The sequence below is a fragment of the Streptomyces sp. NPDC059816 genome, from assembly GCF_042732055.1.
In the GTDB taxonomy this organism is placed as follows: domain Bacteria; phylum Actinomycetota; class Actinomycetes; order Streptomycetales; family Streptomycetaceae; genus Streptomyces.
Genome location: NZ_JBHWIQ010000003.1, coordinates 205,377 through 260,214, shown reverse-complemented (window position 1 = coordinate 260,214; position 54,838 = coordinate 205,377). Strand labels below are relative to the sequence as shown.

Below are 54,838 nucleotides of genomic sequence, written 5' to 3'. Positions count from 1 at the left end.
GGGGCCCCCCCCCGGGTAGTGTGCGGCGGGGGGGGCGGGTCGCCCCCCCCCCGTTGGCCGCCGGCCCCGCCCGCGGGCCCCAGGGGTACGGGGTCCTCAGCGGGCCCGGCTCGGCTCAGAGGTCCCGCAGTTCCTGCCGGGGCTCCCGCGCGCCCCGGGCCCCGGCAGCGGCGCCACCGGTCGCCGTCGAGGTGCGCAGCCGCCCGGCGAACGAGCGCAGCAGCAGCGCCAACGGCGCCCCCACGGCCACCCCCGCGCCGGCCCACCACCAGGAGCGCGCCGGCCCCGGGCCGGCCGCGGCCACCGGAGCCGTCCGCGCACCCTCCCCGGCGGCGGTCGCCGGGTCGGTCGTGGTGCCGGTACCGGCACCGGCCCGTCCCAGCAGCCCCAGGGACTTCAGCGCCTCCAGCAACTCCGTCGGGTGCACCGCCCGTTGCCACTGGCCGTGCGTGAGGGAACCGTCCCAACCCGTCTCGATCCACACGTCCGGGGCGTCGCCCCCGCTGTCCGCCGGCAGGACGTGGACCCGGTCGACGCGCCAGGGGGACACGTCGTGCGCCATCCAGGTGGCGGTGATCTGCCGGGTCTCCTCCCACTCCTCCTCGGACAAGGGTCGTTCCTCGCCCCGGCCAGGTGCTTGCGGCAGCAGGCCCTGCAACTCCGCGTACCGTTCGTCCGACGCGAGCAGGGCCGTCGCCTCCGAGGAGTGCACGGCGACCAGCAGCACGCTGGTGTCTCCGCCCGCCGTCGCCGGCGACACCCCCGGCCCGAGCAGCAGGGCCAGCGCCGCGACCACCGTCGCGAGGAGGGCCCCCGCCCGCGACCGCACCCCCGAGACCCCCCAGGGCACCCGCCCCCGACTCGGCCCCCGCCGCTTCCGCGTCCCGTGCACCCCGTTCATCCGCTTCCCCGTCCGCTCCGCCGCGCGGCCTTCCGCGCGGACCCGTCTGAGGTACACCGCCGGGGCGTTCGGGGTTCCCGTTCCCCGCGGACGGGTTTGCGGCAGCGGGCCGTCTACGGCACCGACTCGGCGATGCGCAGCGCCCGGGCCCGGGAGGCGACGCCCTCCAGCCGCAGGGTCATCCCGTTCGTCGACCACAACAGGGTGGGCCCCGCGATCCGCTCGGCACGGACCCACTGGTCCTCGGAGCCGTCGCCCAACCAGAACGTCAGCCGGTGGGGCGCCCGGAACCACAGCGCGGGTTCCTGCCCCGTCGAACCGTCCGCCCGGCGCAGCCGGAGCGCCTCGGGCTGGTCGGTGACCGTCTTGAGGAAGCCCGTGTTGAGCGAGGAGGGGAACTCGTCCAGCCGGATCGTGCCCTCGTCGGTGACCCAGCAGAGGCTGATCCGGAAGCTGCCGCGGGGTGCCTTCGCGACCTGGACGGCGTCCGGGCGGCCCAAGGCCTTCGGGACGACGGGCGTGAAGCCGGCGCGCTCCGCGGCGGTCGCCAGCGGCATCGCCGCGCCGCATCCGGGGACCGGCTCCGACGGCACCGCCGGAGCCGAGGGCGCGTGATCGACGGTGACCCCGCCGAAGTCGAACCAGTCGTTGACGGCGGCCCGCACCGGTGGCGTCAGCACGGCGACCGCGAGCAGTCCGCACAGCGCGGCGCAGACCGCCCGCCAGCGGGTCCGCAGCCGGTGACCGAGCCACCCGGGCCACCCGAGCCATCCGGCCCGAGCGGGCGCACGACCCGGGGCGCCCGCGCCGTGCGCGCCGTCCACGCCGTCCGCCAGGAGGTCGGCGAGGACGCGGGCGGCCATGTCCTCGGCGTCCGCCGCCCGCTCGGGCTCCGCCCGGTCGTAGGCCCGGCCCAGCTCCCGCAGCTCCCGGGCCAGGTCCGGGCGCACGTCCCCGCCGGCGTCCCCACCGGACGCGTCGGCCCTGCCGGCGCTGCCCGCCCCGTGCCGTTCACGCACGCGCCCCACCCCCCTCCGGCCCGTTCCGACGCGCCCGGTCCGTCCGCTGGTCCGCCTGGTGATCCTTCCGTGCGTCCGTCTGCTGATCGGCGGTGGGGCGGTCGTCCTCGGACAGGTCCGGCGGCAGTAGCCGACCGAGTTTGCGCAGGGCGCGCGCCAAGCGGGACTTCACCGTCCCCCGCGGCCAGCCCAGCGCCTCGGCGGTCTCGGCCTCGTCCATCTCCAGCAGGTAGCGGTACGTCACGACCAGCCGGTGCGAATCGCTGAGCTGGCGCACCGCCGCCCGCAGGGCCCGGTTGCGTTCGCTCGACAGCGCGGCGGCGGCCGGGTCCGCCGATTCCGGTACCGGTGGCGCCGCGGTGGACAGCGCCGACTCCCCGTCGTGGACGAGGCGTCGACGGACCGCGCCGCGCACTGTGTTGTTCGTCTCATTGGTCACGATGCGCAGCAGCCACGGCCGGAACGCCCGCCCCGCGTCGAACCGGTCCAGGGAGTAGTACGCCTTGAGGAACGCCTGTTGCACCACGTCCTCCGCGTCGGCCCCGGCACCCAGGGCCCGGGCCGCGCGCAGGGCGATCGGCGTGTGCGCGCGCACGAGCTCCGCGTATGCCCCCGGATCCCCCGAACGCACCCGCGCGATCACTGCGCGCTCGTCCGGCGCGCGCCCGCCCTCGGCGATGCGGTTCCCCTCCCGCGTCGTGCTCACGTCCTTGCTACACCGCCGGACGCCGGAGGGTTCCCCCTTCGACGCGCCCCGGGCGCCCGCGACCCGCAGGCCGACCGGATACCGACCGTGCGCCGGCCGGATGCCGCTGTGACACCGTCCGGACGGGCGGCACGGGGGGTGGACGGGGCACCGGAACGGAACCGGACGGCGACGCTCTACCGGATCGGTTCCCACGCCGTCGCGGACACCTGAGAGAATGCTGAGCATGGCCTCAGATCGTCCTCGCGTGCTCTCGGGAATCCAGCCCACGTCGGGCTCGTTCCACCTCGGCAACTACCTCGGCGCCGTGCGCCAGTGGGTGGCCCTCCAGGAGTCCCACGACGCGTTCTACATGGTCGTCGACCTGCACGCGCTCACGATCCAGCCGGACCCGAAGGAACTGCGGGCCCGCACCCGACTCGCCGCGGCGCAGCTCCTCGCCGCCGGGCTCGACCCCGAGCGGTGCACCCTCTTCGTGCAGAGCCACGTGCCGGAGCACACCCAGCTCGCCTGGATCATGAACTGCCTGACCGGCTTCGGCGAGGCGGCCCGGATGACCCAGTTCAAGGACAAGTCGGCCAAGCAGGGCGCCGACCGCACCAGCGTCGGGCTCTTCGCGTACCCGGTGCTCCAGGTCGCGGACATCCTGCTCTACCAGGCCAACGAGGTGCCGGTCGGCGAGGACCAGCGTCAGCACATCGAGCTGACACGTGATCTTGCCGAGCGCTTCAACGGGCGGTACGGCGACACCTTCACGGTGCCGGCCCCGTACATCCTCAAGGAGACGGCCAAGATCTACGACCTCCAGGAGCCGTCGATCAAGATGAGCAAGTCGGCGTCCGCGCCGAAGGGCCTCATCAACCTCCTCGACGAGCCCAAGGCGACCGCCAAGAAGGTCAAGAGCGCCGTCACCGACACGGACACCGTGGTCCGCTACGACACCACGGCCAAGCCCGGCGTGAGCAACCTCCTCACCATCTACTCGACCCTCACCGGGGCGGGCATCGGCGAGCTGGAGCAGCGTTACGAGGGCAAGGGGTACGGTGCGCTGAAGACCGACCTCGCCGAGATCGTGGTCGACTTCGTCACCCCGTTCCGCGAGCGCACCCAGCAGTACCTGGACGACCCCGAGACGCTGGACTCGATCCTCGCCAAGGGCGCGGAGAAAGCACGGGCCGTGGCGGCGGAGACCCTGTCGCAGGCGTACGACAAGGTGGGCCTCCTCCCCGCCAAGCACTGAAGCGGTCCTCCTGAGGCACCCGGGGTCGCCCCCGGGCCGCCCGGAACCGACCGCCCACCGCGCCGAACGCACCAGTGACCAGCCATGCCCAGCCACGACGACGGGAGACTGACGTGGGGACCGTAACGATCGGTGTGTCGATCGCGGTCCCGGAGCCCCATGGCAGCCTGCTCCAGGAGCGGCGTGCGGGCTTCGGGGACCCCGTGGCGCACTGCATTCCCACCCATGTGACGCTGCTCCCCCCGACCGAGGTCGACGGCTCCGCGTTGACCGCGATCGAGGCGTACCTGGGGCGGGTGGCGTCCGCGGCCCGGCCCTTCCCCCTGCGGTTGTCGGGGACGGGCACCTTCCGGCCGCTCTCCCCGGTGGTCTTCGTGCAGGTCGTCGAGGGCGCCTCGGCCTGTGCCTGGCTCCAGAAGCGGGTACGGGACGGGTCGGGCCCGCTCGCCCGCGAACTGCACTTCCCGTACCACCCGCACGTCACCGTCGCGCACGGCATCGACGAGGCCGCCATGGACCGGGCCCACGAGGAGCTGTCCGACTACGAGGCCCAGTGGGCGGTCACCGACTTCTCGCTCTACGAGCAGGGCGCCGACCAGGTGTGGCGCAAGCTCCGCGACTTCGCCTTCGGCGGCCCGACGGTGCCCCAACAGCCGGCCGCCCCCCACACCCGTGGGACGCTCCCGACCCGGTGACGCGAACGGGCGGGGGCGGCAGCCTCAGCGGCCCAGCAGGCGCAGCAGGCCCAGGGGTCTCAGGGGTTTCAGGGGTTTCAGAGGGCGAGCCGGCGGAAGACGGCGCGCGGTAGGTGGCGCAGCGCCGACATCACCAGGCGCAGGGCGCCGGGCACCCAGACCGATTCCGCGCCCCGGCGCAACGCCGCCTCGATCGCGGTCGCCACGGCCTCCGGGGTGGTCGACAGCGCGGTCCGCTCCGTGCGCGTCCCCCGGGCCCCTGCGACGCGCACCCTACCGGGGCGGACCAGCATCACGTGCACGCCGGTGCCGTGGAGGGCGTCGCCGAGGCCCTGGACGAAGGTGTCGAGCCCGGCCTTGCTGGAACCGTAGATGAAGTCGGTGCGCCGGGCCCGCTCGGCGGCGACCGAGGACAGCACCACCAGCGAGCCGTGGCCCTGGTTCTGGAGCCCCTGGGCGCAGACGAGGCCCGCGGAGACCGCGCCGGTGTAGTTGGTGGCGGCGATGGTGGCGGCGGCCACCGGGTCGCTCTCGTCCCGGGCCTGGTCGCCGGTGAGGCCGAACGCCAGCAGCACCGTGTCGACGTCCCCCTCCGCGAACACCTTGCCGAGCGTCGACTCGTGGTCGGCGGGGTCGAGGGCGTCGAAGGCGACGGTCCGGGTGTCGGCGCCGAGGCCGCGCAGCTGCTCGGCGGCGGCCTCCAGACGGGGTGAGGGGCGGCCGGCCAACCACACCGTGTGGGTGCGGCGGGTGATGAGCCGTCGGGCCGTGGCGAGGGCGATCTCGGAGGTGCCGCCGAGGATCAACAGGGACTGGGGGAGGCCGGGGGCGTCCTTCATGGGAACCACACTCCGATGGGCGCGGGCGGGACGGTGGGCGGTCGGGGCCGGTTCCGGGGCGTGCCGGGTGACCGGGACGGCTCGAACGTGCGGTCGAGTCGAGGGGGGAACGGTCCGGGGCGGTCGGCGCGGTGGGGAGGGGCGGTCGGGGCGGCGGACGGAACGTCAGGTGTGACGGCCCGTCGAGTGGGGAAGGAGACGTGGATGGGCCGGTCGCGAGCCGTCGGCCAGCGGTCCTGACGCGATCGGGTCGGTTCGACGCGGTCCCGCGGGGTGGGGTGGGTGGGGGACGAAGCGGTGCGGTGGCCGGGGGAGAATAGCGGGGCGCAAATGCGACCGTATCGGTACGTAATGTGAGCTTTGGGTAACTTTCGAGCGCGGCTCACTGGAATGGGCGACTGGTGGAGTGTCCTCCAATAGGGTCGCCCTCTTTGCCTGTTGCGTAGGGGCGTCAGACGTAGGAACAAAGCTGGGGACCCTGTGCAAGAGTTGGATCAGCGGTTGTTGTCGGCACTGCGTGATTGCGGGCAGTTCCCGCCAGTGTTGACGGCCGCGCGGTTGTTGTCCTGGAGTGGCGAGCACGGCGCGTTGTGGCTCGCCGCCGGGCTGGTGGGAGCCGCGGTGGACAAGGAGCGGAAGGGAGCTTGGCTCCGCGGAACCACGGTGACGTTCGCGGCGCACGCGGTGAGCATGGGAATCAAGATCGTGGTGCGGAGGCCGCGCCCGGGTGAGGCCGCGCCGCTGGTGTGGACCTCCGGGCGCCACTCCTTTCCCAGTTCACACGCAACGGCCGCGGCAGCCGCCGCGGTCGCCTTCGGCGCCTTCTCGCCGACCGGCGCCGTGGTGCTGCCGCCCCTCGCGGCGGCCATGTGCGTGTCGCGGATGGTGGTCGGCGTGCACTACCCGACGGACGTGGTGGCGGGTGCCGCGCTGGGCGCGGTCACCGCGAAGTTGGGCGCGCCGTGGATGTTCCGGGCGCTGGTGACGGCGGGGCCGGTGTCGGCGGCGCTCACGTCCGCTCCGGTCACCGCGGCGGTCCGGGGCGCCTCGGAAGCGGGCGCGGCGGTGGCCTCGCGCGCCGGCGCGTCGGTCGTGTCGCGGGCCGCCCGCTGGGTGGACGCCGCTCGGGAGGTCTCGCAGGCGGTACGGCTGTTGGACGCGGCCCGGGAGGTCTCGCGGGCGGTCGCCGCGGCGCCGCAGCCGCGCAGGACGCCGACAGCGCCTTCGGCGACAGTGCCTTCGGCACCGCGGACGGTCACGGTGCCGGAGGCGGCCACGGCCGTGGCGTCCGCCGCCGTGACGCGGGTGCGGACGGCGGACGTGCCGGGCCGGGCCGTACCGAGGACCCGGACGGCCGGCGCGGTGCCGCGGCGCCGCCGGCCGGCCCGCAGGACCGCGCCGCGGCTGCTGGCGTGTGCGGTGCTGGTGCCCGTGCTGGGCGCGCTGCTCGGCCCCGTGGCCGGGCCGGTGACGGGGGCGTGCATGGCCCGCGTGCGGTGACCGCGGTCGACGCGGCGCCGGGCGGCTGACGGTCCGTCGGTCTGACGCCGTGCCGGACAGGGGCCCGGGCGCTCGCCGCCCGGGCCCCGCGCGTCGCCTCACGGGCTCGTGCGTCGTCCGGCGGGCTGGTGTGCCTCCCGACGGCCCGCGCGCCGATGCGTCGGGTCGCCGGCCGCTAGGGGGCCGCCTTCGGCGCCCTGGAAGTGAAGGTCCACTTTCCCCATTCCCGGCCCACTGCTTCGTAGCTTCCTTGCGGGCTGGCTTCGAAGAGTAGGTTCTTTCCGTCCTCGTCCTTGGAGATGGTGCGCGTCTGGGTTCTTCCGGAGTTGACGTTGTAGGAGAGGACGAGCCTGTACTCGCAGGACTTTTCGGATCTGCCGCTGAACTTGATGAGTCCGGGGGTCTGCTGCATGCCGACCGAGATGGCGTCGTCAAAGGGAATCATTTGAGGGTCGTCCACGTTGCCATTTGTCGTCGTGGCCGGCGCCTTGACCCTTCCTTTTAGCTCGAAATAGATCGTCTTCCACTGTTCCACTCCGCCCGCGCCGTCCGCCGCCCAGGTCTTCGCCGTCGTGGGCTCCCAGCAGCGAGTGGCTTCGGCTTCCACCTTGGTGACCACGATGGCGTTCTTTCTCTCGCTCGTCAGTTGGAGCTTGTATTCGGCGGCTTCGCCGAGGATTCTCCGGGCGCCGAACTTTCTGAACAAGCTGGATGCTTCTTTGACGCTCTTTCCGTCGAACTGGTTCAGTTCCTTCCGTTCCTTCTCGGTGAGTTTCCGGTCAAGCACCCAAGAGTTGTGGGGGTCCTTGTCGCCGAGTTCGGGCGTGACCTTGGCGAGGAAGGGTTCCTTCGCGGCGTCGATCTTGTCGCCCGCAGCGTCCTCCGCCTTCGCGCGGGAGTCGGCGAAGCGAAGCTCGATGTCCAGTGTGATCACGGCCCCTAAAATGGCGACGAGAATAACGCCCAAGGTGATTAAGATCATCCTTTTCGTCGCCCATCGCGTCCCCTTGCCGGCCGCTTCGGGAACCGCAACGTCCATGATCTGGCTCATCCGATTCGTTGGGGCTCCCGCTGGCCCGTCAGGGCCGCTGCTGGGGGCGGGAGTTTCCGTCGGCGGTCCGCTCGAACTGCCGTCCGTGGGCGAGGAAGCTCGACGTCCCTCGTTCCGTGCTGTTTGATCTTCGGATGCACTCACCGGGACTCCTGCTTTCCGCTCCGTATTCGGAACGGCAACCTACCCGCTGCCGCGCCGAATCTTCCCGTACTCGTGTCGCTTTCGCGGTGGGGGGAATCGCACGGGAAACTCCCTTTACGGGAATCATCAGCAGCCCCACGGGCCACCGGACGGCTCGGCGTTGCGCACGGGCGGCCGACGGATGGCTACCGTGGCGCGTTCGCGGGGTACCCGAACGCGGTGGGTCCGGACGATCCGGACCCGGACGGTGACGCGCGGCGGAGAGCGGTGAGTGCGGTGGGCCCGGTGAGTGCGGCAGGTGCGGAGGACGTACGGCGACGGTGGCCGGCACGGGACGGGGCGCGTCCGACGACGGGCCGGGGAGGTGCCCCGTGGACTGGCTGAGGAAGCTCCCCTGGATCGGCCCCGGCGTGGCACGGTTGATGACCACCCACGCGTGGCGCGCCTACGAACGCTTGGAGGAGGTCGCCTGGACGCGGCTCGCGGCGGCCATGACCTTCCTGAGCTTCCTGGCCCTGTTCCCCCTGATCACCGTTGCCGCGGCGATCGCCGCGGCGACCCTGGACAGCGAGGGGCAGCACAAGCTGGAGGAGAAGATCGCCGAGCAGGTGCCGGGCATCTCCGGTCAGCTCGACATCGCCGGACTCGTCGCCAACGCGGGGACCGTCGGACTGATCGCGGGAGCCCTGCTGCTGTTCACCGGCATCGGGTGGGTCGGCGCGATGCGGGACTGTCTGCGTGCGGTGTGGCAGTTGCCCGACGTCGAGGAGAACCCCGTCCTGCGCAAGGTGAAGGACGCGGGGGTGCTGGCCGGACTCGGTGGCGCGGGGCTGGTCTCCCTGGTGGCCTCCACGCTCGCCTCCACGGCCGTCGGCTGGGGCGCGCGACTGATCGGGGTCGAGGAGTCGGGGGCCGGCGGGGCGGTGCTCCAGGCGCTCGCGTTCACGGTGGCGGTGCTCGCCGACTTCCTCGTCCTCCTGTACGTCCTGACGCTGCTGCCCGGGGTGCAGCCCGCCCGCCGCGACCTGGTGATCGCGGGGCTCCTGGGGGCCGCCGGGTTCGAGCTGCTGAAGATGCTGATCGGCAGTTACATGAAGGACGTCGCCGGACGCAGCATGTACGGGGCGTTCGGGGTGCCGGTGGCGCTGATGCTGTGGATCAACTTCACGGCGAAGCTCCTGCTCTACTGCGCGGCCTGGACCGCGACCCGCCGGCCGACCGCCCCGGCTCCCGGAACACACGACGACCCCGGGGGGCCGCCGGCGACACGGCCCGGCGCCGGGGCGCCGGGCCGGTAGGGACGGGAAGGTGGTCCTCAGCGGCCCCGGGCCGGCCAGCGGCGGTTGATCAGGAAGACCGCGCCGGCGAGGAGGATCAGGACGCCGCCCGCGATGCCCAGCGCGATGCCCATGCCGCCGGAGGACTGCTCGGACGCGACCTTGGTGGTGGCGCCCTTGCCGGACGGGTCGGCGGAGCCCGACTGTCCGGCCTGTCCCGCCCCGGAGTCGGCGTTCTTGCCGTCCGTCGGGTCCACGCCCTTCGGCGGGACCAGTTCACCGACCGGGGTGACCTTGCCGTGCGAGGCGAAACCCCAGTCCAGGAGCCGGGCGGTCTCCTGGTAGACGGCGTGGGACTCCTTGGAGGAAGGGTTCATCACGGTGACCAGCAGCACCCGGCCGTCGCGTTCGGCGACCCCGGTGAAGGTGGCGCCCGCGTTGGTGGTGTTGCCGTTCTTGACCCCCGCGATGCCCCGGTAGGGCTTGAGCCCGTAGGCGCCGCTGAGCAGCCGGTTGGTGTTCTGGATCTCGAACGTCGGACGCTTCTTGGTCTTCTTGCCCTTCTTGGGCTTCACGGCCTCGCCGGGGAACTTGGCCCGCAGCGTCGCGCCGTACTCGCGGAAGTCCTTCTTCTGGAGGCCCGACCGGGCGATCAGGGTGAGGTCGTACGCGGAGGACACCTGCCCGGCCGCGTCGTACCCGTCCGGCGAGACGACCTTCGTGTCCAGCGCCTGGAGCTCCTCGGCGTGCCGCTGCATGTCGGCGACGGTCCGCGGGATGCCGCCGTTCATCGCGGCGAGGACCCGCACGGCGTCGTTGCCGGAGCGGAGGAAGACCCCGAGCCACAGGTCGTTGACGGTGTAGGTCTGGTCCTCCTTGATGCCGACCAGGCTCGACCCCGATCCGATGCCCGCGAGGTCGGACGGCAGCACCTTGTGGGTCCGGTTCTTGGGGAACCGCGGCATCAGGGTGTCCGCGAACAGCATCTTCAACGTGCTCGCGGGCGCCAGCCTCCAGTGCGCGTTGTGCGCGGCCAGCACGTCACCCGACTCGGCGTCCGCGACGATCCAGGACCGGCCCGACAGGTCCTTGGGCAGGACGGGCGCGCCCGCGCCCAGGTCCACCTGCGTGCCGGGCGTGCCGAGCCGCGCGCCGCCCACCGTCGACATCGCGCTCGGCGGACGTATGTCCTTCTCCGCCCCCTTCTTGTCCTTCGGTTTCTCGTCCGCGTACGCGGCGGGAGCCAGGGCGGACACGGACAGGGCGGTGGCGACCAACACGGCGGCCACTCGCCTGGTGGGGGAGAGGAAGGCGGACACGGACGAGAAGGTACCGGCCCTTCCTGGGAATCCCGTGAGCGAGGGCCCCGTACCCCCCGCACCACCCGTACGCCCGGCACGGCCCGCACCACCCGCGCGCTCCGCACGACCCGCGCGAGGGGACCGTCGACCCGGTCGCGATACTGAACCCATGAAGCTCAGCCGCCCCGTGTCCTGGTTCCTGCTCGCCTTCGGGGTGTGGAGTTGGATCATCTGGATCACTTTCGCCAAGAACCTGTGGAAGGACGGCAGCGGACTCGCCTTCGACGACGCGGGTGACCCCACCGGCTACTTCTGGGTCCACCTGCTGCTCGCGATCGTCTCCTTTGTTCTGGGGACGGTCGTGGGAGTGATCGGGTTGCGTGGCGTCCGAGCCCTGCGCGCCGGCTCCTGACCGGCCCGCCCCCGCGGCGGCGCGGTTCCCCGGGCGGGGGCGGTATGCGGCGGGGTGCGTGTTGCACGCATCACACCAACCGGGCGTGGGCGGCCCGGTCATCCGGGTGTCCCGCACGGGTGCCGCGGGCGACGACGGGCGCGTCGCCCCCGGCGGCTGAGGCCCCGTCATGTCCCCAACGCCCGGCACGGCAGGGGTGATCAGCCCGGCAGCCGGGAGTCCGTCTCCACCGGCGGGCCGGTGACGTCCGCAGCGGCTGCGAGCTGCGGCCTCCGGAGGGTGAAGGCGAGGAGCCCGCCCAGTACGGAGGCGACTCCGCCGACCGTCATGGCGGTGCGCAGGCCGTCGGCGAGGTCCGCGACCGCGGCGGTGGCACCCGCGTCCCCGGAGAGGCCCGCGGTGGCCAGGGCGACGAGCAGCGCCAGACCGGCCGCGCCGCCGATCTGCTGGGAGGCGGAGGCCAGGGCGGAGGCGATCCCGGCCTCCTGCGGGGCGACCCCGGTCGCGGCGCAGACGAACATGGCGGGGAAGGTGATGCCGCCGCCGACGCCCCAGACGATCAGGCCGGGGACCAGGGCCCAGAAGGAGGCGTGGGTGGACATGGCGAGCGCCAGCACGATCATGCCGACGCCGTTGACGGACATGCCGATGAAGAGGGTGGCCCGCGGCCCCCACCTGCCGAGCAGCACCCCGGCGAGCTTCAGCGAGGCGGCCATCGAGATGACCGCCAGCGGGACGAAGGCCAGACCGGCCTCCAACGCGTCGTACGACAGCACGCTCTGGAGGTAGTGGGTGAAGAGGTAGTACGAGCCGCCCAGGGCGCTCTGGAAGACCAGGATGATCAGGACGGCCGTCACCAGGCTGCGGTTCCTGAACAGCCGCATCGGGACGAGCGGGCTCCCGGTCCGCTTCTCGACCAGGACGAAGACCGCGAGGATCAGTACGCCGGCGACGATCGAACCGGCGCCGCGGGGGGAGCCCCAGCCGGCCTCCGGGCCGCTGACCAGACCGAGCACGAGCAGCGAGGAACCGGCGGTGGCCAGGACGGCACCGAGGGCGTCGAAGCTCCCGCGGGCACCGGCCGGGCGCTCGTCGGGGGCGAGCGTGCCGGGAGCCGCGACGGCCGCGAGCAGTGCCAGCGGAACGAGGACGAACAGCACCCACTCCCAGCCCCACGCCTGGGTGAGCACGCCGCCGAGCAGTGCGCCGGCGGCCAGACCGCCGCTGCCGCAGGCGCCCCAGAGGGCGAGCGCCTTGGTGCGCGCCGGGCCCTCGGCGAACCGGGTGTTGATCAGGGTCAGGGTGGCGGGTGTGAGCAACGCGGCGCCGAAGCCCTGGATCGCCCGGGCGGCGACGAGGAGGCCGGGGCTCTCGGCGAAGCCTCCGAGCAGGCAGGAGAGGCCGAAGACCACCAGGCCGAGGATGAACGTGCATCGGCCCCCCAGGCGGTCGACCACCCGGCCGCCGAAGAGCAGGAATCCGCCGAAGGCCACGGCGTAGGCGCTGACCACCCACTGTAAGGACCGGGTCGTGAAGCCGAGCGAGCTGCCGATCTCCGGAAGGGCGACGAACACGATGTTGTAGTCGACGGCAACGATGAACTGGGCGAACGCCAGCAGCGCGAGCATCAGCCCGGTCCGCTGAGCCGGCGGTGTGGACGAGGTGACCATCAGGTCCGACCTTCTTCTCTCCGTGAACGTTCTCCGTGAACGCGCTGGGTGCACGCTCTGTGTGCGCACGCTCTGTGCACGCTGTGCATTCACTGAACGGTGTGTAGTGAATGCACGGAGAGTAGTAGGTGAACGCTGTAGTGTGTCAAGAGTGGAAGAGCAGACACCGAATCGCCGAGCCCGTCTTCGTGCCGAAACCGGCGCGGAGATCAAGACGATCGCCCTCAAGCTCATGGCCGCGAGCGGACCGGACGCCATCACCCTGCGGGCCATCGCCCGCGACATGGGCATGACGGCAGGGGCCATCTACGGCTACTACGCGACGCGCGACGACCTGATCACGACGCTGATCAGGGACGTGCACACCTCACTCATCGACACCCTCGAGGCCGCCCGGGACACGGCGCCCCACGACGATCCGGCCGGGCGCGTACTGTCCTGGGCCCGGGCGTTCCGGGAATGGGCCCTCGCCCACCCCGAGGGATTCCGGCTCATCTACGGCGATCCGGTGCCCGGTTACGTGGCCCCCGACGGCGGGGCGGCCCCCGAGGCGCAGCGGCGTACCTGTTCGGGGCTCACCGGCCTCGTCGCCGCCGCCTGGGCGCAGGCCGAACCGCGGCAACCGCGGGGCGACCACCAGTGGTCCGACTTCGACCCGCACCTGGCAGCCCTGGTGCGCGAGCAGTTCCCCGGCCTGCCCCCCGCAGCGGTCGCACTCGCCCTACGGGTGTGGGGGCGCCTGCACGGACTGGTCGCCCTTGAGGTGTACGGCCACTTGCGCCACCAGACGCGGGAGCCCGAGAAGGTCTACCGCGAGGAGATGCTCGACCTCCTGTCGTCGCTGGGACTCATCCCGCGGGGGTGAGGACCTCGTCCGCGACGCTCGCGACCCGTCGGGCCGCTCGTGACCCACGGCCCCGCCCGGAGAGCGGTCCGGAAGCGGCCCGGGACCGCTCGGCCCGGCGCGTACCCTTGACGGCGTTCATCAGGAACTCGAAAGGGTGTTACACATGGCTAGGGCTACCGCGCGCCACATCTTGGTCAAGACCGAGACCCAGGCGCTGGAGTTGAAGACCCAGATCGAAGGCGGAGCCGACTTCGCCGAGCTGGCCCGGCAGCACTCCTCCTGCCCCTCGTCGCGCGACGGCGGCAACCTCGGGTCGTTCGGCCCGGGACAGATGGTCCCCGAGTTCGACCAGGTCGTCTTCTCGGCCCCGGTCGGCACGGTGCAGGGCCCGGTGCGGACCCAGTTCGGGCAGCACCTCATCGAGGTCACCGGCCGCCAGGACTGACCCGCAGTGACGGGCCGCTTCGTCGGGGCGGCGCCGCGGAGTCCGCGGGGGTCGACGCCCCCGCGGACTCAGCCGCTCCGACGCCGACGGCGGTAGTAGGCGACCGTGACCACCGCCAGCAGCGGGCCCCAGGCCAGTAGGGGCAGGTAGCTGGCGGTCATCACCCAGTAGTGGACGCCTTCGGGGGCTCCGGGGCCGCTCATGTTGTCCGTGCCGTTCCAGCCGAACGCCCCGACGACCGTGACGAGGGTGACGAGCGCCGCGCCCACCGAGGCGGGGACCACCGCCGCCAGGACGGGGATGCGCCGACCGCCCAGGGCCGGTACCCAGCCGGGCAGTTCCTCGCCCCACCGGTGGACCAGGCCCAGGGTGAGCAGTCCGAGCACCTCGGCGAACAGGCTCACGCCGATGAGGTACCAGGATTCGACGCCGGGGAAGTTCTCCGGCCGCAGGTGCTCGTCGGTGAAGCCGGAGTCCCAGCCCAGGGCGATGGCGACGCGCCACAGCCCCGACGGCACCAGGGTCAGCGCGGCGGCGTGCGCAGCCAGCCGCACGGACCGCGGCACTCGGGGCACTCGGGGTGCGGCGGCCGGGACTGCGGGAGCGGAACCGGCACGGACGGGTCCGGCGAGGTCGGCGGCGGCTGCCGTGGTGCCGATCGTGGTGCTGCGCATGGCGAACTCCCGGAGTCCGGAGGGGGCTGTGCTGCCGTGGTCGGTCGAACGGCTCCAGCTTGGCTCCGGGTGCCCCCGCGCTCCCATCCGCCGATCGGCACAGGGATCGCACCGCCGCCCGGCCCTCCTACGCCGGTCGGCAGAGGCTAGGCCGCCTCCCGGACCTGCTTGCGGAGCAGGCCGGCGCCGGACCCGGCGAGCCAGTCCGCCAGCGTGCGCAGCCCGGGGCGGATGACGCGCAGTGCCTCGATGTCGGCGTGCCAGCGGGAACCCGCCGCCCACTGCTCCCGGACCCGGGCGATCTCGGGGCCGAGCGCGGCGGCCTCGGAGCGGGTCAGCTGCTCGTAGCGCACCGGGGCACCGATCGCGCCACTGATCGCCGCTGCCGCCTCGGTAGGGGTGGGGGCGTCCCCGGCCAGCTCCAGGCTGCGCCCCGCGAACCGGTCCGGCTGGTCGAAGGCGAGCGCGGCGAACTCGGCGATGTCCTCCACCGCGATGAGCTGGACGGGTTCGTCCGGCGGGAAGACGTGCCGGTGCACGCCCCGGACGATCCCGTCGAGACCGACGCCCGTCGCACCGAGGTAGTTCGACATGAACCGCACCGGACGCAACACGGTCACCGCCCCGATCCGCCCGCGCAGATGCTCCTCGATGCGTTCCTTGCCCTCGGAGCCGGGCAGGCGGCGACCCGACGTGGACGCGATGCCCGTGAACACGACGTGCTCGACGCCCACCGAGGCGGCGGCGTCGATCAGGGCCCGGCCGCGGGCGAACTCCCGCTCCACGTCGGAGCCGGCCGGCCCGAACACCACGGGCGGCACGGCGAACAGCCCCGTTGCTCCCTCCAGTGCGGCGGGCAGGCCCGCCCCGTCGTCGAAGTCACCGCGCACCAACTCCGCTCCCGCGGCCTCCAGCGCCCTGGCGGCGGGCGCGGCCGGGTCCCGTACCAGCGCGCGCACCGGCCGGCCGGCCGCCAGCAGCCGTCGTGCGGTGGCGCCGCCCTGTCGACCGGTCGCACCGGTCACGGCGATCAAGCGGTCCGTGCTCATGTCGTCCTCCACCCCCCGGGGTGGTCGGTGGTCACGAGGGGGTTGGGCCCGGGGGTGATGTGGAATGCTCCACCCGGTTGAGCGGCACGGACAAGGGATTACGTGACATGACCGCAGCTCCCCGGGACGCCGGTAGGGCGGATGCCCGTCGCAATCGCGGGAAGGTGCTCGCCGCCGCTGCACGGGCGTTCGACGAACACGATCTGGAGGTCTCGCTCAGTGCGATCGCACGGCGGGCGGGGGTCGGCGCCGGCACGGTGTACCGGCACTTCCCCAGCAAGGAGATCCTGCTGGAGGCCGTGCTCGTGCAGCGGGTCGACGCCCTGGTGGACACCGCGCGACAGCGGGCGGCCCGCGCCGAACCCGTCGCCGCGCTCCTCGGCTTCCTCCTGGAGGTCGTCGAGACGTCCCACGGCCGTCAGCACGTGTGCGACGCCCTGACCGCCCAGACGCACTGGCCGCGCCCCGGCCTGGCCGCGGCGGCCCGACGGTTCCACCAGGCGCTCGGCGCACTGCTCGGCGCGGCCCAGCAGGTCGGCGGGGTCCGTGCCGACCTCAGCACCGACGACGTCGCCGCGCTCACCGTGGGGTGCGCGGCGCTACGGGCCGCCCACCCCGACGGGCACGGTGCCACCCGGATGGTCCGGCTGGCCCTGGACTCCCTGCGCAGCCCGCGGACCCCCGTACCCGTCACGCAAGGGCAGGCCTTTCGTGACGCGCCGGGCCTGATCGACACGGTGGCGTGGTGCGAGTGGTGCGGGGACCGGCTCCCGGCCCGGAGCACCGGACGGCCGGCCCGCTACTGCGGAGCGACCTGCCGACAGCGGGCGCACCGCCGTCGCCTCGGCACGGCGACGACGACGTCCCCGGGTCCACAGTGACGCTCCCGTGTAGCGCGGGTCACACCGATCGCCCGGAACCTCTCGGGCGTTCGGGGAACTCAGGGGCTCGGTGACGCAGTTACCCCTTCCGTAATCAGTGCAGCGAAGGGGCGGTTCGATGGTCGTCGCGATTCTGGTCGGCCTGGTCGCCCTCACGGTGATCGCCGCTCTCCAGTGGTACGTGTGGAGACGCGTGGTGCGGGACACCACGGTCCGGGGCACGGTCGCCCGTCGGGTCGGTACGACGGTGTTCCTCGTGGGGCCCGCGCTGATGGTCGCGGGCATCACCAGCGGACGGGCCGGCGCGCCCTTCTGGCTGGAGCGGGTGCTCGCCTGGCCGGGCTACCTGTGGCTGGCCCTGATGCTGTACCTGGTGCTCGCCCTGGCCGTGGGGGAACTCGTCCGCCCCCTGCTGCGACGCTTCCTCGCCCGACGTGACCAGCGTGAACAGAACGACCAGCAGACGGCGCCCGGCCCGGACGCCGACCCCGGTGCGTCGGACGGTGCGCCCGCGGCCCCGCTGTCGGCTGCGCTCGGCCCGGTGCCAGAGGCTCTCGCACCCGAGCACCCCGCACCCGAGGACCCCGCGCCGGCCGGGGCGTCCGTGCCGCTCACCCCGTCGCGACGGCTGTTCCTGTCCCGGGCGGTCGCCGGGACCGCGGTGGCCGCCGCCGCGGCGACGGTCGGAGCGGGCGCGTACAGCGTGCTGAACGGTCCCGCGGTGAAGCGGGTGACCGTGCCGCTGGCCAAGCTGCCCCGGGCGGCGCACGGCTTCCGCATCGCGGTGGTCAGCGACATCCACCTCGGCCCGATCCTCGGCAGGTCCTTCGCCCAGCGACTGGTGCGCACGATCAACTCCACGCAGCCCGACCTGATCGCCATCGTGGGCGACATGGTCGACGGCGACGTGGCGGACCTCGGCCCGGCGGCCGAGCCGCTGGCGCGCCTGCGGGCGAAACACGGGACGTACTTCGTCACGGGCAACCACGAGTACTTCTCCGGCGCCCAGCAGTGGGTGGACGAGGTGCGCGACCTGGGACTGCACCCGATGGAGAACAGCCGTGTCGAACTGCCGGCCTTCGACCTCGCCGGGGTCAACGACCCGGCGGGCGAGGCCGAGGGGGAGGGCCCCGACTTCGTGCGGGCGCTCGGCGACCGCGACCCCCGGCGGGCCTCGGTGCTCCTCGCCCACCAGCCGATCGTGATCCACGACGCCGTACGGCACGGGGTGGGCCTTCAGTTGTCCGGCCACACCCACGGCGGCCAGCTGTGGCCCGTCAACTACCTCGCCGGACTCCAGAACCCGACCCTGGCCGGCCTGGAGCGCTACGGGGACACCCAGCTGTACGTCACCCGCGGGGCGGGGGCATGGGGACCGCCGGTGCGGGTGGGCGCCGAGTCGGACATCACCGTGGTCGAACTCGCCTCCCTCCAGGCGTGACCCCACCGCTCCCCAACGCCCCTTCCCTCACTGGAATCCCCTGTGGTTGAGTGACGCACCTCACCGGGGAGGGGCGCGCGGATGCGATCGGTTCGTCTGCGGATCCTGGCGTCGACAGTGGCGCTGGTCATCGTCGGGGCGGGGGCCTGGAGCCTGCTCCCGGAGCGCGAGGAGACCGCGGGGTCGATCACGGTCGGGACCTCGGAGCAGGTCATCTCGCTCGATCCGGCGGGCGCCCATGACGCCGGCTCGTGGGCGCTGCACGGCAACGTCTTCCAGTCGCTGTTGACCTTCCGGCCCGGTGAGGTGGAACCTGTGCCGGACGCGGCGCGTCGGTGCGACTTCATCGGGCGGGAGCTGCGGACCTACCAGTGCGAGCTGCGGCCGGGGCTCACCTTCCCCAGCGGTCGCGTGGTCACCGGGGCGGACGTGAAGCACTCCATCGACCGGGTGCGGACCATCAAGGCGAAGGTCGGTCCGGCCGCCCTGTTCGCCGGCCTGGACGAGGTGGAGGTGAACGGCCGCACGGTCACCTTCCGGCTCGCCCGCCCGGACGCCACCTTCCCGTACCGGATCGCCACCGCCGCGGGTTCCATCGTCGACAGCACCCGGTACCCGGCGGACGCGCTGCGCGTCGGGGACGAGGCCGACGGCTCCGGGCACTACACGCTCACCTCGTACCGGCCGGGCAGTGCCGCGAAGCTCTCGCCCAACGTCCGCTACCGGGGGGCCGCCCCCGCGACCGGCCGGCCCGTCGTGCTGCGGTACTACGCGGACGCCGAGGCGCTGGACGCGGCGTGGCGCGGCCGGCAGATCGACGTCGCCGCCCGGCAGTTGCCGCCCGCGGCCCTCGCCGCGCTGCGGCCCTCCGCCACCGACCACCAGCTGAGCGAAGCGGCGAGTGCCGAGACCCGCAACCTGGTCCTCAACGTGCGCCCGGGATCGGGACTCGTCGACCGGCAGGTGCGGCGGGCGGTCGCGGCCGTCCTCGACCGGGAGGCGTTGGCGGCCCTCACCCACCGGGGCACCGTCACCCCGCTGTACTCGCTGATCCCGCGCGGCATCCACGGTCACACCACCTCGTTCTTCGACGAGTACCCCGAGGTCGACGTCCGGCGGGCGCGGAAGCTGCTGCGGGACGCGGGGGTGGAGGTGCCGCTCGCCTTCCACTACGGACACGCCCGCGGTTCGTCCGCGGCGGCGGAAGCAGCCGAGATCAAACGCCAGTTGGAGGCGACCGGGCTGTTCCGGATGCGGATCACGGCGTACGACTGGGGAGAGTTCCGGCGGACGTACGCGGAGGGCCGGCTCGATGCGTACGCCGTGTCCTGGGTGCCCGACTACCCCGATCCGGACACCTACACGGCGCAGTTGGTGGGCAGCGGGGCGATCGTGCGCAACGGGTACGCCGAACCCGAGGCGCAGGCACTGGTCCGGGACGCCCAACGGTTCGAGGACCGGGCCGGGGCCGCCGGCGCCCTGCGCGAGCTCCAGACGGTCGTGGCCCGGGACGTTCCGCTGATCCCGCTCTGGCAGCGCAAGGAGTACGTGCTCACCCGGGCCGGCATCACGGGCGGCCAGCACCTCGCCGACGGCACCGGGCTGCTACGGCTCTGGACGCTCGCCCGGGTCTGACGGCACCCCCGCCGCCCGGTTCGCCCCCGTTCGGTGCCCCGCTGAGCGGACGCGGCCGGATCGGCACGGATACGTGACGCCCATCGGGCTCCCGGCGGCCTTGTGAGCCTGCATCATGTGTCGGACCCGTGGGAACCATGGGAGTTCCGTGCCGCCTGGGGTGGAGGAGGGCAGATGCCGCGTCGCGACGCGTTCCGGCTGCCCCGACACCCGGCGTCCGTCGCCCTGGCCCGGCACCGGGTGCGCGAGCACCTCATCGCCTGGGGGCGGACCGAGGGTGACGGCCCGCTCGACGACACGGTGCTGCTCGTCTCCGAACTCGTCACCGAGGCCGTCCGCCACGGACCCTTGTTGGAGCGGGAGTTCGAGGTCGCGGTCACCGTGCTCGCCGACGGCGGCTGCTTCATCGAGGTCACCGACGAGAACGGGACCGTACCCGGCGCGGCGCACCGGGCCGACGGTCCCGGCGCCGGCCCCGCGCGTGGGCGGCGGCTACTGGAAGCCCTCGCCGAAGTGTGGGGCGTCTGGCACGGGGGGCGGCGCGGAACGACGGTGTGGGCCCTGGTCCCCGCCCGTCAACTCCCCTTGCCCACGGCCCCGGACGGCGATGACGACGGTGACGACGGGGGCGACGGGGGCGACCAGGGCGGCGACGGTCACGGTGTGGGTGCCGGTGACGTGGGCGAGGACGCCGGCCCGGGTCCGGCATCCGGAACGGGCGCGGGGCCGCCCGCCGAGGAACCGCCCGACGTCTCGTCCCGGTAGCCCGTGCCGCCGGGCCCCGCGGGCAGGGCGACCACGACCGCGAGCCCGCCCCCGGACCGTCTGCGCACCGTGACCCGTCCCCCGTGCGCGTCGACCACCCCCCGCACGATCGCCAACCCCAGCCCGCTGCCCGCCCCGCCGCCCGCCCGGAAGAAACGGTCGAAGACCCGTACGGCGTCCTCCTCGGCGAGCCCCGGACCCCGGTCCTCCACCACCACCGTCACCGTCTCCTCCGTCCGCCGGACCGACAGTTCGACGGGAGCGTCCCGCGGAGTGTGCACCCGCACGTTGCCCACCAGGTTCCCCAGCACCTGGCGCAGCCCGGACTCGTCCGCGTGCACCAACAGCACCCCGTCGGCCCGTACCGTCACGGGCCGCTCCGGCTGCTGGGCCCGGAGGTCGGCCGCCGCGTCCCGCACCAGGGCGCACACGTCGGTGTTCCGCATCCGCAGTTCGGCGCGTTGGTCCAGCCGGGCGAGCATCAGCAACTCGTCGACCAGCCGGTGCATGCGGTCCACCTCGGAGTTGATCCGCGACCAGGCCCGCTCCCGGTCGTCGGGCGCGTTCAACATCCCCCGGTCGAAGAGCTGGAGGTAGCCGCGGATCGCCGACAGCGGGGTGCGCAACTCGTGCGAGGCGTCCGCGACGAACTGCCGCAACTGCTCGGCGCTGCGCTCCCGGGTGGAGTAGGCCGTCTCCACCTGCTGGAGCATCGAGTTCAGCGCGAGCCGCAACTGCTCCACCTCGGTGGCCGTATGACGGCTGGACGGCACCCGCCGGGTCAGGTCCCCGTCGGCTATCGCGGACGCCGTCTCGACCATGTCCTCCAGGGGCCGCAGCCGGTGGTGCACACCGATCATCGTCAGCACCGCGAGCAGCCCCAGCAGGACCGTGCTCATCCCGAGGTCGAACTTCACCGCCTTGCGGATGTTGGTGTGGATGAACCCCGTGGACCCGGCCAGCACCACCGTCGTCCCGTCGTCCAGGGTCGCCGCCGTCGCACGGAACGGCTCGCCGTCCAAGGTGACGTCCACCGGGCCGGCGGACCGGGCCAGCCGCACCGGGTCGTCCACGGCCGCCGCGAGATCGCGTTGACGGCCGGTCGGCTCCAGTCCGGCGACCCGGATCGCCGCGCCGGACGCGTCGAGGGCGACGAACTGGAAGTCCGAGTGCGGCAGCAGCCCCCGGTCGTCGCTGTCGGGCGACAGCTCGTCGAGGGCGATGCCCAGGGTGCTCAGCGCTTCGATCTGCTCCACGGTGAGGCTGGACCCCGCGATCGAGTCGCGCGTCGAGGCCAGTTGTTTGTCGATGGTGTCGAGGAAGAAGTGACGCATCCCCATCAGACTCACCACGCACGCCACCACGATGGCGCACATCAGCAGCGCCACGTTGACCAGGGTCAGCTTCGCCCGCAGCGAGTGCGCTCCCCGGTGCGGGAAGCGGCGCCAGGAGGAACAGTAGGTCACCGCCGGGCCCTCAGGTGAGCCCGTAGCCGACGCCGCGCCGGGTCGTGATCAGCGGCGGCCCCAGGGTCCCGAGCTTGCGCCGCAGATAGCTGATGTACGTCTCCACGACGGTCGACTCGGCCGGGTGCTGGTACTGCCACACATGACGCAGCAGTTCCTCCTTCGGCACGATCTGCCCGGCGTTGCGGACCAGGAAGCGCAGCAGGGCGTACTCGGTCGGGGTCAGTTGGGCACTGCGGGCGCCCCGGCGCACCGTGTACGTCGTCTCGTCCAGTTCCAGGTCTCCGTGGCGCAGCGGCGCGCGCCGGGGCAGGACGTCCGCGGGGCGGGTGCGGCGCAGCACGGCGGTGATCCGGGCGACGACCTCGTCGATGTGGAACGGCTTGGTGATGTAGTCGTCGCCGAAGCCCAGCGCACCGACGACCTCGGCGGGTGCGTCCCGCGCGGTGACGAAGACGAGGCCCGCTTCGGGCAGTGCCGACCGCAGTTCGCGCCCCAGTTCGCGGCCGTCGCCGTCCGGCAGCATCACGTCGAGCAGGACGGCGTCCGGGCGCACGTGTTCGGCGAGGTGGCGTGCCTGGCGGACGGTCGCGGCGGTCGACACGTCGAAGCCGTGGAAGCGCAGGGCGATGGACAGGACGTCGGCGATGCTCGGCTCGTCCTCCACGACGAGGACCCGCGCCCCTCGTACGTCCCCGGGGGGCGACTGGCTTGACTCGGTCATTCCCCCAGTATCGGTCGGCGTCGCGCCGTGCGGGCGGGTCGAAGCTGGGAGTTCCTTGTGAACCCTGGCAGCCACCTGGGAGTCCTGGGGATCGGCTGGGAGCCCTGGGAGTTGTCTGGGAGCCCTGGGAGTTGGCTGGGGATCACCGCTTCGACCTCCCCGTCGGGGTGCCGCCCGCTCGATGCTGGGCCCCTGACCCGGGGGAACGGAACGACTTCCGGGTGACGGTCGGGGGCGCCGCACGGGCACCCGTGGCCGTCGCCCGGACAACAGAAGGAGCGGACGACGTGACGGCATTGGCGCGCTGGTGCTACCGGCACCGGCTGGTGGTCCTGGTGCTGTGGGTGGGGGTGTTGTTCGGCGTGGGGGCCGTCGGTACCTCGGCGGGCAGCGACTACTCCAACGACTTCGCCCTCCCCGGGACGGACTCCACCCGGGCGAACGAACTGTTGGAGAAGGCCCGTCCGGGCGGCGCCGGGGACGCCGGCACGGTGGTGTGGCGGGTCGCCGACGGCTCGGTGCGCGACGCGGACGTACGGTCCCGGATCGAGCCGGCGCTGCGCGAGATCGCCGGCATGGACGGCATCGGAGCGGTCAACGGCCCCTACGGGGACGAACCGGGTGCCGCCGCCCGGATCAGCGAGGACGGCCGCACCGCCTACGCCGAGGTGGCGTTCGCCCAGCGGGCGAACTCGGTGCCGACGGAACTGGCCGAGGCCGTCGTCGACACCGCGGGGGCAGCCGCGGGCGACGGCCTCCAGGTCGAGGTGGGCGGAGAGGCCATCGCCCGCATCCAGCAGGCCACGGGCGGGACCTCCGAACTCGTCGGCATCGCCGCCGCCGCGGTCGTCCTCTTCCTCGCCTTCGGCTCGTTCTTCGCGATGCTGCTGCCGATCGTGGTCGCCGTGTTCGGCGTCGGCATCGGACTGTTCAGCACGATGCTCCTCAGCCACGGCACGGGCATACCCGACCTGGCCCCGCTGCTGGGCTCCCTCGTCGGACTCGGGGTCGGCATCGACTACGCCCTGTTCATCGTGACCCGCCACCGGCGGGCGCTGCTGCACGGCGAGGACCCGGTGACCTCGGTGGGGGTGGCCCTCAACACCGCCGGGCGCGCGGTCGTCTTCGCGGGCGCCACGGTCTGCATCGCGCTCGCGGGCATGCTCGTCATGAACCTGCGCTTCCTGGACGGGGTCGTCATCGCGACGACCCTGACCGTGGTGCTGAGCGTGCTGGCCGCCGTCACCCTGCTCCCCGCGCTGCTCGGGTTCCTCGGACCCCGGGTGCTCAGCCGCCGCCAGCGCCGCCGCCTCGCCGAACAGGGACCCGAGCGGGGGGCCAGCAGCGGGCTCGCCGTGCGCTGGTCCGCCCAGGTGCAGCGGCGGCCGAAATCCCTGATCGCCCTCGCCGTGGTGGCGCTGACCCTGCTGGCGCTGCCGGTGCTGTCCCTGCGGCTCGGCGCCACCGACCACGGCAACCACCCGGAGGACCAGACCACGCGCCAGGCGTACGACCTGCTGGCGGACGGGTTCGGTCCGGGCTTCAACGGTCCGCTCGTCGTCGTCGCCGAGGGCGCGCGGCCGGACGCGGTGCGACGGTTGACGGCGCGGGTCGAGGGCGACGAGGGCGTGGCGCGGGTCGTCGCCCTGCCTCCCGCGGGCGGCGTGTCCCTCGTCCAGATCGTGCCCACCACCTCACCGCAGTCCTTGGAAACGGACCGGCTGATCGACCGGGTGCGCGACGACCACCTGCCGCAGGCCGGCGTGGACGGTCACGTCGGCGGGGTGACGGCCGTGTTCAAGGACTTCGCCGAGAAGACGGGGGAGCGGCTGCCGTACTTCGTCGCCGCGATCGTCGGTCTCGGTTTCGTCCTGCTGCTGATCGCGTTCCGGTCCCTGCTCGTCCCGCTCACCGCCGCGGTGATGAACCTCGTCGCGGCGGCGGCGTCCTTCGGGGTGGTGGTCGCCGTCTTCCAGTGGGGCTGGGGCCTGGAACTCATCGGGCTCGACCGCTCGGGCCCCATCTCGGCCTTCCTGCCGGTCATCATGCTCTCGCTGCTGTTCGGTCTGTCGATGGACTACCAGGTGTTCCTGGTCAGCCGGATGCACGAGGAGTGGATGCACACCAAGGACAACGCACGGGCGGTACGGGTCGGGCTCGCGGAGACCAGCCGGGTCATCAACTCCGCCGCGCTCATCATGATCTGCGTCTTCCTCGCGTTCGTGCTGAGCGGCGACATGCAGGCGGTGGTGGCGGGCTTCGGGCTCGCGGTGGCCGTGGCCGTCGACGCGTTCATCCTGCGCACGGCGCTGGTCCCCGCCTTGATGCACCTGATGGGACGGTCCAACTGGTGGCTGCCCGGCTGGCTGGACCGGCGGCTGCCGCACCTGGCGGTGGAAGGCTCCGAGACGCCGTCGGGCACCGGTCCGGCGGGTGCCGGTCGATCGGGTGACGGTCGGCCGGGTCTCGATTCGGCGGCCGGGGGCAGTGCGGTGCACGGTTTCGTCCGGACGGTGGAGGGCGGACCGGTGGCCGGCGCGGTGGTGACCCTGCGGTCGGTCGACGGCGCCACGCTCGACCGGGTGCGGTCCCTGGCGGACGGCTCCTACCTGCTCGCCGCGCCCGCGCCCGGAGCGTATCTGCTCGGCGTGACGGAAGAGGGCGGTGCGGAGCACACCCGGCAGGTGACGACCGGTGACGGTCCGCTGGTCCAGGACGTGGAGCTGGCGGAGGCCGGCGCGGACGTGCACTGACCGCACGCCGCCGGGCGATCGACGGGGCGGTGGGGTCTTCCCCGCCGCCCCGTCGGGCCGTTCGCCGGTACGGTCGGTCAGGCGCCCGACGTCGGCTTGGGGCCCTTGCCGGCCGCGGGCTCGTCGAACGGGGGGCCGAAGTCCGTGAACAGCTCGTGGACCTCGCGGACCAGGGGCCGCAGCAGCCGGAAGCGGGCCAGCCCCACCGTCCGCGCGGTCAGCCGGGAACCCCGCGCGGCCAGCCGCCGGCTCCGCTCGCGCCCCTCGGAACGGTCGAACACCCAGTACAGGACCAACCCCATCTGGGAGAGCCACAGCAGCTCCGGCAGGGCGTCGGCCAGATCCTCCGGGACCTTGGTCTTCGACCCGGCGAGCACCTGCCGGTGGGTCTCGATCGCGGCGTCCCGGGCCGCGCGGGACTCCGGCGAGAAGGGACTGAGCGGGCTCTGCGGGTCGGCCGCGTTCTTGAAGAACTGCGCTGCGAACTCGTGGTACGGCTCGGCGATGTCCACCCAGGCGGTCAGCACGCCCGCCAGCCGGGCGTGCAGGTCGGTCTCCCGGGCCAGGATCGGCTGGATGGCGGCCTTGTGCTCCGCGGAGATCCGGTCGTAGACCCCCTGGACCAGGTGTTCCTTGCCGTCGAAGTAGTAGTACGCATTGCCGACGGAGACCCCGGCCTCCTTGGCGATGGCCCGCATGGTCGTCTTGTCGTAGCCGCGCTCCTCGAACAGCCGGAGCGCGGTCTGAAGGATGAGCGCGCGGGTCTGCTCGCTCTTCGCCGTCCGCTCCGCGCTCTTCTCCGACTTAGCTGGGTCTTTCTCCGCGTGCGGGGTTCCCCCGTCGCCCCCCGGGACGGGGGCGACGGACGGCTGCTTCGTCGGACGATCGTTGTCTGCGGACACGGTGTCAGAGCCTAGTCAGTGGAGCAGGTGCCATCGGCACAGGTGGGCGGCGCGGGGGCCGGCGGCACGGCCCCCGTTCCTGCCGGGTTCGCCCCCCGGCCCGGCGGGTCGCCCACGTGCACCCAACCCGCGTCGTTGCGGTACTCCCAGCCGGCCATGGTGGTGCGGGCGGGCCCGGCCCCGCGCACGGACCCGGTCCGCCCGGCCGCGCCACCGGCCCACGCGTACCCGGGGCGCCCGTCCCGCCCCCCGACGGGACGGACACCCCCCGCCCGCGCCCGCTGGGCGAACAGGGCCTCCCGGTACTTGGAGGCCGCGATCACGGCGCCCTTGGCGAGCTTCGCGCCCTTCCGGCTGCTGAGCCGGTGCGCCGTCGGGCGGTACTCGGCGAGCGCCCACAGGCACACCACCCAGGCGTTGGCGGCCCGGTAGACCTGCCCGCCGTCGGCGACGACCGTGATGTCGACCAGCGTCGACCCGTGGTCCAGCGCCGGGAACCTGCGCCGCGCCTGCTCCGATCCGGCCGGGACGAAGTCCAGGGGGACGAGCTGCGGCTGGCGGCTCAGCCAACCGCGGAGGAAGGTGCAGAGCGGACAGTCGGCGTCGTACAGGACGGTGAGTCCGCGCACGGCCGGCGGCCGGGGGCGCGTGGAGCGCGTGGGCGCGGACGGTGGCCCTGCGGTCACTGCCGGGGCGGTCGGGGGCGGTGCGGACCGTGCCGGGGCGGTCGGCGGCGGTGCGGGGTCCTCGGTCACGACCGTCACGCCTTGCCGGTGGGCGCGGCCCACGGGCCGCGGTCGGTGTACTCCTGCGGCGGCACCGGGGGGAGCTGCTCCCGCTCCATGACGCCCCGCCGGCGGATCTTGTTCAGCACCCACACATTGGCGAGGTGCAGCACCCCGAGCACCAGCAGCACGACGCCGAGCTTCGTCGACAGCGCCTCGAACACCTGGCGCGCCTCGGTGATCTCGTCGTCCTGGGTCAGGTACAGCGCGACGAATCCGAGGTTGACCAGGTAGAACCCGACCACCAGCAGGTGGTTGACGGCGTCCGCCAGCTTCTCGTTCCCGTGCAGGACGTCCGCCAGGAAGATCCGCCCGTTGCGGCTGAGGGTGCGCGCGACCCAGACGGTCAGGCCGATGCTCACGACGATGTAGACGAGGTACGCGATCCACGTCAGGTCTTGTCCCTGATCCACGGTCCCCACCCCTCTCCGGTCATGGCCGTGTCCGGCCACAACACTTCTTGAACGTGTTCAAAAACGCTGGCAGTGGAGACTGTAGACCTGCTTTTGAACGTGTTCAAGTCCGGGGGTGGGGGGTGCGGGAACGCCGAAGGCCGCCCGGACGGGAGTCGTCCGGGCGGCCTTCGGGTCTGCGGGTCTGCGGGTCCTTGTTGGGGTGGCGGGCGGTGCGGCCTGTTCGTCAGCCCACGGCGAGCCGGGTCTTCCAGTGGCTGTTGGGTCCGATCATCAGACCCCCGTCACCGCTCAGTGCGGTCCGGGACCCGGGGTGGAACCGCACGGAACCGTCGGAGCGCACCGACCAGATGTCCGGGATGCCGTCCCCGTCGGCGTCCGGCGTGCCGACCGCGAACGGTGTGCCGGCCACGGACCAGCCCGAGGCCCCGTACGTGGTGTCGGCGCCGCCCGCGGAGTTGGCCGCCGCCGCCAGCGAGGACAGGTCCACCCCGCCGCCGGCGGCGGGCTTGCCCTTGCGGAGCACCAGCTTGCCGGGATCGACCCGGTAGACGAGGTCGGCGACGCCGTCACCGCTGACGTCGTATCCGGAGACGAGGTCCCGCTCGGCCCACGGGGCGGAGGTCAGCCGGATCGCCTGGTCGACGGTGGCGCCCTGGTAGCCGGCGAGTATCCACAGGGCGTCCCCGACGGTGACGAAGAGGTCCGCCCGCCCGTCGCCGGTCACGTCACCGGCGGACAGGACCTGGGTGAACGTCGAAGGCGCGGGCGCCCCCTCCGGCAGCAGGATCTCCCGCCGCCGGTCGATGTTCACGGCACCGTACCCGTCGCCCGGGTACACCCACAGCTTCCCGCCCACCCGGACGATGAGGTCCTGGAGGCCGTCCCCTCCGTAGACGTCGCCGTTGTGGGTGATCAGCGAGCCCTTGAAGTGCCCCGACGCGGCGGGGAGGTGGAGCGGCTTGTCGTCCCCGTTCGGGTCCTTGTCCTTGTTGGTCTGGTACGCCCCCGCCATCGAGTAGTCGAGGTCACCGGTGCCCTTGGTCACCTCGTCGCTCTTGCCCTGGGACGGGTACAGCGCCAGGTTGCCGCCCGAGGTGACCACCAGCAGGTCGGGCAGGCCGTCACCGGTGAAGTCGCCCGCCTTGTCGGCCTGGTCGCGGGGCGTCACGTAGAAGAAGTACTTCGTCGGCTGGGACACGTTGCCCGCCTGGTCCACGACCCGGACGTACAGGACGTTGGGCCCGGCGGCGGGCGGCTTGGCGTTGGAGATCGTCGCGCTGCCCGAGGTGCTGGAGCCGGCGGTGCGGCTGACCGAACCGGTGTAGCTCTCCGAGTTGAACCCGTACTCGTAGCGCACCACGTCGCTGTCGAGCGCGCGGACCGTGAACGAGCCCGGCGTACCGAACTTCTTCTTCGACCAGTTGCTGTCCTCGGCGTCGTTGCCGAACCCGTTCTCGGATCCGTCCGCGTTCGGGAAGTCGACGGAGCTCACCCGGGGCGGCTTGGGCGCGTTCTTGTCGTAGACGAACCGGCACGGTGTGGCCGCGGGGGAGTAGGACGAGGTCGACTTGGCGTCGTCGACGGCCCGCACCCGCCACGAGAACACGGTGCCGCTGGCGAAGTTGTTGATGGAGAAGGCGCTGGTGGTGCGCAGCGCCGCGCTGCGGTCGCCGCCGACGTCCACCTTGCCGACCGCGCCGAGCCGGTCGCCGCCGCTGTCCCACTTGCCCGTCTGCCAGAGGTCGAAGTCGAAGTAGTCGAGGTTGCCGTCCTTGTCGGACGCCCGGGCGGTCAGGGTCACGGCGTCCGCACCGACCCGGACGTAGGGCGTCGTGGTCGTGCACTTCGCCTCCGGTCCCAGGTCCAGGTTGGTGGGCGCGTCGGGCCGGCGGTTGTAGACGATCTCCAGTTTCGGGGCCGTCTCCCCGATGGCACGGAACTTCTTCCAGCCGTACTCCGAGCGCTCGTCCCGGGCCCGCATTCCGAACGTGACCGTGCTTTGGCCCTGGTCGACGCGCTTCTGCACGGCGTCCCGCAGGCTGAACTTCACGTGCGCGTCCGGGCACATGGTCTTGTACCCGTGTGCGAAGCTCCGGGTCACCTGCTTGTTGCCGTCGTGCAGCTTCGGCGCGTTGCGCCAGTTGGTGCGTTTGTTGATCTTGCTCGTCAGGTGGATGCTCATCGACCGCGGGCTGCACGACCACGCGTAGGTCGACAGGGTGTACAGGGTGGCCTTCTTGATCTGGACCCCGTCCAGCCGGTCACCCAGGTCGATGTTGAAGAAGGAACGGGAGGTGCCCCAGGTGTCGGACTCGTAGCCGACGCGCGCCTCGTGGGTGCCGCCCTTGTTGAACCCCTTGCCTTCGTAGAACGTGGCGTTGGGGTACCTGTCGTAGACGGTGGTCCAACTCGCCGTCGGTTTGGTGAAGGCCGGGTCCACGAAGACGGGGTACGTCGTGGCGGGGTCCGCGAGGAACTCCTGGTCCGGTGTCAGGCTCCAGGACGAGTCGTTCAGGTCCGACTCGATCAACTCGCCGCGGGAATCGGGCGAGGGCCCGTTCAGGGACGACAGCCCGAGGGTCGCCGTGGTGCCCGTCCGGGAGGGTTCCGGGGTCGGCTCGGCCGGTGCGGTCGGCAGCGGCGGCTCCTCGGGTTCGGTCTGGAGGCCATCGGTGGCGGTCGGCAGGACCTCCCCCTCGGGGTCGGTCTGCTCGTCCGATTCGAGGGGCAGCTCCGTGGGGCTCGGGCTGTCCGTGGGCGCGGTGGGAACGGGATCCGGGGCGCCCGGCGTCTCCGGCTCGGTCGGCTGGGCGGTGGCTCCCACCTGGCCGTCGGTGACCGCGGGTTCGCCACTGCTGTCCCAGATCAGTGGCGTGGGGGACAGGGCGGCCTCCTCGCCGTCCGCGTCCACCGCGCTGACCATGCCCGACAGCGGGTCGAGGTGGAACGACAGCGTCGACGAGTCGAGGCCGTAGGCGAGTTGTTGCACCAGCGGGTGGGCGGCGGCCTGGCGGTCCTTGAGGACCAGCACGGGCGCGAAGCCGCTGTCGTCGGCGGTCATCACCAGGTCGGCGCCGGGGAGGATCTCCGGGTACAGGGCGCGGTTGCCTTCGATCACGGGTACCGGGACGGTGCCGGGCCAGGTGAGGTCGATGGTGTGTGTGCCGACGTGCATCGTGGCGAGCGGGTGGAACACGGTGGCGTTCGCGGGCGGCTGCGCACGGCCCTCCTGCCGGACCGAACCGCCCTGCTCCCGGACGGTGGTCCGCAGCGGGCCGCGCGGCGCGCTCCGGGACGCCCGGTCCGCCGATTCCTTGCGCTGTCCACCGGCGGTGGACGAACCCGCGGAGAAGACGAGCCGGGTGTTGGAGACGGTCGGCTCCCAGCCCCGTGCGGTGCGCCGCAGATCGAGGTCGATGGGACGCCACTCACCACCCGACTTCGCGTACACGGGCGCCGAGTGGAACCGGGTGGCCATCAGCCCGTCCGGCCGGACCCAGGTGCTGGAGGTCGCCGTCCGCAGGGCGGTGGCCTCGACCTTCCGTCCGGTGCGGGCGGCTTCGGCCGCCGCGGCGGACTCCGTCACCGGTCCGGCGGCGGGTTTCCGTGCGGCGCTGCCGGGGTCGTCGCGGTCCGGTGCGGAGCCGTCGGGCCGGAGGCCGGCGTACGCGAGGCCGCCCGCGACGACCACGGCGGCCAGGACGGCCGCGGTGGTCCGACGTCCCGGAGCCCGGCCGGCCGGTGTTCCGCGTCGGTCGCGCGGGCGGAGCCATGCGCCGGGTGTGCGCGTCGTGCGCGTCATGGGTTCCCTTCCCCCTGGAGTCCGGTGCACGGGGCAGGGTGCGGCCGGAGCTGTGGCCCGTCCGCGCCCCTGGATCTCCCCGATCCGTGAACTGGGCATGGCGAGGCGTGCCGATGATGGCTCAAACACGGCCCCCCGTCACCCTCCGGTGAGGCGCGAGGCGCGGTCCGTACCGGAACCGAACGGAGTTCCTGCCCGTTTCCACCGCCGGGACCGACCGGGGGCGAGCCGTTGACCGCGGACGGCTCACATCTTCCAAAAAGTAATGAACCAGGGCAAATTGACAAGGCGTTCGCCCTATCTCGCCCGGCTTGGTCGTCTATATGGGATCAGTCGCTTACGTCTTGCTTTCACGGTGAAAATCACCTGATGCACCGTCAGTGCGTGTTCAGATCCTTACGCGCCGTGATGATGATCACATAGTCTCGACATCTCTGGCGTACCTCCACGCAACGGACACACAATCTGCGCCACTGCTACTGCCCTTACGCGTGGTCCTCTCCGGCCCGCTCCGAACGGTCCGGGGGGATCTCGTCTTGTTCGGTCGTCGTCACACGCCTGCCCCGCACACGGGCCGCCGTTTCCGCCTGGCCGTCATTCCGGCGGTCAGCGCCGCGCTGCTCGTGGGGCTGTTGCCCGCGACCGCGTTCGCGGTGCCGCCCGTTCCGACCACGGGCGAGGTCGTCGGCCGGGACACCCTGGACCTCGAAAGCCTCACGAAGGAGCAGCCGGTACCGGGCGAAGACGCCGACCCGGGCCTCGCGTCCCTGCGGGTCGACTTCGTCCCCGAGAACCAGCAGCAGGCCCCGGCGGGCACCGACACACCACCACCGGCCGCCACCGCCACGGTCTCCTTCGGCTCCCCGACCACCCCCGCCGCCTTCGGACACTCGGCGGCCGGTGCCGCCACCCCACCGCCGCCGATCCCCGTCGGGAACCTGCCGGTCAGCCTCGGCCAGGCGCCCAACCAGCCGGCGCCCACCGGAACGTGGCAGGTCAGCGTTGCTGCGCGGACCGCGCCGGTAGCAGCCGGCGTCGACGGTGCCGTCCTCACGGTCCAGGCCCCGGCCACGGGTTCGGTGCCCGTGCGGGTGAAGCTGGACTACGGCAAGTTCGCGAACCTCTACGGGGCGGGCTGGTCGTCCCGGCTGCGGCTCGTCCAGTTCCCCGAGTGCTATCTGACGACGCCCACCGAAGAGGCCTGCCAGCAGTACGAACCGCTGGAGTCCGCCAACGACTCCGCGGACACGTCCGTCACGGCCACGGTCGACCCGGCCGCCGACGGCACCGGTGCCCCGCCGCCCTCGGGCGCCTCCGCCCGCACCGACACCACCCCGGGCATCGTGCCCGCCCTGCACCGCACGACTGACGGCGGTCGCGTCACGCGGGCCGCAGCCACCGGGGACAAGGCCGTCATCGGAGCCGTCGACTCCGGCAGCGGTACGGGCGGCTCCTTCAAGGCCACCCCGCTCGCCACCAGCGGCAAGTGGGAAGCCGGCGGCTCCTCGGGGGCCTTCAGCTGGTCCTACCCGATCACCGTTCCGGCGCCGCCCGCCGGCCCCGCCCCGTCCGTCTCACTGGGCTACAACTCCCAGTCCGTGGACGGACGCACCTCGGTGTCCTCCCCGCAGGCGTCCTGGGTCGGCGACGGCTGGAACTACGACCCGGGCCACATCGAGCGCCGCTACCGCTCCTGCGAGGAGGACCGCAAACCCCTCGACCGCGGTGCGCCGGACCCCAACAACACGGCCAAGAAGGACAAGACGAGCGACCTGTGCTGGGCCTCGTACAACGCCGTGATGTCGCTCGGCGGCAAGACCACCGAACTCGTCCGCGACGCCCCCGCCACCAGCAACCCGGAGACCGACACCGAGATCTACCGTCCGCAGCACGACGACGGCACCCGGGTCGAGCGCCGCGTCGGCGCCACCAACGGCGACAACGACGGCGAGCACTGGGTGGTGACCACGACCGACGGCACGACCTACTACTACGGACTGCACGACGTCGGCGGCGGCCACGCCGTCACCGACTCCGTCTCCACCGTGCCCGTCTTCGGCAACCACCCCGGCGAGCCGTGCCACGCGACGACCTTCGCCGACTCGCGCTGCGGCGCCGGCAAGCAACAGGCGTGGCGCTGGGGCCTGGACAAGGTCGTCGACGTGCACGGCAACGCCATGGTCATCGACTGGCAACAGGCCACCAACCACTACTCGGTGCGGAAGAAGTTCAAGACCCCCGAGGCGTACGACCGCGCCGCCTACCCCAACTACATCGAGTACGGCATGCGCGCGTCGGACCTCACCAAGCCGTCCGCCAAGGTGGACTTCGTGGTCGCCGAACGCTGTCTCGCCTCGGCGACGGTCTGCGCCCCCGCCAAGTTCGACCAGACCGCGGACCCGGGCGCCTACCGCGCCTGGTGGGACACCCCGGGCAACCTCAACTGCAAGGCCACCTCGGACCTCTGCCCGACCTTCCCGTCCTTCTGGTCCCGCATCCGGCTCTCCGAGATCACCACGTACGGCCACCGTCCAGGAGCGGCAGCCCTCCAGAAGGTCGACACGTACGCGCTGAAGCAGGCGTTCCCGCAGGACTGGTACAGCCTGGCGCCCGGCCTGTGGCTGGACTCGATCACCCGCAGGGGCTTCGCCCCCGGGGACACCACCGGCACCCTCCAGCACGAGGACGGCGTCAGCTTCGGCCCCTACAGCGTGGGATCGACCTCCCCCCTGCGCAAGTCGCTCAAGGACAAGTACCTGCCCAACCTGGTGCCGAAGGTCGGGCACGACGAGCGCCCGCCGTTCATCCGGCCCCGCATCGGTTCCGTCGCCACCGAGGCCGGTGGCGAGGTCTCCGTCGAGTACACCGGCGGATGCCGGACCGAACCCGCCGCGGACAAGGGCCGCAACAACGGCACCTGCTACCCGGTGCGCTGGTCCCCGGACGGCGAGGTGGAGACCCCCTCCAAGGCGTGGTTCAACAAGTACGTGGTCGCCTCCGTCACCGAGGTCGACAAGGTGACCACCCACGGCAAGCCCGTCCATGTGAAGTACGCCTACCAGCAACCCGCCTGGGCCCTGTCCGAGGACGAGTTCCAGCCCCACGCCCTGCGCACCCACAGCGACTGGCGTGGCTACCGGCAGGTCAGCGTCACCAAGGGCATGAAGAGCATCACCAAGTCCGCGGAGGAGAACCCCAAGTCCCACTCCCTGTCCCGTACCCGCTACTACCTCGGTACCGGAGAGGACCTCAAGGACTCCACCGGCGCCCCCCAGGGCAAGGACGAGCCCCAGTACGCCGGCACCACCGCGGAGACCATCGTCTACGACCACTCCGGCGGCAAGGTGGTGCGCCGGGTCCTCAACCACCCGTGGTCCAAGGAGACGGCGTCCCGCAAGCGCGAGGCCGACGGGGGCGTCGAGCTGAGCGCGCTGAAGGCCCACCGCACCGGCATCCGACGCACCGACGCCATCCAGCACCTGGACAACGGGAGCTGGCGGGCCGTGCGCAACACCACCGAGGTCGACCCCGACCACGGCCTGCCCGTCGAGTCCGAGACCTCGGTCGTCAAGCCCACCAGCGGCGGCGGTGGCGGTGAAATCCTTTCCGACCGGACCTGCACCAAGACCTCGTACGTCCACAACACCACCGACTGGCTGATCGGCCTGCCCAAGGAGGTGCGGACCACCGCCACCTCCTGCGCCGGGTTCGCCGCCGCCGACCCGGCCACCGAACTGAAGAGCTCGGTCCGCACCAGCTACGACGACCTCGCCCACGGTGCCACCCCCACCAAGGGCGCCCCCACCTCCGTCGCCGGGATCAACGGCGAGGGCACCGCCCACTCCGTGACGTCGACGTACACCTACGACCCGCTCGGACGGCCCCGCAAGGTCACCAGCCCGCTGCTCGGCACCGCCGAAACCCAGTACACCCCCGGTGACACGGGCGGCCCCGTCACCTCCACCAAGACGATCAACGCCAAGGGCCACGCCACCGTCACCACGCTGGACCCGGGCCGGGGCCTCCCGCTGACCGTCACCGACCCCAACGGCCGCGTCTCCCGCACCGAGTACGACGCGCTGGGCCGACTGACGAAGGGCTGGTCCGCCTCCCGCAGCGCCGGGAACCGGACCCCGAACGTCGAGGTCTCCTACCGGGGCGCCATCGCCACCGCGGACAAGACCTCACCGGCCGCCGTCACCGTGCGCACGGTCAAGGACGACGGCGGATACAGCCGACAGGTCACCCTGTACGACGGTCTGCTGCGTCAGATCCAGACCCAGGCCGAGGCCCACGGCCCCGGCCGGATCATCAGCGACACCAAGTACGACGAGCGGGGCCTCGTCTCCGACCAGACCAGCGGCTACCTCGCCAAGGGCGAACCCGTCACGGACCCGTTCCAGGCCAAGTCCCCGACGCTGATCCCCAGCACGGTCAAGTCCGTCTACGACGCCCAGGACCGGCTGACCAAGCAGGCCGTCTACCACGGCCGGGACTTCCGGTACCTCACGACCACGAAGTACGCCGACACCAGCACCATCGTCAACCCGCCCGGTGACACGTCCCCGACCACCCGCACCTTCACCGACGCGCTCGGCCGGGTGGAGTCCATCCGGCACTACACCAAGTCCGACGGTGCGTCGGCCTGGCGCACCACCGCGTACTCCTACGACGCGCGCGGCTACCGCGACGAGGTCACCGACCCCGAGGGCAATGCCTGGACGTTCACCCACGACGCCCGGGGCAGGCTCACCGACACCGTCGACCCCGACAGCGGGACCACGCACACCACGTACGACGCCGCGGACCGGGCGGTGTCCGTCCGCGACGCCAAACAGCGCACGACGTACACCGAGTACGACGAGCTGAGCCGCGTCACCAAGGTCCGCCACGGCTCCCCGACCGCCGACCCCGCCAAGGCGTTCACCTTCGACGCGCCGGGCGCCCTCGGACTGCCCGTCGCCTCGACCCGGCACACCTCCGCCGGCGACTACGTCGACCGGGTCACCGGCTACGACACCGAATACCGGCCCACCGGCCGACAGACTCAGATCCCGTCGAACCCGATGACCACGGGACTCTCCGGCACCTACACCTACGCGTACGCCTACACGCCGACCGGCAAGCCCCACTCGGTGACGCTCCCCGCCAAGGGCGGCCTCGCCGCCGAAACGGTCGTCACCCGCTACAACGAGGACGGCCTGCCCGAGAGCAACTCCGGCCTCAACTGGTACACCTCCGACGTCACGTACTCCCCGTACGGCGAGGTCCTGCGCTCGGTCACCGGCTCCCAGCCGGACCGCCTGTGGACCACCAACTTCGTGGACCGGCACACCGGGCGCCTCCAGCGCACCGTCACCGACCGCGAGACCGCCGGCCCGCACCGCGTCGCCGACGGCTACTACGCGTACGACGTCACCGGCGCGGTCACCGCCCACGCCCGCAAGCTCGCGGACGCGGCGGGATCCAGCTGGGACAACCAGTGCTTCACCCACGACACCCTGCGGCAGGTCGTCCACGCCTGGACCTCCAACATCGCCCCGACCGGCACCGGAACGGGCTGCAAGGCCCAGAACGGCTCCATCTGGGGGTACCGCACGGACGGAGCGCCCTCCAGCGGTCCGGTCGCCGATGCCCTCGGCACGCCCGCCCAGCCCGCCGGCCCGGACAACACCCTCACCACGTCCCTGGCCGCCGCCGCACCCGCCGCGGGCACGGTGGCGGGCGGTGCCACCGGCTACCGCCAGTCGTACACCTTCGACACCATCGGCAACCGGGCCACCATGACCGACCACGACCCGGCGACCCCGGCCAACGACGTCACCCACACCTACCACTACGGCAAGCAGGTCCCCGGCAACGGCACCACCCCGGCCCACGAGGTCCAGCCGCACACCCTCACCTCAGTCACCCGGTCCACCGGCGGCGGCAGCACCTACGCGTACGACGTCATCGGCAACACCGAGCGCCGTGCCCTGCCCGCGACCACGCAGCAGTTGCAGTGGACCCAGGAGAACAAGCTCGACTCCCTCACCGACTCCAAGTCCGGCACCACCACCCGGTACGTGTACGACGCTGCCGGCAACCGCCTGCTGGAGAACTCCCCCACGGGCTCCACCCTGTACCTCGGCGAGACCGAACTCACCACCAACGCCAGCGGCACCATCACCCGGGCCTCCCGCAGCTACGCGCAGTCGGGGGTGCCCACGGTCACCCGCACCACCAACAACGGCTCCACCACCGCGCACCTGCGCAGCGCGCTGATCACGGACCACCTGGGCACGGCCAACACCACGGTCGAACTCACCGGCAACCAGACGGTGACCCGCCGCGCCTACAAGCCCTACGGCGAGGTCCGCGGACCCCAGCCGGCGACCTGGCCCAACAAGCGCGGCTACCTGGGCGTCGGCATCGAGAACAAGGTCACGGGCCTCACCAACATCGGCGCCCGCGAGTACGACGCCGAGACCGGCCGCTTCATCAGCATCGACCCGATCATGGACCTGGCCGACCCGCTCCAGATCAACGGCTACGCGTACGCCAACAACACCCCGATCAGCTCCAGCGACCCGACGGGGCTGTACGCCGGATACTGCGTGACCGACCAGTGCAAAGAGGGCACGGGTGGTTTGAACAGCGCTGCGGGCACGGTCACGGAGGGCGGCGGGCACGGGCACTGTGTGACGGCCGCGTGCACGGTCCAGACGACGGGATCGGCCAGCAGGAACTGGACGGCTGGCGGAGGGGGAGGGTCGACCGGGAGTTCGGGGAGTTCCGGGGGCGGAGGAGCGAACAGGTCTTCCGGAAACGCCACCGGTGGTGCAAGCGGCACCGGGGCGGGAGCCCAGCAGCCGGTCGTCGCGAAGCCGAGCTTCCTCCGCCAATTCACGAACACGATTGGTGGTGAGGCAGGCAAGCTTGTCAGTGGGGTCACCGGTCTGTGGGGGCAGGCTTCACGTGACACCTGGGACTGCGTCACGGGTGACGAATCCTGCGAAGCGTTGCTGGATTACTCACCAATCCCGATGGCCTACGAGTCCGTCCAAGGTATCGGTGACAGAGCGACCGAGATCGCGGGCGACTTCAGCAACGGGCGCTTGGCTGAGGCCAGCGCGAAGGTCACGTTCGACCTCGCTTTGGCCGGGCTGGCGAAGAAGGCGCCGGGGAAGAGCAAGGGGTCGTCGTGCGCGCCGGGCAACAGTTTCACGGCCGGAACGCTCGTCGCCATGGCTGCCGGTGGCCAGAAACCGATCGAGGACGTGAAGATCGGGGACGAAGTCCTCGCCACGGACCCGAACACCGGCAAGACCGTTGCGAAGAAGGTCACCGCCACCATCTTCGGTGATGGCCAGAAGCACTTGGTCAAGATCAGCGTTGCGGCAGGTGAGAAGAAGGGTGCGCGTTCCGGGGATTCCTCGATCGTCGCCACGGACGGTCACCCGTTCTGGCTCCCGGAACTCCGCAAGTGGGTCGACGCCACGGACCTGGCGGTCGGACAGCTCCTGCGGACCAGCTCGGGCACGCACATCCAGATCACCGCGATCCAGCGCTGGACCCAACAGGCCGCGGTCTACAACCTGACCGTCGCCGACCTGCATACGTACTATGTGCTGGCGGGTACGACGCCGGTCCTCGTGCACAACAGCAGCTGTTCCATCGGGGCGGTGACCGGGCCCGGTGGTGAGGTTCTGCCCATGCCCAAGGGGGCTGCTGGCACACCGGTCGCTACAGGTAAGGGCTGGACTTACGCAATTCCGGCCGGGACCAAGAATCTCGACCCAAGGACGGTGCAAGTGCGAGTGATGGATCCTGTCACTACCGGAAAATATCAGTACCCGAACGGCTATGTGGTGTACATGAACAAGGCGGGTCAGTCGGTCAATCCCCTAACTGGGCAGACGGTTAGCAAGGCTGACCCTTACAATCATATTCCGATTCCATGATTTCAATGAATGAACTCGTAGGCGGCAATGCTTTCTCGACGGCCGCTGATGCAGTCGAAGTGGATCCTCTGCGGGATGTGGATGCGCTGCAAGAGTCGCAATTGCTCGACTCTCGGGTGTGCAATTTGACTTCCACTGCGACTCTGCTATTCGAACTGCGAACATCGCTCCAGTTTGATGTGGGGAACTCTGCGCTGCTCGTGGTTCGGGGACTACGCTCGTTTGATTGGAAATCGCCGGTAAGGCAAGGCCCTCTCGCGGCGCTGACGGTTGTGTCCAGTGTCCCTGATCGGGTAGGTGAGTTCTTTCGGTTGAGATTCGGTTTCTTCCCAGAGGCGCACTTTGCGGTGACGGGCGAGTTGGCGGAATTCTATGTCCTCGAATGCGAAGGGATCGGCGATGTGCCACCCGACTATTCAGGTATGGACCTGAAGCAGGTCCAAGAGGCGTTGCCGTCCTGGTCCTCCGCATGCAGTCTGCTTCAGGCGTCGAGATCGCGCTGAGGCAGTGGCGGATGCGAGGAAGGGGTGTGAAGGAAGGGTCAGCGCTGGACGTGCGAAGCGAGTGCAGGACGGGTGGCAGGCCCATGGAGTTCGTCGCGGACGTCCACCGCCCCCCCATCGCGCAGCACAGCAGCACAGCAGCACAGCGCACGCCCCGCGCCGTGCCGTTCGCGCGACGCAGGCCACCGTGCGAAGGGGGCGCGCCGACCCGGCCCGCCCCCGTCCCACAGCCGTGCGCTACTCGCTGACGTGCCGCCCGTAGGCGAGCGCACTAGCCGGCGAGGGCAGCCCCAGCTTGCGGGGCGTGAGCGCGGCGGAACCATTGGCCCCCGCCCCCGGCAGCAGCCACACGCCCCCCGAGCCCGCGTTCTCGCCGGGTGAGCCGACCGCCAGGTCCACCCGCCCGCGCCGCCCGTACGCACCGACGGCCACCGCGGCACCGAACGCGTCACGCGCCTCCGCGACGCCCGGCACCCGCGGGGTGTTCTGCTGGAGTCCGACGGAGTGCCCCTCGCCCCGCGCGTCCACGAGCCCGGTCGGGCCACCGAACAGGAGGGTCGCCGCGCCGGCCCCCGCACGGGTGCCGATCGCCTCGCCGGGGGCGCCGGCCACCAGGTCGTCCCGGCCGTCGCGGTTGACGTCGCCGACGGCGAGCGCGGCGCCGAAGCGGTCGCCGACCTCCGCGACGCCCGCCACGCCCACCGTGTCCTGGTTGAGGGTCTGTCTGCGGATGCCGAAGCTGCCGGGTGCGGCGTCGCCGTAGTGGACGTGGATGCCGCCGCCCTTGGCGAACGCCTCGGGTCCGCAGGGGTCGTCGATGTTCTCGTCGGCGATCTCCCGACACTCCCCGAGGGCCAGGTCGTCGCTGCCGTCCCCGTCGAAGTCGCCCGCGGCGAGCGCGGAGACCCCGGCATTGTCGGTGTTCCAGGTGTTGGCCATGAGCTGCTCGGTCGCATCCCAGGCCCACAGCCGCACGTGCGACTGGGTGAACGGGCTGTTCTGCGTCCAGTACCCGACGGCCAGTTCCGCCGTGCCGTCCTCGTCGAAGTCACCGGTGGTGAGGGCGGGGGCGCGCCCGCCCATCGGGGCGGTGAGGACCGTGCTGGCGAGGCCGTCGGCGGTGCGGAGGACCACCTTGTCCTTGCCGCCGACGACGAAGTCCTTGTTGCCGTCGCCGGTGAGGTCGGCCGTGGCGAACGCCAGCCCGAACGCCGCGGACGGCGCGGGGCCGGTGGCGACCATCGCACCGTGGCCCGGACGGTCCCGGGCGCCGCCCACCGCGGTGACCGATCCCGCGTCCGCGATGCCGTTGACGTCCTCGCCGGGGGCGCCGACGAAGAGTTCCGCGATGCCGTCGCCGTTGGTGTCCACCAGGGTCACCGAGGCGCCGAAGCGGTCGCCCTTCTCGGGGACGCCCGGGATCTCGCGACTGGACTGGGTGATGCGGATGTTGCCGTGTGCGCCGAGTCCGTTCCGGCCGCCCCAGACGATGTTGACGTACCCCGCCTTCGCCTTGCCGCCGACCGTGCCGTCGGGCACGCCGACGGCGAGGTCCGTGTAACCGTCGCCGTTGAAGTCGCCGTCGGGCAGTGCGGGAGCGGCTGCCGAAGCGGGGAGGGTCAGTCCCGCGGTGGCCGTCGCGATGACGGCGATTGCTGTGACGTACGTCCGTAACCGAGTGCGCACGGGGACTCCAAGTCATCCGAGGTGGCTGGTTGTTGACCCGTAGGACAGCCGGGGGGCCGTGACGGTTGTGGTGGGTGCGCGACCGCCGTGTGGCCCCTCCCGTGGACCCGCCGGTCGGCCGGGGGCGCCGGTGCGTCCGGCCGGCGCCCCCGGGCCCCGGTCACCGCCCGCGCGACTCCCCGAACCAGCGCACGATCGCCGACGTGGCCGCGACGTTGGACCCCAGGTGCCGGGAACCGCGGTGGTCGACGGCGCCGACGTCGATGACCGGGGCGTCCACCCCGTTGTCGAGCAGCGCCGTCCGGCAGCGGTCGGTGTTGGCGGTGACGGCCTGCTCGTCCCCGGTCGCCACGTACAGGCGGACGGGGGCACGCGGGATCCAGTCGGTGCACACGGCGTCGGTCTCGCGCAGTGCCGCGGCCAGGCCGCCGGTCGGCCGGGCCAGCAGGTCGCGGCCGTGTTCGGTCAGCAACGCGTCCAGCGTGCCCGGCGTGCCCCGCATCAGTTGCTCACCGGTGTGGGCGCCGTCGAACAGCGCCTCGACGGTGCGGTCGTAGGGCGCTCGGAACACCTCGCCGGGCTCCTCGTACACGTGGTGCAGCCGGTTGAACGCCACCAGGGTGTAAGCCGCGTACAGCACACTGGACTTGGGGTCCAGTTCGCCCGCCAGCAGCGCGGGCAGTTCCGTGCCGCCGAAGTCGTACGCCCCGCTGACCGGTGCCAGCGCGCCCAGCCGGAACCAGCGGTCCGCGCCCGCCTCCAACGCCCGACCGAGCCCCAACGCCGCCGATGCGCCCTGCGAGAAGCCCGTGACCAGGACCTCGCGCTCCAGCAGATGACCCGTGCGGGGTGCGAAGGCGCGGGCCGCGCGCAGCATGTCCAAGGACGCGGTGGTCTCCGAGCCGATGTCCATCCAGGGGTGCAGTCCGGGGCCGGTGCCCATCCCGAGGTAGTCGGGCCCGACGGACGCGGCACCGGCCGCCGCGTACGCGATCACCGGCGCGGACACGAACGCCCCGCGCCGCATGGACGGGGAGTCGTCCTTGTGGCTGCCGGTGCCGTGCGCGAAGGACACCGCCGGCAGTCGCACCGGGCTGCCCAGCGGCACCGCGAACAGCCCGCTCGCAGTGGTGGGTTGCCCGTGCGGATCGACGGTCCGGTACTCCAGCCGGTACGCCACCACCCCGTGCCGGACCTCGACGTCCCCGAACCCGGCCGCGGTCAGCTCCGCGGTCACCTCCCGGGGGGTCGCCAGGGTGTAGAGCCGCTCGGCGGAGACCAACGAGCCCCGGCCCCGCCCTTCGTGGAACGCCGACGCTTGGGCGGCGGGCTGGGCGTGGGCGGTGGGGGCGACGGTCAGCCCGGTCAGCCCGGTCAGCAGGAGTCCGCAGCACAGGATGGCCCCACGTCTGCGGGGACGGCGCGGGGATCGGGTCGCGGTCGGTGGGTTCGGGGACGTGGGAACGGGCATGGGTTCTCCCAACTACGTGATCACCAGGACCCGTTCAGCCTGGTGCGGCACGCGCTCCACCGCACTGGAGCGATCCCCCCGATCACCCTGGTGCCAGCCCCCGCCCCGCCCCCGCACGGAACGCAGGGTTGTCCTGCGTGCGCTGCACCCATCCGTGTGGTGGGCCCGCTCGCCCCGCCGTGGCGCACGCACGAGGGCCGCCGCACCCCCCTTCCGGGGAAGCGCGACGGCCCTCACACATGTCGTCGGACGGGACGGAGCACGTCAGACGAGGTGGCTCAGAAGCGGCGCGTGATCAACGCCCGCTTCACCTCCTGGATCGCCTTGGTGACCTCGATGCCGCGCGGGCAGGCGTCCGTGCAGTTGAACGTCGTGCGGCAGCGCCACACGCCGTCCTTGTCGTTGAGGATCTCCAACCGCTGCTCGCCGGCCTCGTCGCGCGAGTCGAAGATGAAGCGGTGGGCGTTCACGATGGCGGCCGGGCCGAAGTACTGGCCGTCGTTCCAGAACACCGGGCAGGAAGAGGTGCACGCCGCGCACAGGATGCACTTCGTGGTGTCGTCGAAGCGCTCGCGGTCCTTGGCGGACTGGAGGCGCTCGCGGGTCGGCTCGTTGCCCGTGGTGATCAGGAACGGCATGACGTCGCGGTACGCCTGGAAGAACGGCTCCATGTCGACGATCAGGTCCTTGAGGACCGTCAGGCCCTTGATGGGCTCGACCGTGATCGGCTTCTCGGGGTTGATGTCCTTGATCAGCGTCTTGCACGCCAGCCGGTTGCGGCCGTTGATGCGCATCGCGTCCGAGCCGCAGATGCCGTGCGCGCAGGAGCGGCGGAACGTCAGGGTCCCGTCCAGCTCCCACTTGATCTTGTGGAGGCCGTCGAGGACCCGCTCCTTGGGGTCGATCTCGAACTGGAAGTCCTCCCACGTGGCTTCCGCCGACACCTCCGGGTTGAAGCGCCGGATGCGGAACGTGACCGTGATGAGGTGGGAGGCGGCGGCCTCGGCCTCCACCTTGTCGAGTACGGGAGTTGCCATCAGTACTTACGCTCCATCGGCTGGTAGCGGGTCTGGACGACCGGCTTGTAGTCGAGACGGACGGTCTCGGAGCCGGCGGCGTCGACCTCGCGGTACGCCATGGTGTGGCGCATGAAGTTGACGTCGTCGCGGTTGGGGTAGTCCTCGCGGTAGTGACCGCCGCGGGACTCCTTGCGGGCCAGCGCGGAGATGGCCATGACCTCGGCCAGGTCGAGCAGGTTGCCCAGCTCGATGGCCTCCAGCAGATCCGTGTTGAACCGCTTGCCCTTGTCCTGCACGGACACGTTCTTGTACCGGGCGCGCAGTTCGGCGATCTTGTCGACGGCCGTCTTGATGGTCTGCTCGGTGCGGAACACCATCACATTGGCGTCCATCGTCTCCTGGAGCTCCTTGCGCAGCTCCGCCACCCGCTCGGTGCCGGTGGAGGCACGCAGGTTCTCGACCTGGTCGACGACGAGTCGCGCCGGGTCCTGAGGCAGGTCAACGTAGTCGGCCTTCGCGGAGTACTCGGCGGCGGCGATGCCCGCGCGGCGACCGAAGACGTTGATGTCGAGGAGCGAGTTGGTGCCCAGCCGGTTGGCGCCGTGCACGGAGACGCAGGCGACCTCGCCGGCGGCGAAGAGGCCCGGGACGACGGTGGTGTTGTCCGACAGCACCTCGCCCTGGACGTTCGTCGGGATGCCGCCCATGGCGTAGTGCGCGGTCGGCTGGATCGGGATCGGGTCCGTGTAGGGCTCGATGCCGAGGTAGGTGCGCGCGAACTCCGTGATGTCCGGGAGCTTGGCGTCGAGCTGCTCCGGCGGGAGGTGCGTGAGGTCCAGGTACACGTGGTCGCCCTCGGGACCGCAACCGCGGCCCTCGCGGATCTCCGTGTAGATGGAGCGGGAGACGACGTCACGGGACGCGAGGTCCTTCATGACCGGCGCGTACTTCTCCATGAAGCGCTCGCCGTCCTTGTTGCGGAGGATGCCGCCCTCACCGCGGGCGCCCTCCGTCAGCAGGATGCCCATGCGCCAGATGCCGGTCGGGTGGAACTGGAAGAACTCCATGTCCTCCAGCGGCAGCCCGCGCCGGTACACGGCGGCCTGGCCGTCACCGGTCAGGGTGTGCGCGTTGGAGGTCACCTTGAAGAACTTGCCGGTGCCGCCGGAGGCGTAGATCACGGCCTTCGCCTGGAAGACGTGGATCTCGCCGGTGGCCAGCTCGTAGGCGACGACGCCCGCGGAGTGCTTGACCCCGTCGATCTCGGTGATCAGCTGGTCGAGGACGTAGAACTCGTTGAAGAACTCGACGCCCTCCTTGACGCAGTTCTGGTACAGCGTCTGGAGGATCATGTGGCCGGTGCGGTCGGCCGCGTAGCAGGAGCGGCGGACCGGGGCCTCGCCGTGGTTGCGGGAATGCCCGCCGAACCGCCGCTGGTCGATGGTGCCGTTCGGGGTGCGGTTGAACGGCAGGCCCATCTTCTCCAGGTCGAGGACGGCGTCGATGGCCTCCTTCGCCAGGATCTCGGCGGCGTCCTGGTCGACCAGGTAGTCACCGCCCTTGATCGTGTCGAAGGTGTGCCACTCCCAGTTGTCCTCCTCCACGTTGGCGAGCGCGGCGGCCATGCCGCCCTGCGCGGCGCCCGTGTGGGAGCGGGTGGGGTACAGCTTGGTCAGCACGGCGGTGCGGCTGCGCTTCGTCGCCTCGATGGCGGCGCGCATTCCGGCGCCGCCGGCGCCGACGATGACGGTGTCGTACTTGTGGATCTTCATAGCGGTTGCCTCAGCCCCGTGCCTAGCGGATGTTCGGGTCGAAGGTGAAGATCACCAGCGTGCCCAGCAGGATCGTGAACACCGTGGCGGTGTAGAGCAGGCCCTTGAGCCACAGTCGAGTGTTCGGGCGCTCGGCGTAGTCGTTGATGACCGTGCGGAGGCCGTTGCCACCGTGCAGCATCGCCAGCCACAACATCACCAGGTCCCAGGTCTGCCACCACGGCGAGGCCCAGCGGCCGGCCACGAAGGCGAAGCCGATCTTGGAGACGCCGCCGTCGAGGACCAGCTGGATCAGCAGGTGCCCGAGGACGAGGACGACGAGGACGATGCCGGACAGGCGCATGAACAGCCACCCGTACAGCTCGAAGTTCCCGCGCGTCGACTTCGGCGTCTTGCCGGTGCGCTTGCGGGGCGCCTCGATGAAGGGGGCGGGGTTGTCGGCGCTGTAGAGCGGGGCGCCCTCGACGGCGCCGACGCCGGACGGGCCGGACTGTGCGGAGAGGTCGGTCGACATGTGCGTCAGCTCCCGAAGACTTCACGGACGGCGTGGCCGAGAACCGGGTACAGGGCCCCGATCATCAGCACGACCCAGATGCCGACCACGGTCCACAGCATCTGCTTCTGGTAGCGGGGACCCTTCGACCAGAAGTCGACGGCGATGACCCGCAGGCCGTTCAACGCGTGGAAGAGGACTGCGGCGACGAGGCCGTATTCCAGCAGCGCGACGAGGGGCGTCTTGTAGGTGGCGACGACCTTGTCGTACGCCTCGGGGGAGACACGCACGAGGGCGGTGTCCAGCACATGGACGAACAGGAAGAAGAAGATGAGGACACCGGTGACTCGATGAGCCACCCAGGACCACATGCCTTCCCGGCCGCGGTACAGCGTTCCAGCCGGCACGGAAGAACCCTCCGGGAGCGGGGATCAGAGCCTGCCGGCTTGGGGTGTCGGTCGGGCCCGGCCGGGTACGGTCCACCGGCCCCGGCCATCGTAGCGACGAGTTGTCGGAACGTTCACGCCGGGCCCGGCGGTGTGATCAAACAGGCAATCAAACTGGCACGTACGGGCTATCGAGAAGGCTTTCCGGCACCGCCCTCAGGGGGGTCAGAGCATTAGTTTTCGGCTATTTTCGGTCAAATCCCTGCCGGGGTGTATCCGGCTGGGGGTCGCATCCGTACGCGGGTTCGAGCTTCGGGGGCGGGGAACCGGGGCCTCGGGTTCCGTTCGCGTCACCCTCCGTCGCGCCCCGGCCGGGTGTTCAGCACCAGTCGGGCGAGTCGACCCCGGGCGATCCGGCGCAGTTCCTCGGTGGTGAGCGCCCGCTCGTCCTCGCGGTCGTTGCCGAGCCGCGACCGGATCGCGGTGAGCACCCGATCGAGGGCTTCCTCCGGCGGGCAGGCGTCGAGGCAGAGCAGGAAGGCGTGTCCGAACCGGCTCTCGTAGGCGGCGTGCGCGGCGCTCAGTGCGGTCCGTGCCGCGAAGTGGCCGGGCCGCGCCGTGCGCTGGGGCGTCGTGGCGGTCTCCCGGGCGAGCGCTTCGGCGAGATCGGCGTCGGTGAGGTCGTAGGCCGCCTCGTCCGCGGCGGCGAGCAGCGCCTCCAGATCGGGGTAGGGGCGGTGCGCGGCGAGCCGGGTGGCCCAACGGCGACTGGCGCAGCAGCCCAGGAACGCTGCGAAGGCGATGTGCGGGGCGCAGGCGTTCAACCAGCTGAGGGTCGCGGGCGCGGTCGGAACGGGGGTGCGCTGGGCGGGTGGTGGGGCGGCGCGGCCTGGCGGTCGGAGGGACCCGTGGGAGGGCAGCGTGGCTCCTAGCGGAGGACGGCGGGGCCGGTGGGGCGACGGCGCCCGGTGTCGGCGGGTGGGCCGGGTGTCGGCGGGTGTGCCGGGTGGTGCGGGCGGCACGGGTGAGGTCTGCGCAGCCACGCTAGCGACCCGGGGCCCGGGGGCGTCCGACGGGTGCGTGCAACTCACTCGAACGGAAGAGTTCGGCCCCGCCGGGATGACGCGCGGGACGCATGACCGCGAGCCGATGATAGGGACGCGCTTGGGGTGCGGTGCACCCGGGGGTGGGGGAGGGTCGTACGCATGAACGAGGCACGACCGGGGGTTCCGACGCAGACCTGTCCGCGTACGCGACCCCGCCGGACGGGGCGGGGCCGCGCGCCTGTGCCGGGTCGCACGTCCAGGTGGGGCCGTGCATCGCGGCTGGGTCGCGCACCCGGGCGGGAACGGATATCCGTGCCAGGGCGCCCGCCCCGGCGAGGTCGCCCACCGGAGCCGGTACCCACACCCGGGCCTGGCCCTGTACCCCGGTGGGGCCGCCCACCCAGGCGGGAACGCGCGCTCGTGCCGGGGTGCGTACCCGTGCGGGGTCACGCGCCGGGGCAGGAACGCATACCCGGGCCGCGGCGTGTTCCCGTGCCGGGTCGTACGTCGGTCCGGGGCCGGACACCACGACCGGATCGCGTACTCGCACTGGGCCACGTACCCGGGCGGGAACGTGCGTCCTTGCCGGGGCGCGCCCCTGTGTCGGTCCGCGTACCCGGACGGGGTCGCCCGCGTACGCGGGAATCCGCACCCGAGCCGGGGCGCATACCCCGGCCGGTCCGCGTACCCGGGTGGGAGCGGACCCCCGTGCCGGTCCGCGTACCCGGAGGGGGTTGGGCGCCGGCTCGCGAGCGGACCGGGGCGGACACCGTACGTACGCCGGCGGACGTACGGGGGGCGCGATGAGTGGTGCGGGTGGTGACGGCTCCCGTTCGCGCCCCCGGCGCAGAACCGTCCTCGTGCTGGTGGTCGTCCTCGCGGTGCTGGCCGCCACCGCGGGCGCGCTGCTCGCCCTGTGGCCCGGCGGCGACGGCACCCCCTCCGCCGACTCCCCGGCGGCCTCGACCGCTACGCCCACCGAGGGTCGGACGCCGAGCGCCAGCCCCACCCATCCACCGTCCCGGGCACCGCGCACCATCCCCGCGGTCCGCGAGCACACCTCCGCCCGGGGCCCCGGCTGGCGGCCCGCCGCCGGCGCGCGGCTGGTCGTCACGGACCCCGCGCTCGCCGACGAGGGCCGGCTCACCGCGGACGAGTTGGGGGTGGCGTACGCGGCGGAGGAGGCAGCCGGGCGCGGGGACGTGGAACTGTCCCTCGGCGGCGGCGGAGGGGGCGGCCCCGAGTCGTACACGATGACCGTGCGGGACGAGCGGGTGCGGATCGAGGGACCCACCGAGCGGGGCGTGTTCTACGGCACCCGCACCCTCAAGCAGGCGGTCCGCGACGCGGGCACCGCCCCCGAGGGCGTGGTGCGGGACGAGCCGGCCAAGCCCCGGCGCGGCTTCCTGCTGGACACGGCGCGCAAACCGTACGCCGCCCGCTGGATCGAGGACCGGATACGGGAACTGGGCGACCTCAAGTTCAACGAACTGGGCCTGCACTTCTCCGACGACCAGGGCTTCCGCATCGCCTCCGACAGCCATCCGGAAGTGGTGTCCCGGGACCACCTGAGCAAGGACGAGGTCCGCCGGATCGTCGCGCTCGCCCGCAGCCGGCACATCGACGTGGTGCCGGAGATCGACTCGCCCGGACACCTCGGCGCGGTGATCGCCGCGCACCCCGACCTCCAACTGCGCGGGACGAACGGTGCCGCGCCGCGAGGCGCCGTCGACATCTCCCGGCCGGCCGCCGCCCGGATCGTGGACGAGTTGCTGCGTGAGTACGCGGAGCTGTTCCCCGGTCCGTACTGGCACGTCGGCGGCGACGAGTACCCGGCCCTCTTCTCCAGCGACCCGGCCGCCCGCTTCCCCCAGCTCGCCGCGGCGGCCCGCGAACGGTACGGGGCGGACGGCACCGTGGAGGACCTGGCCACGGGCTGGCTGGACGACCGGGCGCAGACCGTCCGCAAGCTGGGCCGCGAACCGCGCGCCTGGAACGACGGCTTCTTTCGCGACGGGGTCCAGCCCGCCGACGACATCGAGGCCGCGTACTGGACCGGCAAGGAGATCGGGGCCCGGGAGCCGACCGCGTACCTGAGCACCGGGCGCCAACTGGTCAACTACAACGACGAGTACCTCTACTACGTCCTGGGCGAGCCCAACCAGTTCACCTACCCGACCGGCCGGCGGATCTACGAGGAGTGGACCCCGCTGGTGGTGCGCGGCAGCCGGCCCGTCGACCGCCGCTACGACCGGCAGATCCTCGGCGGGGTCTTCGGCGTCTGGGGCGACTTCCCGAACGCGCAGACCCCCGAACGGATCGCGGCGGGCATCCGGATGCCGCTGCGGGCGACCGCACAGAAACTCTGGGACCCGGGGCGACCGCCCCTGGGCTGGAACGAGTTCGTCGCCCTGGCGGACCGGGTCGACTGACCGGCCGGGGTGGCGGGGGCGCTCGGCATCGAGGTCTCGGTGGAGTGGCAGCAGGTCTACCTGCGGCGGTAGCGCCCACCTGCGGTCCGGTTGACCGCCCGGCGAAGAATGGCGCGTACAGGTGCCTCCTCGGGCGGATGCCGTACGCACGGGTCGACACATCGGTGGCGGCGATGACGATCATCGCCGTACGCGCCGGGTCCCGCGGGGGAGCGCGGCGCGAGCGCATAGCGGGGCGAAGCGGGCGGGTCGGGCGCCGGGTCGGCCGTGGAGCGATCCCGCCGGTGTCCGCGACCCACCGAAACCGCGCTTTGGGTGGCGGACGGCCCGAGCAGTGTGGTGGTCTGGTCGGCGCCCGTGAGTGGCGGGAATCGAACGGGGACGGGGGAGGCCGGATGGGCTACTGGGGCTACTACGTCGTGGGCCGGGGCGAGCAGCCGCTCGACGGCACGGACGCGCTCGCCGCCGTCCGGGGCGAACTGGGACTGCTGGAGCGGCGCGCCGACGGCTGGCAGGTCTGGGAGTGCCGGGACGGCGAGGAGGGCACGTCGATCGGCAGCATGAACGCCCTCGCTTCGGAGACCGGGGCGCCGGCCCTGTTCGGATACGTGATGGACAGTGCGTGCGTCGTGGTGGAGGCGGCGGCCCCGAGCGGCGGCGGCTGGACGGCCTGTCTCGACCGGGCGTCGATGGCCGACCACATCGGCGGGGACGAGCGGGCCCTGGAGGACTACTTCCTGGTGCCCGAGGACGCCGCGGACCGTGCGGTCGCCTGGGCCGCGGAGGCCGGGCTGACGGTGACCGCCGGACCCCTGGTCGAGGTGCTGAGCGCCCCCGCGGAACCGTCTGCGGAGGAACTCTTCTTCCGCTTCCTGGAACGTCTCGGAGTGGTGCGACTGTGACGCCGACGGCGCGTCACACGCAGAAGGGACACGTGCGGACGCCGAGCAGAGGGCGCCCCGCCGCTGGCACGGGAGGCACCATGAGCCTGGTCGAACTGATCGCCGGGGCGGACGCGAGAGGGCTCGCCGTGAGCGGCCTCGCCTGTCTCGACCGCTGTGTGCCGCTGCTCGGCGGCGACGACGAACTGCTCCGCCCCCTGTGGGCGAGTCTCGGCGACGCCGGCGACGGCGCGCCCGGGGCGGACGCGGCCACCTGGGGCGACCGCCTCGACCGCGTCCGGACCGCGCTGACGGAGCGAGCCGCGGCTCAGGACGGGAGCGGGAGCGACAACGGCAGCGGAGACGCCGTCGGGGATGCGGTGGTGCGGCGGGCCCTGGCGATGCTGAGCACCGCGCCCGCCGCGCTCCCCGAGGAGCTCCGGGGCGGGGCGTCGACCGACACCCGACTGCGGACATGGGCGGACGACTGCTCGGTGGCCGCGCTCCGCATCCATCTGCTGCTCGACCCCGGGCCGGGCGCGGACCTCCCGGCCGGCGACCGTCCCGAGGGCGGGCCGGACGACCCGCTCACCGCACCCCGTGCGGACCGCGGCGGTGAGCTGCCCCCGCTGGCCGCCGCCGAACTGCGTCGGCAGGTCGCGGTCCTAGAACTGCTCGCCGCGCGGGGGGCCGGGGGGCTGCGCCAGGCGCACGCGGTGACGACCGAGGGGCGGCGGGTGCTGCGTGCCGTGGTCTCCCGACGGTCCCGTGGCCGGAACTGAACGGCTCGGTGCCCGGTGTTCCGGGCCGGTCGTGGGCTCGGCGGTGGCCGGTTCGCGAGGGTGGCCAGGGTGGTCGGCGGGGCGTTCGGCGAGCCGGGTGCCACGCCGATCGGCTCCCCGCGACGCACCGGCGCACCCGCGCACGGGGGTGGGGCAACGGTGGGACCGGAGGGGCAAGAACGCCTGGAGAAGGCGGAACGAAGGCCGGAACAACGGCGGAACGAAGGCCGGAGCGTGGCCCGACAGAAGGCACGAGCGAAGGGGAGGAGCCCCAGTGAAGGCAACGACCGGGGCCGCCACCCCCCACAGGAGAGGCCCCGGTCGCCGCACGGCACGGGCCGCGCGGCGGCCCGTAACTACTACTGCGCCGGAGGCTCGATTTGTGTCACACCCCACTCTTCCGACCACTAGTTGCGCCTTGTACAAACATGGACGTGGACGCATTTCAGGCCGTAGCGTGCTTTTCGCGCCGAGTGCGGGCCATCGACGTCCGCGGTCATTCAGGGACCGCAACCATGGACGGAAAAACCAGGACGGTGAACAGCCGACCCCGCGAGAGCGGTGCCGGTTCGGGCGCGAAGAGGGAGTGCGTTGAGTGCTGGGGGACGACGCGGAGTTGACCGCCGCGCTGCTTGCGGCTCAGCACGGGGATGACGGGGCGTTCCGAACGGTGTACCGCTCGGTGCATCCGCGGCTGCTGGGATACGTCCGGACACTGGTCGGTGACCCGGACGCCGAAGACGTGGCCTCGGAGGCGTGGCTCCAGATCGCGCGCGACCTCGACCGGTTCAGCGGCGACGCCGACCGCTTCCGGGGCTGGGCGGCGCGCATAGCCCGCAACCGTGCGCTCGACCACATACGCATGCGGGGCCGCCGCCCCGCGATAGGTGCCGACGAGACCGAGCTGACCGGGAAGCCCGCCGAGTCGGACACCGCGGTCGAGGCCATGGAGGCGCTGGCCACCAGCCGGACGCTGTCCCTGATAGCCAGGCTCCCGCAGGACCAGGCCGAGGCGGTCGTGCTGCGGGTCGTCGTCGGGCTCGACGCGAAGACCGCGGCGCAGGCACTGGGCAAGCGGCCCGGAGCCGTTCGCACGGCCGCCCACCGGGGGCTGAAACGTCTCGCCGAACTGCTCGGTGACGAGCCCGAAGAGGAGGACCCTGCGCCCCCAGGACGCCTCGATGCGGTGCCCCGGCCCCGCCGCCCGCACCCGCGCGCGGCCATGCCGGCGGGTGTGACGCATTCGCGAACGCGGACGCAGAAGGACATGTGATGCCCGACGAGCAGGACCCCTGGCTTGACCGAGAGGTGGCGGAACGCCTGCTGCGGGGAGAACCCCCGAAGGACGTCGACGAGCACTACCGCGAGCGGGCCGAGCGCCTGGCCGGACTGCTGGACGCACTGACCGCACAGGCCCGCGGGCCCGCCCCGCGGGACGCCCCCCGCGAGTGGCCGACCGGTTCGGGCCCGCCGGACCCCTCCGGCGAGGAGGTCCAGCACATCGGGTTCCCCGACCTGGACGGCCCGCACCGTACGGGGAGCGGTCCCGCGGGCGCCGAACTGCCCGGTGAGGCGGCGGCGCTGGCCGCGTACCGCACATCGCGCGCCTTCCGCGGCGCCGGTGCCGCCCACCCCGAGCCCGAGGGCGCCGCACCAGGACCGGACATCACCATCGGACTGCCCACGACGGTACGGATCGTCGCCGGTGCGCCGGCGCACGGGCGGCGCCCCGCCCGCTGGGCGCGTCCGGTGCGGTTCGCGGTCGCGGCCGTGCTCGCCGCGGGCATGGTCGGCGGGGTCGCGGTCGCCACCGGGACGGGCGTGCTGTCGACACCGTTCGAGGACCAGTGGCAGGGGCCCGCAGGCGTTGCCGGTGGGACGCCCGCGGTCGAACCCTCGGCCTCTTTGTCCCGGAGCCCCGCCCCGTCCGGCCGTGACCGGTCCGGTGGCGGGTCGGTCGGTGCCGCGTCCCAGTCGCCGCCGCGTGTCTCCGGCTCGCCCCGCCCCGGTTCCCCGGACCGCACCGCTCCGCAGCACCAGGAGCACGATGACGTCACGGCCCGGACCATCGCCGACTGTCGACGGCACCGGGCGGGCGAGCTCGACGCCGAGGGCGTCCGGCGGCTGGAACGGGCCGCCCACGGAGCCGCCCTGGTGGCCCGGTTCTGTCAGCGGTTCCTCGATCTCGACCGCCAGGCCGCCGACGGTTCCGATGACGAGAAGGCCACCGGGCCCGCAGCGCAACCCGGTTCGCAGGACGAGGACCCCGACCGTGATTCCGGGGGCCGGGGGGACGACGGCCCCGGGAACGGCAAGGACCACGATGGCGACCACGACCACGGCGACCGCGACTCCGGTGGCGCCGACGGCAAGGGCGGCGATGACGGCCGGGGCGAGGGCCGCGGTGGCTGCCGGGACGCGAACGGCCGGTACGGCGGCGCCGGTGGGACGGGAGGCGCCGGTGGCAACGGGGGCAAGGGGAAGGGCGACGGCGAGGGCAACGGTGACGACTGTGGTGCCGGGCCCGGACCCCGTCGGGGCGGCGGGGGCGTGGCCGGCGGAGGGTTGCCCGGAGGCGGTCGCACGGCCGGGGCCACGGACCGCCCGGCGCCGGTGACCGGTGGCGAGCCGGCCGAAGCCGGGTCCACCCGACCCGCGCCCACCGAGACCGCACCCGCCCCGCCCGCGGCGACCCCCGCGGCCTACTCCCACCCCTGATCCGGGCGTACGAACCGCCTCGGTGTGCCGGCATCGGCTCGCCGGAACGACGAGTACCGGCCACGATCTGGGTCGATATTCGTCCTTTATGTCCCGACGGAACCGGTTCCGACCTGCACAGTTCTCGTCAAGGTGGAGAAACTTTCCGCCAGGTGTGACGTTTTGCCGAGCGATGGCGCAGTATCAAGTGAGCCGACTGGTCATCGGCCCTGCGCGAGCCGGGGTTCCCCCCGTACCTACGGCTCGGCGCCACCGGCGCGGGGGGGGGGGGGGGCCCCGGCGCCCCCCCCCCCCCCCCCGATAAACCCCAACCCCCCGATAGCCCCCCCCACAACCTATCTAAATATAAAAACAACAGCAGAACAC

The 54,838-nt window shown here is 72.3% G+C and carries 40 protein-coding genes and 1 pseudogene; 19 read left to right on the top strand and 22 right to left on the bottom strand.

Features of this window, described 5'->3' with window-relative positions; genetic code table 11:
• Nucleotides 1–115: 115 nt before the first annotated feature.
• From ACFV88_RS05925 to ACFV88_RS05915, 3 genes are all read right to left on the bottom strand, one after another.
• Complete coding sequence (locus ACFV88_RS05925) at nucleotides 116–829, bottom strand: hypothetical protein (protein ID WP_385486458.1); 714 nt, start codon at nucleotides 827–829, stop codon at nucleotides 116–118.
• 185 nt (nucleotides 830–1,014) lie between these two features.
• Nucleotides 1,015–1,920 carry a hypothetical protein gene (locus tag ACFV88_RS05920; RefSeq protein ID WP_385486456.1) on the bottom strand — a complete coding sequence of 302 codons (906 nt, stop codon included), beginning with the start codon at nucleotides 1,918–1,920 and terminating at the stop codon, nucleotides 1,015–1,017.
• Complete coding sequence (locus ACFV88_RS05915; protein WP_385486743.1) at nucleotides 1,913–2,563, bottom strand: RNA polymerase sigma factor; 651 nt, start codon at nucleotides 2,561–2,563, stop codon at nucleotides 1,913–1,915. The genes ACFV88_RS05920 and ACFV88_RS05915 overlap by 8 nt, the downstream gene beginning before the upstream one ends.
• A gap of 289 nt (nucleotides 2,564–2,852) precedes the next feature.
• Here ACFV88_RS05915 and trpS point away from each other — a divergent pair, with 289 nt between their 5' ends.
• Both trpS and ACFV88_RS05905 read left to right on the top strand, forming a co-directional pair.
• Nucleotides 2,853–3,866 carry a tryptophan--tRNA ligase gene (trpS, locus tag ACFV88_RS05910; protein WP_385486454.1) on the top strand — a complete coding sequence of 338 codons (1,014 nt, stop codon included), beginning with the start codon at nucleotides 2,853–2,855 and terminating at the stop codon, nucleotides 3,864–3,866.
• A 113-nt stretch (nucleotides 3,867–3,979) separates the two neighbouring features.
• On the top strand, nucleotides 3,980–4,561 hold the full coding sequence (locus ACFV88_RS05905) for a 2'-5' RNA ligase family protein (RefSeq protein ID WP_385486452.1): 582 nt from the start codon (nucleotides 3,980–3,982) through the stop codon (nucleotides 4,559–4,561).
• Between the two features lie 77 nt (nucleotides 4,562–4,638).
• Here the strand turns inward: ACFV88_RS05905 and ACFV88_RS05900 are convergent, their stop codons facing one another.
• Nucleotides 4,639–5,400, bottom strand: coding sequence for an SDR family NAD(P)-dependent oxidoreductase (locus ACFV88_RS05900; protein WP_385486450.1), 762 nt, complete (start codon nucleotides 5,398–5,400; stop codon nucleotides 4,639–4,641).
• 480 nt (nucleotides 5,401–5,880) lie between these two features.
• On the opposite strand from ACFV88_RS05900, the pseudogene ACFV88_RS05895 reads away from it, so the two are divergent.
• Nucleotides 5,881–6,369: pseudogene (locus ACFV88_RS05895) on the top strand (phosphatase PAP2 family protein); the annotation flags it as partial.
• A 706-nt stretch (nucleotides 6,370–7,075) separates the two neighbouring features.
• Here the strand turns inward: ACFV88_RS05895 and ACFV88_RS05890 are convergent.
• Nucleotides 7,076–7,951: a hypothetical protein gene (locus ACFV88_RS05890; RefSeq protein WP_385486447.1), complete on the bottom strand. Its 876-nt coding sequence runs from the start codon at nucleotides 7,949–7,951 to the stop codon at nucleotides 7,076–7,078.
• A gap of 515 nt (nucleotides 7,952–8,466) precedes the next feature.
• Between ACFV88_RS05890 and ACFV88_RS05885 the strand changes: the two genes are divergently transcribed.
• Nucleotides 8,467–9,393, top strand: a complete 927-nt coding sequence (locus tag ACFV88_RS05885) for a YihY/virulence factor BrkB family protein (protein WP_385486445.1) — start codon at nucleotides 8,467–8,469, stop codon at nucleotides 9,391–9,393.
• Nucleotides 9,394–9,410: 17 nt separating this feature from the next.
• Here the strand turns inward: ACFV88_RS05885 and ACFV88_RS05880 are convergent, their stop codons facing one another.
• Complete coding sequence (locus tag ACFV88_RS05880) at nucleotides 9,411–10,691, bottom strand: D-alanyl-D-alanine carboxypeptidase family protein (protein WP_385486443.1); 1,281 nt, start codon at nucleotides 10,689–10,691, stop codon at nucleotides 9,411–9,413.
• A gap of 151 nt (nucleotides 10,692–10,842) precedes the next feature.
• Here ACFV88_RS05880 and ACFV88_RS05875 point away from each other — a divergent pair, with 151 nt between their 5' ends.
• A complete protein-coding gene (locus ACFV88_RS05875) occupies nucleotides 10,843–11,085 on the top strand; it encodes an SCO4848 family membrane protein (protein ID WP_385486440.1) in 243 nt (80 codons plus the stop codon).
• Nucleotides 11,086–11,285: 200 nt separating this feature from the next.
• Here the strand turns inward: ACFV88_RS05875 and ACFV88_RS05870 are convergent, their stop codons facing one another.
• The gene (locus ACFV88_RS05870; protein WP_385486438.1) at nucleotides 11,286–12,755 is read right to left on the bottom strand and encodes an MFS transporter; all 1,470 of its coding nucleotides are present in this window, start codon (nucleotides 12,753–12,755) and stop codon (nucleotides 11,286–11,288) included.
• Nucleotides 12,756–12,906: 151 nt separating this feature from the next.
• Here ACFV88_RS05870 and ACFV88_RS05865 point away from each other — a divergent pair, with 151 nt between their 5' ends.
• Together ACFV88_RS05865 and ACFV88_RS05860 are read left to right on the top strand one after the other, a co-directional pair.
• Nucleotides 12,907–13,620, top strand: coding sequence for a TetR/AcrR family transcriptional regulator (locus tag ACFV88_RS05865; protein WP_385486436.1), 714 nt, complete (start codon nucleotides 12,907–12,909; stop codon nucleotides 13,618–13,620).
• A 145-nt stretch (nucleotides 13,621–13,765) separates the two neighbouring features.
• Nucleotides 13,766–14,047, top strand: coding sequence for a peptidylprolyl isomerase (locus tag ACFV88_RS05860; RefSeq protein WP_385486434.1), 282 nt, complete (start codon nucleotides 13,766–13,768; stop codon nucleotides 14,045–14,047).
• A 68-nt stretch (nucleotides 14,048–14,115) separates the two neighbouring features.
• On the opposite strand, the gene ACFV88_RS05855 is transcribed toward ACFV88_RS05860, so the two are convergent.
• Both ACFV88_RS05855 and ACFV88_RS05850 read right to left on the bottom strand, forming a co-directional pair.
• The gene (locus ACFV88_RS05855) at nucleotides 14,116–14,721 is read right to left on the bottom strand and encodes a hypothetical protein (RefSeq protein WP_385486432.1); all 606 of its coding nucleotides are present in this window, start codon (nucleotides 14,719–14,721) and stop codon (nucleotides 14,116–14,118) included.
• Between the two features lie 146 nt (nucleotides 14,722–14,867).
• A complete protein-coding gene (locus tag ACFV88_RS05850; RefSeq protein ID WP_385486430.1) occupies nucleotides 14,868–15,770 on the bottom strand; it encodes an NmrA family NAD(P)-binding protein in 903 nt (300 codons plus the stop codon).
• 107 nt (nucleotides 15,771–15,877) lie between these two features.
• On the opposite strand from ACFV88_RS05850, the gene ACFV88_RS05845 reads away from it, so the two are divergent.
• The 4 genes from ACFV88_RS05845 (at nucleotide 15,878) to ACFV88_RS05830 (ending at nucleotide 20,492) form a co-directional block, all read left to right on the top strand.
• Complete coding sequence (locus tag ACFV88_RS05845; protein ID WP_385486428.1) at nucleotides 15,878–16,651, top strand: TetR/AcrR family transcriptional regulator; 774 nt, start codon at nucleotides 15,878–15,880, stop codon at nucleotides 16,649–16,651.
• Between the two features lie 118 nt (nucleotides 16,652–16,769).
• Nucleotides 16,770–18,092, top strand: a complete 1,323-nt coding sequence (locus ACFV88_RS05840) for a metallophosphoesterase (RefSeq protein ID WP_385486426.1) — start codon at nucleotides 16,770–16,772, stop codon at nucleotides 18,090–18,092.
• A gap of 81 nt (nucleotides 18,093–18,173) precedes the next feature.
• Complete coding sequence (locus ACFV88_RS05835) at nucleotides 18,174–19,727, top strand: ABC transporter substrate-binding protein (protein WP_385486425.1); 1,554 nt, start codon at nucleotides 18,174–18,176, stop codon at nucleotides 19,725–19,727.
• 174 nt (nucleotides 19,728–19,901) lie between these two features.
• Entirely contained in the window at nucleotides 19,902–20,492 is a 591-nt protein-coding gene (locus ACFV88_RS05830) for an ATP-binding protein (protein WP_385486423.1), read from the top strand.
• Here ACFV88_RS05830 and ACFV88_RS05825 read toward each other — a convergent pair.
• The gene (locus tag ACFV88_RS05825) at nucleotides 20,384–21,958 is read right to left on the bottom strand and encodes a sensor histidine kinase (protein ID WP_385486421.1); all 1,575 of its coding nucleotides are present in this window, start codon (nucleotides 21,956–21,958) and stop codon (nucleotides 20,384–20,386) included. The two genes, ACFV88_RS05830 and ACFV88_RS05825, sit on opposite strands and share 109 nt — an antisense overlap.
• A 10-nt stretch (nucleotides 21,959–21,968) precedes the next feature.
• Nucleotides 21,969–22,682, bottom strand: a complete 714-nt coding sequence (locus tag ACFV88_RS05820; protein WP_385486419.1) for a response regulator transcription factor — start codon at nucleotides 22,680–22,682, stop codon at nucleotides 21,969–21,971.
• Nucleotides 22,683–22,978: 296 nt separating this feature from the next.
• Between ACFV88_RS05820 and ACFV88_RS05815 the strand changes: the two genes are divergently transcribed.
• Nucleotides 22,979–25,435: an MMPL family transporter gene (locus ACFV88_RS05815; RefSeq protein ID WP_385486742.1), complete on the top strand. Its 2,457-nt coding sequence runs from the start codon at nucleotides 22,979–22,981 to the stop codon at nucleotides 25,433–25,435.
• Nucleotides 25,436–25,512: 77 nt separating this feature from the next.
• Here the strand turns inward: ACFV88_RS05815 and ACFV88_RS05810 are convergent, their stop codons facing one another.
• The 4 genes from ACFV88_RS05810 to ACFV88_RS05795 form a co-directional block, all read right to left on the bottom strand.
• A complete protein-coding gene (locus ACFV88_RS05810; protein WP_385486417.1) occupies nucleotides 25,513–26,337 on the bottom strand; it encodes a TetR family transcriptional regulator in 825 nt (274 codons plus the stop codon).
• 11 nt (nucleotides 26,338–26,348) lie between these two features.
• Complete coding sequence (locus ACFV88_RS05805) at nucleotides 26,349–26,966, bottom strand: thiol-disulfide oxidoreductase DCC family protein (protein ID WP_385486740.1); 618 nt, start codon at nucleotides 26,964–26,966, stop codon at nucleotides 26,349–26,351.
• 131 nt (nucleotides 26,967–27,097) lie between these two features.
• Nucleotides 27,098–27,535: a hypothetical protein gene (locus ACFV88_RS05800; protein ID WP_385486415.1), complete on the bottom strand. Its 438-nt coding sequence runs from the start codon at nucleotides 27,533–27,535 to the stop codon at nucleotides 27,098–27,100.
• 226 nt (nucleotides 27,536–27,761) lie between these two features.
• Complete coding sequence (locus ACFV88_RS05795) at nucleotides 27,762–31,340, bottom strand: DNRLRE domain-containing protein (protein WP_385486413.1); 3,579 nt, start codon at nucleotides 31,338–31,340, stop codon at nucleotides 27,762–27,764.
• 536 nt (nucleotides 31,341–31,876) lie between these two features.
• Between ACFV88_RS05795 and ACFV88_RS05790 the strand changes: the two genes are divergently transcribed.
• Both ACFV88_RS05790 and ACFV88_RS05785 read left to right on the top strand, forming a co-directional pair.
• Nucleotides 31,877–39,283, top strand: coding sequence for a polymorphic toxin-type HINT domain-containing protein (locus tag ACFV88_RS05790; protein ID WP_385486411.1), 7,407 nt, complete (start codon nucleotides 31,877–31,879; stop codon nucleotides 39,281–39,283).
• A 5-nt stretch (nucleotides 39,284–39,288) separates the two neighbouring features.
• Nucleotides 39,289–39,786 carry a hypothetical protein gene (locus tag ACFV88_RS05785; RefSeq protein WP_385486409.1) on the top strand — a complete coding sequence of 166 codons (498 nt, stop codon included), beginning with the start codon at nucleotides 39,289–39,291 and terminating at the stop codon, nucleotides 39,784–39,786.
• 237 nt (nucleotides 39,787–40,023) lie between these two features.
• Here the strand turns inward: ACFV88_RS05785 and ACFV88_RS05780 are convergent, their stop codons facing one another.
• The 7 genes from ACFV88_RS05780 to ACFV88_RS05750 form a co-directional block, all read right to left on the bottom strand.
• Complete coding sequence (locus ACFV88_RS05780) at nucleotides 40,024–41,472, bottom strand: FG-GAP-like repeat-containing protein (protein WP_385486407.1); 1,449 nt, start codon at nucleotides 41,470–41,472, stop codon at nucleotides 40,024–40,026.
• A 160-nt stretch (nucleotides 41,473–41,632) separates the two neighbouring features.
• Nucleotides 41,633–42,943 carry a lipase gene (locus ACFV88_RS05775; RefSeq protein WP_385486405.1) on the bottom strand — a complete coding sequence of 437 codons (1,311 nt, stop codon included), beginning with the start codon at nucleotides 42,941–42,943 and terminating at the stop codon, nucleotides 41,633–41,635.
• A 278-nt stretch (nucleotides 42,944–43,221) separates the two neighbouring features.
• The gene (locus ACFV88_RS05770) at nucleotides 43,222–43,980 is read right to left on the bottom strand and encodes a succinate dehydrogenase iron-sulfur subunit (RefSeq protein WP_385486403.1); all 759 of its coding nucleotides are present in this window, start codon (nucleotides 43,978–43,980) and stop codon (nucleotides 43,222–43,224) included.
• On the bottom strand, nucleotides 43,980–45,734 hold the full coding sequence (gene sdhA, locus ACFV88_RS05765) for a succinate dehydrogenase flavoprotein subunit (protein ID WP_385486401.1): 1,755 nt from the start codon (nucleotides 45,732–45,734) through the stop codon (nucleotides 43,980–43,982). Before sdhA ends, ACFV88_RS05770 begins: the two co-directional genes overlap by 1 nt.
• A 22-nt stretch (nucleotides 45,735–45,756) precedes the next feature.
• The gene (locus ACFV88_RS05760) at nucleotides 45,757–46,248 is read right to left on the bottom strand and encodes a succinate dehydrogenase hydrophobic membrane anchor subunit (RefSeq protein WP_385486400.1); all 492 of its coding nucleotides are present in this window, start codon (nucleotides 46,246–46,248) and stop codon (nucleotides 45,757–45,759) included.
• 5 nt (nucleotides 46,249–46,253) lie between these two features.
• Nucleotides 46,254–46,634, bottom strand: a complete 381-nt coding sequence (gene sdhC, locus ACFV88_RS05755) for a succinate dehydrogenase, cytochrome b556 subunit (protein WP_351249482.1) — start codon at nucleotides 46,632–46,634, stop codon at nucleotides 46,254–46,256.
• Between the two features lie 329 nt (nucleotides 46,635–46,963).
• A complete protein-coding gene (locus ACFV88_RS05750) occupies nucleotides 46,964–47,437 on the bottom strand; it encodes a 2-oxo-4-hydroxy-4-carboxy-5-ureidoimidazoline decarboxylase (protein WP_385486398.1) in 474 nt (157 codons plus the stop codon).
• A 1,025-nt stretch (nucleotides 47,438–48,462) separates the two neighbouring features.
• Between ACFV88_RS05750 and ACFV88_RS05745 the strand changes: the two genes are divergently transcribed.
• The 5 genes from ACFV88_RS05745 to ACFV88_RS05725 all read left to right on the top strand — a co-directional run bounded on the left by ACFV88_RS05745 (nucleotide 48,463) and on the right by ACFV88_RS05725 (nucleotide 54,472).
• Nucleotides 48,463–50,091 (top strand): glycoside hydrolase family 20 protein, encoded by a 1,629-nt coding sequence (locus ACFV88_RS05745; RefSeq protein ID WP_385486396.1) that lies wholly within the window; start codon nucleotides 48,463–48,465, stop codon nucleotides 50,089–50,091.
• Between the two features lie 395 nt (nucleotides 50,092–50,486).
• Nucleotides 50,487–50,993, top strand: a complete 507-nt coding sequence (locus tag ACFV88_RS05740; protein ID WP_385486394.1) for a hypothetical protein — start codon at nucleotides 50,487–50,489, stop codon at nucleotides 50,991–50,993.
• 80 nt (nucleotides 50,994–51,073) lie between these two features.
• Nucleotides 51,074–51,754 (top strand): hypothetical protein, encoded by a 681-nt coding sequence (locus ACFV88_RS05735; protein ID WP_385486392.1) that lies wholly within the window; start codon nucleotides 51,074–51,076, stop codon nucleotides 51,752–51,754.
• Nucleotides 51,755–52,349: 595 nt separating this feature from the next.
• The gene (locus tag ACFV88_RS05730) at nucleotides 52,350–53,027 is read left to right on the top strand and encodes an RNA polymerase sigma factor (RefSeq protein ID WP_385486390.1); all 678 of its coding nucleotides are present in this window, start codon (nucleotides 52,350–52,352) and stop codon (nucleotides 53,025–53,027) included.
• Nucleotides 53,027–54,472 (top strand): hypothetical protein, encoded by a 1,446-nt coding sequence (locus tag ACFV88_RS05725; RefSeq protein ID WP_385486389.1) that lies wholly within the window; start codon nucleotides 53,027–53,029, stop codon nucleotides 54,470–54,472. The genes ACFV88_RS05730 and ACFV88_RS05725 overlap by 1 nt, the downstream gene beginning before the upstream one ends.
• The last annotated feature ends 366 nt before the right edge of the window (nucleotides 54,473–54,838 follow it).

Coding starts and splice junctions, on each gene's coding strand:
- trpS (WP_385486454.1), top strand. CDS start 2,853: ATGGCCTCAGATCGTCCTCGCGTGCTCTCGGGAATCCAGCCCACGTCG.
- ACFV88_RS05835 (WP_385486425.1), top strand. CDS start 18,174: ATGCGATCGGTTCGTCTGCGGATCCTGGCGTCGACAGTGGCGCTGGTC.
- ACFV88_RS05875 (WP_385486440.1), top strand. CDS start 10,843: ATGAAGCTCAGCCGCCCCGTGTCCTGGTTCCTGCTCGCCTTCGGGGTG.
- ACFV88_RS05830 (WP_385486423.1), top strand. CDS start 19,902: ATGCCGCGTCGCGACGCGTTCCGGCTGCCCCGACACCCGGCGTCCGTC.
- ACFV88_RS05775 (WP_385486405.1), bottom strand. CDS start 42,943: ATGCCCGTTCCCACGTCCCCGAACCCACCGACCGCGACCCGATCCCCG.
- ACFV88_RS05840 (WP_385486426.1), top strand. CDS start 16,770: ATGGTCGTCGCGATTCTGGTCGGCCTGGTCGCCCTCACGGTGATCGCC.
- ACFV88_RS05740 (WP_385486394.1), top strand. CDS start 50,487: ATGGGCTACTGGGGCTACTACGTCGTGGGCCGGGGCGAGCAGCCGCTC.
- ACFV88_RS05785 (WP_385486409.1), top strand. CDS start 39,289: ATGAATGAACTCGTAGGCGGCAATGCTTTCTCGACGGCCGCTGATGCA.
- ACFV88_RS05820 (WP_385486419.1), bottom strand. CDS start 22,682: ATGACCGAGTCAAGCCAGTCGCCCCCCGGGGACGTACGAGGGGCGCGG.
- ACFV88_RS05850 (WP_385486430.1), bottom strand. CDS start 15,770: ATGAGCACGGACCGCTTGATCGCCGTGACCGGTGCGACCGGTCGACAG.
- ACFV88_RS05890 (WP_385486447.1), bottom strand. CDS start 7,951: ATGAGCCAGATCATGGACGTTGCGGTTCCCGAAGCGGCCGGCAAGGGG.
- ACFV88_RS05745 (WP_385486396.1), top strand. CDS start 48,463: ATGAGTGGTGCGGGTGGTGACGGCTCCCGTTCGCGCCCCCGGCGCAGA.
- ACFV88_RS05770 (WP_385486403.1), bottom strand. CDS start 43,980: ATGGCAACTCCCGTACTCGACAAGGTGGAGGCCGAGGCCGCCGCCTCC.
- ACFV88_RS05725 (WP_385486389.1), top strand. CDS start 53,027: ATGCCCGACGAGCAGGACCCCTGGCTTGACCGAGAGGTGGCGGAACGC.
- ACFV88_RS05845 (WP_385486428.1), top strand. CDS start 15,878: ATGACCGCAGCTCCCCGGGACGCCGGTAGGGCGGATGCCCGTCGCAAT.
- ACFV88_RS05870 (WP_385486438.1), bottom strand. CDS start 12,755: ATGGTCACCTCGTCCACACCGCCGGCTCAGCGGACCGGGCTGATGCTC.
- ACFV88_RS05860 (WP_385486434.1), top strand. CDS start 13,766: ATGGCTAGGGCTACCGCGCGCCACATCTTGGTCAAGACCGAGACCCAG.
- ACFV88_RS05795 (WP_385486413.1), bottom strand. CDS start 31,340: ATGACGCGCACGACGCGCACACCCGGCGCATGGCTCCGCCCGCGCGAC.
- ACFV88_RS05760 (WP_385486400.1), bottom strand. CDS start 46,248: ATGTCGACCGACCTCTCCGCACAGTCCGGCCCGTCCGGCGTCGGCGCC.
- ACFV88_RS05735 (WP_385486392.1), top strand. CDS start 51,074: ATGAGCCTGGTCGAACTGATCGCCGGGGCGGACGCGAGAGGGCTCGCC.
- ACFV88_RS05855 (WP_385486432.1), bottom strand. CDS start 14,721: ATGCGCAGCACCACGATCGGCACCACGGCAGCCGCCGCCGACCTCGCC.
- ACFV88_RS05900 (WP_385486450.1), bottom strand. CDS start 5,400: ATGAAGGACGCCCCCGGCCTCCCCCAGTCCCTGTTGATCCTCGGCGGC.
- sdhA (WP_385486401.1), bottom strand. CDS start 45,734: ATGAAGATCCACAAGTACGACACCGTCATCGTCGGCGCCGGCGGCGCC.